This is a genomic window from Meiothermus granaticius NBRC 107808 (genome assembly GCF_003574355.1).
Lineage (GTDB): Bacteria > Deinococcota > Deinococci > Deinococcales > Thermaceae > Meiothermus > Meiothermus granaticius.
This window is the reverse complement of the sequence record NZ_QWLB01000004.1, coordinates 54,750-108,669: the sequence shown is the minus strand read 5'-3', so window position 1 is coordinate 108,669 and position 53,920 is coordinate 54,750. Positions and strand designations below refer to the sequence as shown.

Below are 53,920 nucleotides of genomic sequence, written 5' to 3'. Positions count from 1 at the left end.
TTCTCCAGGTCGCTGCGTATGGACGCAAGGGCCTGCTCGAGCGCAGCGGGTTGGGGGTCATACAGCCTTACCCGATGTCCGGCCTGGGCCGCAACCTGCGCGATCCCTCGGCCCATGGTTCCTGCTCCCAGTACGGCGATGCGTTCGTTCAAAGACCCTCCGCACAACTAACAAACGTTTGGTTTGTGTAGGCAGATTACCGATCCAATCCAGTTTTCGTCAATAGACCCTGGGGTGGAGCACTTTTCTTCGGAAGGCTTAGATCACGTGCTGGGGCAGCCCTCTCAGCTCGGACTCGGCCTGCCCTTCCCAGCCGCCGCCGAAGGCCTCGAGCCGGCTGGCTTCTTCGAACCAGCTTCGGGGGGTTTTGGCGCCCCACAGGGTTTGGCGGCGCGGGTCGTTGAGGTGCCAACGGATCGGCTCGAAGTCGGGGTCTACGGTGAGGTAATCGGAGGTGTAGAGCTCGATGCGGTGGCCGTCGGGGTCGCGCAGATAGACGAAGAAGGCGTTGGATACCCCGTGCCGGCCGGGGCCCCGTTCGATCTTTTCGGACTCCAGGGCTCCAGCCAGGATGTCACAAGCCCGGAGGATGCTGGTGGCGTCTGGCATCCAGTAAGCGAAGTGGTGCAGCCGTGGCCCTGTGCCGTTGGTTAGGGCCAGGTCGTGTACCCCTCCGCGGCGCTGGACCCAGGCCGCCCAGATCCGTCCCTCGTCGTCTTCGGTGAACTCAGAGAGGCGAAAGGCCAGGCGGTCCATGTACCAGCGCATGGCGGCTTCTACCTGCGGGCTCATCACGTTGATGTGGTCAATCCGCTGGAGCCCCGGCCCTTTGTGGAGATGATACTGCTGCAGAAGCCAGGGATATTTCTGGCTCTCGGCATAGAAGGCCACCGGAACCCCAAAGGGGTCTTGTAGGCGCAGGAGCCGGGGCCGGTCTTGCTCGCTTTCCCAGCGGTAGGGCAGGCCTTCGGCCTCCGCCAAGGCCACCAGGGCCTCGAGGTCGGCCTCCCCCCCAACCCGGTAAGCCAGATGCTTGATGCCCGCCTCCGGGGCCAGCTCCAGCTTGAGGGTCCACTCGCGGTCTTCTACCCCGCGCAGATAGAGGGCCCGGGATTCCTCATGCAGGGGGTTGAGCCCCAACCGCTCCACGTAGAACTGCCGCGAGCGCTCGAGGTCGGTCACGTAAAAGATGCCGTGTCCAATGCGGATGATGTTCGGGGTCGCCATCGGGATGTTCCTCACTCTATGCTGCGGTATCCACGGTTCCAGTAGCCCAGCGGCTTCCCCGACGGGCCCAGCCGGATGGCCTCGACCCTACCCACCGCGATGCGGTGATCCCCCCCCGGATAGAGCTGCCACCTCGAGCAAAACAGGGTGGCCAGCGAGCCTTCGATGGAAAGGTCGGGCCGCAAGGGGTTTAGATCTGGCACCGGTTTCCCGGCGAAGTGGGCTGCGACCAAATCCTGCCCTTCCGCCAGGATGTTCACCGTGAAGCGGGGGGAGTGCTCGAGCAGGCGCAGGAGATGGGCGTTTTCATCCACGCAGACCAGAACCAGAGGGGGGTTCAGGCTCACACTGGCGAAGCTGCTGGCGGTCATGCCCCGGCATTCTCCGTCCCACTCCGCGGCCACCACCGTGACCCCGCTGGCCCACCGGGCCAGGGCGGCTTTGAACGATTCCACCAGGGCGGACTGGGTGGTTTCCATAAGATCGGCCATCTGCGCTAGTCTCCCGCTACCGCTTCGACTTTGGGCTGCTCCTTCCAGCCCAGGAATTCTCGGATGCGGGCCTTGTAGGGTTCCTTGTCGTAAGCGGCGAAGAGGGTCTGGTACATCCGCACCGGGTCGCCGAAGAAGAAGCGCTCATAGAGTTCCTGCCGAGCCCCGAACCCGGAAAGGGTCATGTCCCAGGCCAGCCGGAAGAGCTGGACCCGCTCCCGCGCGGGCAGGGTGGCCGATTGGAGGTATTTCTCCAGGTAGGGCCCCATCGGGGAGTCAAAATCGGCCTCGGAGGGCAGGGTGATCAGCCCGGAGGCGCTCACCTGCTGCACGATCTCGTGGATGCGCGGGTAGAGCCGGGGGAAGAGGTTGCGGGCCCCGTCAATGGCCGCGCGGTTCGGGCAAAGCAAGCCATAGCGGTTGGGCTTGGCCTCCAGCTCAGCCCGAGCCCAGAAGCCCCGCATGGCCTCGAGGTAGACGATCACCTCGGCGATTTTCTCCTGAACATGTGGGAAGGCATCGGCCCCGATGGCCTCCCCGATCAGGCTGATCAGCCCCAAGAAGGCCTCGGTTTTGGCGGTTTTCAGCACCACCACCTGATGGGCCATGTGCATCAGGGCTCCGGTCTCGGCGTAGGCGTTGTTGCAGCGGGCCAGGTCGCCCAGCACGAAGACCCGTTCCCAGGGTACGAACACGTCGTCGAAGACGGTCAGGCAGTCCATCTCCTCCAGGCGGCTCGAGAGTGGGTAGTCATACGCGGACCCCTCCGCCGAGAGCCCCTCTCGGCAGATGAAGTGGAGCCCTGGGGTGTTGGTGGGGATGGCGAAGGCTACTGCATACTTGTCAGCCCCCGGCCCCTCCTTGAGCAAGGTGCTGGGGAAGACCAACAGTTCATCGGCGGTGGGCAGGGTGGAGAGCATTCGTGCGCCCCGCACCACGATCCCGCCCTCGAGCTGCTTCACCACCCCCACCGGAATATAGGGGTCGGGCTGCTCAGCGGTGCTCTTCGCCCGGTTGACCTGGGGGTTGGTAAGGCAGTGGGTGGTAGCTAGGTCGTTTTCCCGCACGTACTGCACGTAGCGGCGTACGTTGTCTGCGAACTCCCCGAAGAACTCCGCGCTGGCCTCATAGGCCATCAACACCGCGTTGAGGTAGTCGGGGCTGCGCCCCATCATGCCCAGATTGGCGTCGGCCCATACCTTATAGGCGGCACTGCGCCGGGCCAGATCAGCGGGGGTCTTGGCGGGGAGTAGGCTCATCGGGTAGCGCCTTCCGCCCTCCTCATAGGTCAGCCGATCGCGGTAACGCTCATCGTGCTGCATCTCGTACATCTGGGCCAGGGTGTGGGTGATGCCCCGGAAGACCGGGTGGGTGGTGGGGTCTGTGACCCGCTCGCCTTTGTACCAGAGGTTGGGGGGGTTGGCCTTCAGGGCCTCGAGGTACTGCTTACCGGTGCGTGCCATGTTGCCTCCTATTTCCCAAACTTCGGAATGGGGTGCTCGGTCAGGGGTAGGGCGATGTTCTTGAGCTCGGTGTAGAACTCGAGGCTGTACTCCCCTCCCTCCCGGTGGGTCCCCGAGAACTTCATCCCCCCAAAAGGGGTGGGCAGGTGCCGGACATTGTGCGAGTTGATCCAGGTCATGCCCGCCTCCAGATGCAGGGCCAGGCGGTGGGCCCGGGTCACGTCCTTAGTCCAGACGTAGGCGGCCAGCCCGTACTTCACGTCGTTGGCTTTTTGCAGGGCATCGGCTTCGTCCTTGAAGGGGATGACGGTCAGGATGGGGCCAAAAATCTCCTCCTGGGCAATGCGGTGGTGGTTCTCGGCCACGAAGAGCCCAGGCCGCACGTAGTTGCCTTCGGTGCCGACTTGCTCACCGCCGAAGATGTGCTGTGACTCCTGCTTGCCGATCTGCACGTAGCCCAGCACGCGCTGTAGGTGCTCGGGGTGAATCAGGGGCCCCACCTCGGTGTCGGGCTCGAGGGGGTGGCCCACCTTGACCTTGGCCGCCCGGGCCGCCACACGGCTCACGAACTCGTCCAGGATCTCCTGTTGCACCAGGGCGCGAGAGTTGGCGGTGCAGCGCTCGCCGTTGAAGCTGTAGATCTGGAACACGGTGGCATCCACGGCCCGGTCCAGGTCTGCGTCGGCGAAGAGGATCGCCGGGGACTTACCGCCGAGCTCGAGGGAAAGCCGCTTGAGAGACTCAGCCGAGTTTTGGGTGATGATTGTGCCGGTGGTGGTCTCGCCGGTGAAGCTGATCAGCGGCACCTGGGGATGGCGCACCAGGGCGTCCCCGGCTTCTTCGCCAAAGCCCTGCACCACATTGAACACCCCAGGGGGCAGATCGGCTTCCTGGATGATCTCGGCCAGCTTCCAGGCGGTGAGCGGGGACCACTCGGCTGGCTTCAGGATCACCGTATTGCCAAAGGCCAAGGCAGGGGCGATGCGCCAGGTCGAGAGCATCAGTGGGGCATTCCACGGGGTAATGATTCCGCAGACCCCCACCGGCACCCGCACCGTGTAGTTGAGCCATTCCCCGTCCACCGGGTAACTGCGACCGTCCATGGCCCGCTCGGCCCAATCGGCGTAGAAGCTGAAATTCTCCGCAGCCCTGGCTACCTGGGCCCGCACGATGCGCAGGACCTGCCCGGCGTCCAGGCACTCGATCACCGCCAGCTCATCGGCATGCTTTTCCAGTCCCTCCGCAATCTTGAGCAGGTACCGCTTGCGGGCCTTGGCCGAGAGCCGCCACCGGCTGAAGGCGTCCTGGGCCGCCTGGGCCGCCTTGTTCACGTCCTCGGTATGGCCCCGGTAGGCCTGGGCCAACTTCCGGTTGGTGGAGGGGTCCAGGCTTTCGAAGGTCTCGCCCCGCACCCCGGCCACAAACTCCCCACCGATGAAATGGGGTACCGGGCTCGAGGCCACCCGTTGCCGTACCTGAGCGATGAACTCTGGGCGGATGCTGCGGGCTGTTTGGCTGACATTCATGGGATTCCCCCCTCGGTCGGGAGGGCCTGGGGGTAGAACCACTCGATCCTCCCATCCTCGCACCAGGCCAGCCCAACCTTTCCCCCCTCACCCCAGAGGATGGCGTGCTGCTCGAAGCGGCGGCCTAGCTCGAGGGCGGGCTCGAGCCCGACCCCAAACAGGATGAACCCCTCCTCAAACCAGCTTCCGTCGGGGGAGGCCCCGCTGCCCGGAGCAGACTCGAGGCCCAGCCTCTGAATCTCCCGCTCCAGCTCCCGGTGGCGCTTTTGGTTTTCCTCCCCTGAAAGCGGTTGGCTGCGGGGGTTATAAGCGGTGACGAAGGCAAACCTCCGTCCCGCAAAGGGCTGTGTCCCGGTGGGGGTTTCGCTCAGGCTGAAGGCCATGTCTCCTCCCCTATAGACCGCATTTTTGTAGACCTCGGCAAAGGGCTGGGTGCTCATAGGACCAGATTCCGGTCGCCTTCCTGGCCGATGACCGGCTCGGCGTCTGCGCTCTCCCACTCGATGGGGTTCTCCAGCGCTCCCAGGCCTTCGATCTCCATGCGCATGGTGTCACCGGGGTGTACCTGGGAGATGCCCTTGGGGGTGCCGGTGAGGATGACATCCCCGGCCTCCAGGGTCATGAACCGGCTGATGAACTCGAGAACCTCAGGGATGGAGAAGATCATGCCCTGGGTGCTGGCCTCCTGGCGCAGCTCCCCATTCACGTAGGCCCGCATCTTAAGGTCGTGGGGGTCGGCCACTTCATCGGCGGAAACGTAGTAGGGCCCCAGCGGCCCGAAGGTATCCCAGCCTTTGCCCCGGAGGGGGGGGCGGAAGGTGTTGGAGACGTAGTCGCGCACCACCAGGTCGTTGGCGATGGTATAGCCCCCCACATATCCCAGGGCATCTTTGGCTTTCACCCGCCGCAGGTTGCGCCCGATGATGACGGCCAGCTCGCACTCGAAGTGCATGAACCGGGCTCCACGGGGGTAGATCACCGTGCCGCGGTGCGGCAAGAGGGAGGTGTTGGGTTTCCAGAAAAGGGCTGGCTCGCTGGGCCGCTTGAGCCCGAACTCGTCGGCGTGCTCGGCGAAGTTGAGGGCCAAGGCGAGCACTTTGCCGGGCTGGACCGGCAGCAGCCAGGTGACCTGGTCGGGGGGATGGGCTTCACCGGCGGGGTCTATCAACCAAGGGCCCTCGAGCCGCCCCTCGAGAGTCCTTCCTTTGGAGATAAAACGCGCGCGCTTCATGCCGCCTCTGGAAGTTCACACATACTGTTTGCCGGTAGGGTCGGGCAGGGTTTCACGGCCCTGGCGCCCCTCGATCAGCCCATAGGACTCGGCCATCTTGCGCAGCCGGGCCTCCACCTCCGGGGTGCTGGGGCCTAAGGGCTCGCGCCACTCCTTCTCGCACAGGCCCATCCAGGCCAGTACCGTCTTGAGCGGGATGGGGTTGGTGTCCCAGAAGACCGCACTGTTGGCCTCGAGCCCGTAGTAGTGCAGCTCAAGGGCCTCCCGGTGCCGCCCCTCCAGGAGGAGCTGGCACATCTGGGCGGTCTCCTTGGGCAGCCAGTTGGCGGTCGCGGCGATGGTGCCCACCGCACCCACGCACATCATGGGGAAGGTTAGGGCCTCGAGACCACAGAAAACCTGGAAATCCCGCCCCACCTGGCGCAGCAGCTCTGAGACGTACTCCACGTCCTTGGAGGAATGCTTGAGCCCCACGATGTTCTTGAAGGCCCGGCGCAGTCGAACCACCGTCTCGACCTGAATCTCCACCCCGGTTCGCCCCGGGATGTTGTAGAGCACGATGGGGAACTCCGGCACCGCCGCGGCAACGGCTCCGAAGAAGCGGTAGAGGCCCTCCTGGTTGGGCTTGAGGTAATAGGGGGTGATCACCAAAGCCCCTTGGGCCCCCACCTGCTGAGCGAAGCGGGTGATCTCCAGGGTCTCGTCCAGCCGCAGGGTGCCGGTTCCGGCCAAGAGGGGGACCCGGCCCCGGATCAAGCGCACGGCCCGTTCGATCAGGTATTTGCGCTCTTCGACCGAAAGCGTGCCGGGCTCACCGGTGGTGCCCCCCACGCTCAGAGCATGGGAACCGGCCTCGAGCTGCCGCTCAATCAGCTTCTCCAGCGCGGCTTCGTCAATCTGCCCGTTCTTAAAAGGGGTGATCAGCGGTACGACGCTACCCTTGAACTCGGTCATGGAGACTCCTTTAAGCCAAGGGTACCGGTTGAGTCAGGGAGGGGCTAGTGGGTATTTTTACAAATAAAGAGCAAAAATTGTATTCTCTAACAATCATGGCCGAGCTGGGCCCTAAAGGATCGGGGGAGGCCCCCGAAATCCCCTCGAGGATCTTGGAGTGGCTGGACTCCAACCCCGCGGATCCCCGGGGCTTGATGGAAGCCCTTCATGAGCTGACCGGTCTTCCGGTGGTGCTGGTGGCCCCGTGGGGTGAGGTGTTGGCTTGGGCGGGAAGGGTTCCCGCGCGGCATCCAACCCAGGCCGGTTGGGGTGGGGGCTACTGGGCCCAGGAGGTCGGGGAGGGGCGGTTCATCGCCTATGGTGAAGCGCCAGCCTTGCAGCGGGCCTTGCCCTGGTTGGAGCTGGCCGCCCGGCTGCTGCGCTTGCGCGCGCGGGAGCGGGCCCTCGAGCGGGCCCAGGAGGAGAATCTGGGGGCGGCTTTTCTCGATGAACTCCTGCTGGGGGAGGCCGATCTGGACCGGGGCTTTGCCTTTGGCTTCGAGCGGGGGTTCTCCCTGCGGCTCGCTCTGATCGAGGCCCCGGCCCCGCCCGGTCGCCACCGACTGGCCGAGGCCCGGCGACGGGAAATTCTGCAGGGGCTCAAAACCTCGGTGGGGGCCTATCTCGAGCGCCTGGGAACCCCCCATTTGCTTTCCGGTCGGGGGACTCGAGCGGTGGTGCTGTGGCAGAGCCATGATCCAGCCAAGGAGGCCCAGAGCCTGCTCTGGGCTGCGCCGCAGGGGGTACGGGTGGGCCTCTCGGCGGCTCATCCCAGCCTCGAGGCGGTGGGAACGGCTTACCGGGAGGCCCTGATCGCGCTTAAGGCGGCCCGGCCCGGCGAGGTCATGGGCTTTGAGCAGCTTGACCCGGTGGCCTGGGTGCTCCTGCAGCAATCGCCAGAAGATCTGCGGGCCCTGGTGGAGCGCTTTTTACCCCTTCCTGCACGGGCCCTCCGGACCCTCGAGGTCTATTTAGAGCATGGGGGGGAGCCCAATCCGACCGCCCAGGCCCTGCACATTCACCCCAACACCCTGCGCTACCGCCTAAGCGCGATCGAGAAGACCCTGGGGGCCTCCCTCCGAAGCCCGGAGACCTTGGCCCGGGTGTATCTGGCCCTGCGGGCCCGTGGGCTGCTCGAGGAGCGCTAGCCAGAGCCCGTCAGGTCCACCAGAGCTTTGAACTCCTCCTTGAGCATCCCGTAGAGGTATAGGTCCTGCTTTTCCCCCCGGTACGTTTCATGCTGCCGGAGCACCCCTTCTCGCAGGAAACCCAGGCGTTCCAGCAGCCGAATGGGGCGGGTGTTGGAGGCGTGTACCTCGGCGGTGATGCGCTCGAGGCCCTGCTCCTCGAAGCCGTAGCGCAGCATCTGGCGCCCGGCGGTGAAGCCATACCCCCGGCCCCAATACCCCCGGTCACCGATGGCGATGGCAAAGGAAGCCCGGGCCTCAAGGGGGTTGATCTCACCCAGGTCGGTATAGCCGATCAGCTGCCCGTGGGTCTCGATGCCCAGGCGCACGAGGTTGACCGGCGGGTTGTTGATCATCCGCAAAAAGATCTCCTCCCAGCGCTCGGGAGGCTGGTGCAGAGGCCAGCCGCTGGCCAGGCAAAACTCCTCATCTTGAGTCCAGGCCATGATCGTGGAAATATCGGCCAGGACCAGCGGGCGTAGGATCAGATCGGGCACCCTCTTAGGCTACAAGTTCGGGGCGGTTTTGACGACCTGAGCTCGAGGGGCTACCCTTGGAATGTTGTGCTAGATACGGACCGCAAAGCCCTAAGCCCTGTGGCGAAGCCCGAGGTTTTGCTGCGCCTGAGCCATGGGGAAAAAGCCTTTGGGGAGCGGGTGTTGTTTCGGGATGCGCGGTTTTGGCTGGCCCCGCGGGAGCGAGTGGTGTTGCTGGGGCCCAATGGAGCCGGTAAGAGCACCCTGTTTCAAGCCCTGGCGGGGCAGTTGGTGCTCGACGGGGGGCGGCTCGAGCGTCCCCGGGGTACCCGGGTGGTGTATCTTCCCCAGGATTACCGGCCCGAGGGCACCACAGTGTATGCCGCCGCGTATTCCAGCACCCCTTTGTATCGGGCTGAGCAGGAGTTGAAAGCGGCCTCGCCCGAACACTCCGCGGAAGCCTGGGATCGGGTGCGCGAGCTTTCGTTCTGGCGGGGCCGGGTGGCTAAGGTCCTGGCCGAGTTCGGTCTGGATGGGCTTTGGCAGAGCCCGGTGGAACGGCTCTCGGGTGGAGAGGGGATGCGCCTGGCCCTGGCCACGGCCTTTTTGTCCGATGCGGACGTGCTGCTGCTGGATGAGCCCACCACCCATCTTGACCTTCGGATGCGGTTGCGGCTGGAGGAACGCTTGCTCTCGTATCGCGGTGCGGTAGCCTTGATCTCCCATGACCGCGCGCTGGTGAGTCGGGTGGCCACCACGGTCTACCACCTCGAAGCCGGCTTGCTGCTGCGGGTGGCCGGCCCGTATGCGACCTATCTGGCCGAGCGCGAGCGGATTCGGCGCACGGTGGAGCGGGCCCGCAAAGAGGCCGAGAAGGAGCGCGAACGCCTGATGGCCTCGGCGGAAGCCCTGCGCTCCGCGGCTCCCGGCAGCCCCAAGAAGTCTCGCCAGCGCCAAGGGCTGCTGCAGCGGGCGGAGCGCGTCGAAGCCCCCAACCCCCTTCCCCCTGAACGTCGCTGGAGCCTCGAGATCGCTGCTGAGGGCACCCCGAAGCTAGTGCTGGAGGCGAAGGGCTTGAAAAAGTCCTATCCAAGCACGGGTGCAGCCGAGCAGGGCAGAGGAGACGCGGTCTTGCGCAGGGTTATCCGTGAGGCCACCCTTCGCATCTTCCGGGGGGACCGCATCGCCCTGATCGGGGCCAACGGCGCCGGGAAGACCACCTTGCTGCGGCTGCTGCTCTCGCGCGAGCTCCCAGACGCGGGCGAGCGCAGCCTGGGGTTGGGGGTCAGTGTGGCCTACCTGGATCAGCTCTATCACGGCCTCGAGCCCGACCTACCCTTGTTTGAACAGTTCTCCAAGCGCTTTGGAGAGGCTCGGGCCGCGGCCCTGCTGGGCCGGATGGGGTTTCGTCCCCCACACTGGAACGATCCGCCGCGCCGCTTCTCCGGGGGGGAGCGGGCCCGGGCCGGTTTGGCCCTACTGGGGGCGCTGCGGGCGGGCCTGCTGGTGATGGACGAGCCCACCAACCATCTCGAGCTCGAGCTGCTGGAAGCCCTCGAGCGGGCCCTTACGGACTATCCCGGTACCCTGCTCTTTGTCTCTCACGACCGGACCTTGATCCAGCGGGTGGCCACCCGCTTTTGGGGGCTTGAAGGGGGCCTCCTTCTGGAGTATCCAACCTACGCTGAGGCCGAGGCGGCCCTGCTGGGTAAAACGGCGGTGCGGCTCAACCCCTACGGTGAGCTGCCGGTGGAGGCCGCAGCGCCTGCAGAAAAGCCTGACCTCGAGGAGGAGCGGCTGGCCCTCTGGGAGCAGCTCGAGGGGCTCGAGCTCACCGAGCGCGGTCGGGCCCGGCTGCGGGCCGACCTGCTGGCCCTGGAGGAAGCCCTCTACCGCGATTACGCCGAGAGGTTTTACCTTCCCCTGGCCTATCGCCACCGGATCCGACAGGAAGGTTTGGAAGTTTTTGCCGACTGCGAGCTCTCGCACTGGCGCTTTTGGAGCGCGGCAGGGGAGCTGCTGGGCGAGCTCAGGGGGGGAATCCTGCACCTGGAAGGTCAGGCCGAGCCGCGCATGGTGCGGGCGGTGCTGCGCCTCGCGTTTGAACTCGAGGGGGCGCAGGTGGTGCGCTATGGCCAGAGGGCTTTTGGCCGCAAGGCCTACCTGCGGCACCTGGAGCCGGCCCCAGCCCCGAACCCCAAGCCCCGCAGGCGCCGGCGGCCTAAGCGCCCATAGCTTCCCGCACCTGCCGCTTGATCCGGCCCAGCACCGCCTGCAGCCCGCGCAGCCGCAAGGGGGTGACCACCTCCTCCAGCCGGGCCAGGGTGTAAAAGTCCTCTGGCACCTTGAGCACGGTCTCTGGCGACTCGCCCTCCAATCCCTCGGAGAGCATTCCAGCAAAAGCCCGTACGGTAGGGGCTTCCTTGGGAGCGTCGAAGTAGAGATGGGTCTGCCCCCCCTCGAGCTCGACATGCACCCAAAAGGGGGTGGTGCACTCGTGAACCTGCTCGAGTTGGCCCTTCATCCCTTCCGGTAGCGGGGGCATCTTCTTGGCAAACTCCAAGAGCATCTCGGTCTTGAGAACCTTGGGGGCGCTGCCCAGCATTTTCACCACGTTTTGCAGCTTAGGGGGGAGTAAGGCCAGGTGCTCTTCTGCGGTCATGGGAGGATTCTATCGCTTGGGCCGGGGCCAATGGGTGTCAGCCCGCACCTTGGCCCTGGATTTCCACGTGGCTGCCCTTCCCAGCGATGAGTTCGGCGGACTCGAGCGCGGCTCGGGGAAAACCCTGTTGGGGAGAGGCGCGCAACGACAGCACTTTCATGGCTTGAACATTCGGCCTCCTAAAAGGCAGGGGCGTATCGTGATACGCCCCTACTGGTGAAATTCTGGCTATCAATCCAAGAAATCGCGCAGCTTGCGGGTGCGGCTCTCGTGATACTTAAGCTTGCGCAGGGCCTTGTTCTCGATCTGGCGGATGCGCTCGCGGGTCACCCCGAAGTAGGCGCCCACTTCTTCTAAGGTGTGCTCGCGCCCATCAATCAGGCCCTTGCGCAGCTTCAAGACCATGGCCTCGCGCTCGGAGAGCTTGCCGAGGGCTTTTTCCAGCTCCTCTGAGAGCATGCTCTGGGCGGCGGAGTCCACCGGCGAGGCCATGTGCTCGTCGGGGATGAAGTCGCCGTAGAAGCTGTCCTTCTCGTCGCCGATGGGGGTTTCCAGGCTTACGGGTTCCTGGGCGATCTTAAAGGTCTCCTCGACCTTCTTGGCATCCCAGCCCGGCCCCATGGCCTCGGCCACTTCCTCGTAGGCCGGTTCGCGGCCCAGCTCCTGCTGCATCTGGCGGGCGGTGCGGGTCAGCTTGTTGATGGTCTCGACCATGTGCACCGGGATCCGGATGGTGCGGGCCTGGTCGGCGATGGCCCGGTTGATGGCCTGGCGGATCCACCAGGTGGCATAGGTGGAGAACTTGAAGCGGCGCTTGAACTCGAACTTCTCCACCGCCCGGATGAGGCCTTGGTTGCCCTCTTGAATCAGATCAAGAAAGCTGAGGCCGCGCCCGGTGTACTTTTTAGCGATGCTTACCACCAACCGCAGGTTGGCCTCGATCAGGTGCTGACGGCTAATCTCGCCGTCACGGGCAATGTGCAGGTGCCGCTTGATCTCGCGCGGCAGGGCCCGCAACCGGGCGTCTACCGCCTGGATGGTCTCGGGATCCAAGCGCAGCTCGGTGCCGGGAATGCTGCTGATGCGGGCGCTGCCTTGCACCTGGCTGCGCAGCACGTGCCGGATCAGCTCCGCATCCAAGCCGGTTTCCTGAGCCAAGACCTGCGCGGAGGCTACACCGTCTTCAACGCGCCGGGCCAGGTCGATTTCCTCCTCGAGGGTCAGCAGGGGTACCTGCCCGATCTCGTGGAGGTACTGGCGCACCGGGTCGCTGGTGGAAACCCGAGGCAGCGGGAGGTCATCCTCGATCTCCTCCTCGGCCTCCTCGGGGGGGAGATCCCCAGGCAGAAGGTCAATATCGGCCTCGAGGAGGTCCGGATCCTCGAGGTCGCCTTCGGCGGGCTCCTCCTCCTCGGTGGGTAAGGAGCTGGAGATTGCGGCCTTAGCCACCCTGGGCAGGGGGGGTTCAAGCTCGTCTAGGCTGGGGGCTTCCACCTCTTCCTCGAGCTCTTCTGGAGTGGCCGGGGCCTCTAACTCCTCATCCAAGGCCAGATCTTCATCCTCGAGCTCATCGTCTTTGGGAGGCAGCACCGCCTTGCCTTTGGGGGCGGGTTTTTTGGCTTCGGCCTTGAGCGTAGCCTTGGCTGAGCCTCGAGGCGGGCTCTGGGGGGAAAGGGGCTGTTCAGGCTGGGGTTTTGGGCGGGATTTGGGCTGGGGTTTGCTCTTGGTCATGGATTGGGCTGGGCTGGCCGGGGCTTCAGGGGCTGGACGGCTTGCTTTAGCCGGGGTTTTGCTCGAGGCTTTTGCCGAGGGGCGGGCAGGAGCGTCACTGTTGGGAGCGGTTTTCCCACCGGATTTGGCGGCGGGCTTTAAGGGCTTGGTGGGTGCGGCTTTCTTGGTTTGTTTTGTGGCAGGTTGGCTCGAGGGCAGGGCGGCAGCTTTGGGGGCTGGGCTGGGGTGTTTGGTCTTGGGGCTTGCCGATGGGGTCGGCTTGGTTCGCTGAGTGGAAGACGGGGCTTTCTTCAAGCTAATTCACCTCCAACGCGGTTGCTCTTGGATACCTCTGTCAGTAGGCCAGAAGGACCTTATACTTCCCCTCAGCGAGGGTCCTGACATGGGCGAAGCCTTCGGCAAGCAGGGGTTCGTAGGGTAGGAATCGGTTGGCCACAAGATAAAACCTCCCGCCCCTTTCCAGGCGGGCTTGAGCAGCCTCTAAAAATGCGCGTGCGGTTTCTAGCACGACGAGGCCCCCCACATGAAAGGGGGGATTGGCTAACAGTATAGCGAACTTCTGCCCTTCCGGCAAGGCTTCGTCCACATCGGAGTGATAGACACTGGCTGCCAGCGCATTGGCCTGCAAGCTCGCCTCGGCGCTCAGGACGCTGGCCCAGTCGTCTTCCACCAGGGTGACCGCCCGGGCTCGGTCTATCAGCGGCAGGCTCAGGGCGCCGTAGCCTCCGCCTAGGTCGAGCACGCTGTCGAGTTCAGGGGGCAGGTGCTCTAAGAGCATCTGGCTACCTGGGTCTAGATGCCCCGCCGAGAACACCCCTGGCAGGTGGCGAAAAGCAAAGCGCTTCCCATACACCTCGGCTTCAAACCCCTCCCATACCCTTCCCAGGGGTGGAGTGGGGCGCTCCTTCTCGAGCACCGCTACCCGTACCGCTCCCCTGCGCTCGAGCAGGACGCCATACCCCAGGAGCTCCTGGGCCCATTTGAAGTATCGTTCGAAACCCCGGTCCTTGCTGCCAGAAATCCACAGCCTCCCGCCCGGCCGCAGGGCTCGAGCGGCCCCCAGTAGGGAGAGCTCGACATAGCGGGTGCCCCGATTGGCCGGCAGCACCAGGCCCACGGTATCGCTGGAGTCTGGCGGAGCCTCCCAGGGCAGGCCGCGCAGGATGCGCACCTTTGTTCCCAAACCCTGTTCCAGGCAGCGCAAGGCCGCCCTCGAGGGTTCAATGGCCGTGGTGGATAGGCCCGAGGCCTGGAGGGCCTGGCTGATCACCCCGATTCCAGGGTTGAGATCGAGGGCCGCTTCCCCGTGGGGCTCGAGCCGCTGGGCCAGCAGCTCGTACTGAGGGTCGCCATACCCCCGCGCCCCGGCTTTGAGGTACAGCTCCCCTCCCGGCACAGGGATTGGATGGAGGCGATGGTAAGCGGCTAAGGTCACCGAATCCATAGCCTACAGGCCTTTCGCTGGGGTGTAAGTGGGAGGGTGCCCATTCCAGGCTACAGGTACAGGCCTTCTACCCCGGTTTGCTCTCGGCGCAGGGCCTGTTGTCCCAGCCGTGCCAGCGCACGTCCTGAGGGGGGTTCATCCAGGCTGAGGCGGCCTAGGGGCCTCCATTCTGCCAGCCGAATCCGCTGCGGCGCTCGCAGTTCCTGGGCGGAGGATCCCGTAACCCGGTAGTGGGCGGCGTAGCCGAGCCCATTGCGGGCGGTATGGGCCACGCTCACCTCCCCCTGGTAGCGCAGGGCGACCCCGGCCAGGGTATCCACCCCCACCACCGGGATTTCCAGCCCGCGCCCCAACCCCAGTCCGGCGGCAATCCCCACCCGCAACCCGGTATACGAACCCGGACCGCGCCCCAGGGCGATGCCCTCCAGGTGATGCTTGCTGACTTGGTGACGGGCCAGGAAATCCTCGAGCTCGGCCCACAACGCCTCGGCATGGCGACGCCCCAGGTGCACAGCCCGCTCGGCGTGGGGCAGCCCCAACACCAGGTAAGGGGTTGCGGTATCCAAAGCCAAAACCAGCACCCAACCATAGTACGGCTTGGGGGAGGTTAATGCAGGCGCACCCTGAATTCCTTCGGGAGGACAGGGTACACTCTTGCCTATGCGATTGGCACTGGTAGGGGTCGGGAAGATGGGCAGGAGCATCCTCGAGGGCATCCTTCGGGTGGGGGTTTTGGCCAAGGAGGAGATTGGGGTCTATGATACCCCCCCGCGCACTGCTGAAATCGCCCAGGAGTATGGGGTCATTGCGTTGCGCCTGGAGGATCTGCGTCAGGCCGAGCGGGTTTTGATTGGGGTGCAGCCCAAGGACATCGCCGCGCTGGCCCCGCAAATCACCCACCCCAACACCGGATACCTCTCGATCATGGCTGGAATTTCCACCGCGGTGCTCAGCCGCGGCCTAGGAACGCGCCGGGTGGTGCGGGCCATGCCCAACTTGGCGGCCACCATCGGCAAGAGTTCCACCGCGCTGACCGGCCCCCGTGAAGCCGAAGAGGCCGGGGACCTCGAGTTTGCTCGGGCCCTCTTCGCCACGGTGGGGGATGTCTATGACCTGCCGGAGCGATTGTTCGATGCCTTTACCGGGATGTCGGCCTCGGCCCCGGCCTATATCGCAGTGGTGGCGGAGGCGCTGGCGGATGGCGGGGTTAAGCAGGGTATTCCTCGAGCCCAGGCCCTACGGCTGGCTGCAGATGTGCTCATCGCCACCGGTGAGCTGCTGCGCAAGAAGCACCCTGGGGTGCTCAAGGATGAGGTCTCCAGCCCTGGCGGGACCACCATTTACGGTCTGGCGGCCCTCGAGGCCCGGGGCCTGCGGGCGGCACTGGTGGAGGCGGTCGAGGCCGCTACGCTGCGGGGGCACCAGCTGGGCGAGGAATAGGGCCAGATGAACCGGCTGAGAAGAGGGGCTCGAGTACAGTTGAAGCCATGAAGCGTGCCTTGGCCCTTTTGCTAGGACTGGCGTTGGGAGTTGCTGCCCCTCCGGCTTACTATCCCAACGGCATTGGCTATGCTTGGCTGTATTCCTCTGGCGAGGAGCAGGTTTTTTCCCGACAACAAGAGGGGTTTTTGGTGCTCGAGCACCGCTATCCCAAGCGCCCGGTGGTGGCCGATCTCCTGCGCTATACCCCTGACCAGGGGGTGTACCTCGAGGGGCTCATCATCGGGAAAACCGTTCAGCGCTATACCCCGGCCCTGCAACTCTATCCAGCCCCGCCCCTCACCGTGGGGACTCGCTGGGGGGGGAAGAGTATGCTGGGAGGGCAGACGGTGGCCCTTTTGGGCGAGGTCAGCCGGATCGAGGGGGTGAACGTTCCGGCAGGGCGATTCAACGCCTATGTGCTGCGGACCTCCACCGTGACCGGGGATGGAGGCAGTGTGGTGGTGGAGATCTACTACGTCCCTGGGGTGGGGATTGTACGTTATGCCACCCCGGATGGGGGTACCATCGACTTGGTCAAAGTGACGGTGCCCAAGTAAGCGGTACACTCTCCCTATGGAACTCCAGACCGTCCGGGTTGAGAAACCGGATCACCTCAACGTCATCCTGGGTCAGGCCCATTTCATCAAAGCCGTAGAGGATCTCCACGAAGCCCTGGTAACCGCGGTCCCTGGAATCCAGTTCGGGCTGGCCTTCTGTGAGGCCTCGGGGAAGCGCTTGATCCGCCGCAGCGGTACCGCTCCTGAGCTGGTGGAGCTGGCGGTGAAGAACGCGGAGGCCATCGGGGCCGGGCATAGCTTCATTGTGATGTTGGGAGAAGGGTTTTTCCCCATCAATGTGCTACATGCGGTGAAGGCTTGCCCGGAGGTGGTGCGCATTTTTGCCGCCACCGCCAATCCGCTCAGCGTGATTGTGGCGGAGCAAGAGGATCAGCGCGGCATCCTGGGGGTATTGGACGGGCACAAACCGCTGGGGGTTGAGACCGAGGAAGAGGTGACCTGGCGCAAGGAGCTGTTGCGCCGATTCGGGTACAAGCTGGGCTAGCGGAAAAATCCCTGGGCCTCGAGCCACGCATGGGCCGCCACGGTTGCGGGCTTGTAGGTGCGGTGGGCCTCGGGCAGGGTTTGTAGGGCGTGGCGCAGCGCGGCCCGGCGCTCCGGGGTGTGGGCTACCCGTTCCACCGGCACCACATAGACCCGGATCAAAAACCAGCTCCGCTCGAGCTCCGGTAGGGGCAGGGTCACCTGGCGCTCAGTGCGGAAGTAGACCTGCGGGCCGCTCAGCCGGGTAGGCCGATGGGGATGGGCCGAGAGGGCCGGGTCAAAGGTCAGGCCCCAGACATAGCGCACGAAGGGGCCCTTCTGGCTCATGGCCCGGGCGACATTGTGCTGGGCGGCCTGGAGCCGTTCGCTGTGCGGCACCGGGGTGTGGATCTCGGCGAAGCTACGCCCGATTTTATCAAGCGGGTTCCAGTGGCTGGGGAAACAGACCCAGAGGGCCTCGAGCTGGGTCCCGTGCATCAGTACCAGATCCTCCTGAACCCGCAGGGCGGCGGCTTTGCCGAACTCGAGCAGGGCGGAGGTGGGGGGGATCGACCCGGCGTCCTCCCCTGGGGCCTGCGGAAGCTGCGACCACAGCCCCTCCAGCGCGGCCGAGACCTTAGAGGGCTGATGGGCAGGGGAGAGCAGGGCGCTCGAGGGCTCGGAGCCGAAGGCCTCGAGCTTGGCGGCACGGTAGCGCGGATACTCACAGTCCAGAAGAAACGGCGGCCCCTCGAGCCGCACCAGATCAGGCCGTACCCGGTGGTCAGAGGAAACCGGGAACGGCACTTGAGGTTTAGGTAACATCTTCTGCTGAATTGTAACCGGTATGATACCGCCTATGGTACACCCTGGAGACCCCGCCCCGAGCTTTAGCCTGCCCGATCAGAACGGAAAAATTCACCACTTGAGCGACTACAAGGGAAAATGGGTAGTGCTCTACTTTTACCCCAAGGACGACACCCCTGGCTGCACCAAAGAGGCGTGTAGCTTCCGCGATGAGCGGGGCCGCCTGGAGGAGATGGGGGCCGTCGTGCTGGGGGTGAGCGCGGATGATGTGGAAAGCCACGGCAAGTTTCACGGGAAGTATGGCCTTAATTTCCCTCTGCTGGCCGATCCTACCGCCCAGACCATCCAGCGCTACGGCGCTTGGGGCAAGAAGAATACCTTTGGCCGGGAGTACGAGGGGGTTCTGCGGCAGACCTTCCTAATTGACCCTCAGGGTCGGGTGGCCAAAGTCTGGGAAAAGGTCAGCCCTGAGGGGCATGCCCTGGAGGTGGCCGAGGCTTTGGGGGGACTGCAGCGGGCCTAGGGGCCTTCTTCTGAGGTTGCCTCCGCGCTATGGAAAACCTCGAGACGTATAAGCAGCAGGCTGCCCTGGCCGCGGTGCAACACATTGAATCGGGGATGGTGGTGGGGTTGGGTACGGGCTCCACCGCGAAGTATGCGGTGCTCGAGGTAGGCCGCAAACTGCGTGAAGGAGAGCTGCGGGACATCCGGGCGGTTCCCACCTCCGAGGCGACGGCTAGGCTGGCCGCCGCGCAGGGGATTCCCCTGATGGAGCTCGATCCTTCCGGGGTGGATCTGGCCATAGACGGGGCCGACGAGATTGACCCCCGCCTTAACCTCATCAAGGGGTTGGGTGGGGCCCTGCTGCGGGAGAAGATCGTGGAGCAGACCGCCCGGCTTTTTGTGGTGGTCGCCGACCACACCAAACGGGTGGAGCGGCTGGGGCGGGGGGTTCTGCCCCTGGAAATCGTGCCCTTTGGGTACCGGGTAACGCTGAAGCGGCTCGAGGCCTTTGGGGAGCCGCAGCTTTGGATGAGCCAGGGGGTTCCCTTTGTCACCGATGGGGGGAATTTCGCGGTCAAGCTGCGGGTGTCCCCCATCCAAGAACCTGCCCAGCTCCACGCCCAGCTTAAGGGCCTGGTGGGGGTGGTGGAGACCGGCTTATTTCCTGGAATGGCCCGGAGGGCTTATGTGGCCAGCGAGGCCGGGGTAGAGCGTATGGACTCGAGTTTATAAGGTTTTCACGAAGGCAGATATCGTGAAAAATAGTATAAACTTCCTCGGCTTGCCAAAGCCCAGCCGGGCCCATTAGGATAGGGTTTATGGCTAGGGTAGAACCGCGAATGAAGAGGAGGTCCCGGCGGTAGGGCTCGGTTGGCCTATCGGCGGGGTGCGGGTGCATCCCGTTTTTTGTTGAAAGTTGGAGAGGCATACTGTGAGCAAGATCTTTTACGAAACCGCCGCGATTGATTACGCCAACGCGGCCCCCCATATCGGCCACGTTTACGAGAAAATCATCGCCGATTTCCTGGCCCGTTTTCACCGTCTGGACGGGTATGACACCAACTTTGTGACCGGTACCGATGAGCACGGCGAGAAGATTGCTCGAGCGGCCAAAAATGCCGGGCAGGAACCACAGAAATTTGTGGATTACGTCTCGGAGGAGCTGTTCCAGCCCATCTACCGGCGGCTCGAGATCAGCTACGATGACTACATCCGCACCACCTCCCCTCGCCACCGCAAGTACGTGCAGGAGGTCCTCAAGAAAGTATACGACGCTGGGGATATCTACTACGCCGAATACGAGGGGCTGTACTCGGTAGGTTCGGAGCGGTTCGTCACCGAAAAAGAGCTGGTAGGGGGGGTGCTGCCTGGGGATTCCGAACCCCCGATTTTGCGCAAGGAGGCCAACTACTTCTTCCGCATGGAGAAGTACCGGCCCTGGCTGGTGGAGTACCTCAAGGAGCACCCGGAGCTAATTCAGCCGGTGGCCTACCGCAATGAGGTGCTCGAGATGCTCAAAGAGCCCATTGGAGACCTCAGCATCTCGAGGCCCAAAGACCGAGTGCCCTGGGGAATTCCCATCCCCTGGGATGATCAGCACGTGACCTACGTGTGGTTCGATGCGCTCCTGGCCTACGCCTCTTCGCTGGCCAGCCGGGGGATTTTCGAGAAGTATTGGCCCCACGCCTGGCACGTAATCGGCAAGGACATCCTGAAACCCCACGCGGTGTTCTGGCCCACCATGCTGAAATCCGCCGGGCTGCCCCTTTACAAGCGGCTGGTGGTTCATGGGCATATCCTGGCCATGGATGGGCGCAAGATGGGGAAGAGCCTGGGCAATGCGATTGACCCGGTGGTCCTCCTGGACAAGTTCGGGGTGGATGCGGTGCATTACGCCTTGCTGCGCGATACCTCGTTGGGCTCCGATAGCCCTTTTGGCGAGGAGATTGTGGTCCAGCGCTTAAACGCCGATCTGGCCAATGACCTGGGCAATCTGCTCTCGAGGGTGCGCACCATGCTGCTCAAGTACTGCGGTGGGGTGTTGCCCGCGCCCTCCCCAGCTGACTCCGAAATCGCCCGCCATGGGGTGGCCTTGGCCGGGAAAGTTCGGGTTTACGTGGATGAGCTGAAGCTGCACCTGGCCCTGGAGGAGGCGCTGCAGTACGTACGCAGCCTGAACAAGTTTGTCAACGACGCCAAGCCTTGGGAGCTGGCCCGGGATCCGGCCCGCCTGAAGGAGTTGGAAGATGTCCTCTACACCGTGGTAGAGGGCCTGCGGATTGCCAGTGTGGCCCTCGAGGCGGCCCTGCCCACCAAAGCCAAGGAGCTCCGCGCAGCCCTGGGCCTGGGGGGGTTCACCCTGGCGCAGACCGAGACCTGGGGCCTGTCCCCCCAGGGCACCCGAATTCCCCAGGAGGCCCCCATTCTGTTCCCCAAGCTCGAGGCCAAACCCGCCCCAACCCCCGAGGCGGAGGCGCTCGAGCCCCAAGCCCCCAACGGTCTCATCACCCTAGAGGACTTCGCCAAGGTCGAGCTGCGGGTGGCTGAGGTGGTGAAATGCGAAAAGCACCCCAAGGCCGACAAGCTGCTGGTGCTCACGCTGAACGTGGGCGACCATACCCGGCAGGTGGTTTCGGGAATCGCACAGTGGTATGCCCCTCAGAGCTTGGTGGGCCGCAAGCTGGTGCTGGTGGCCAACCTCAAACCCGCGGTACTGCGCGGCATCGAGAGCCAGGGCATGATCCTGGCCGGAGAGGATGCGGCGGGAAACGTGGTGGTGGTAAGCCCAGAGAAGGATCTGCCCCCTGGGGCCAAGGTGCGATAACGCCCTACTGGGCTGACTCGAGGTCCGGGCGCAGCCGTACCGCTTCCCGCAGGTAGACGTGCTTGACCTGCGCTTGGGGCAGGTCGGTGTTCCACAGCATCATGACCCGGATCACCTTGGGCAAGGCCCCCGGAACCGGAATTTCACGCGAGTTGATTAGGGGAACCTTCCCCATCCCAAGCTGCCGGGCAGCCTCGGCGGGAAAGCAGGCCGAGAGGTCATCGGTCAGGGTAAAGATCATCGCCCCGATCTCATCGAAGCTGCCGATGTGATTGAGCTCGAGCATCTTTTGTAGCAGCTCGCGCGTGGCGCTTAGAATGGCTTCTCGGCTGTCTTCCTCAACGGTGATGGCTCCACGAACTCCACGTGTCATTGCCAGCGATTCTACCGTATGGCCCCGGCTGTCTTGAACCCTTCGGCCCCACCTGTTACACTAACCAGGTTGTCCGCTGCCTGAGCGGATGGGCCAAGAAAGGCTGCACGGCCAAATCCGTGCCGAGGAGACGCGATGAAAGAGAAGATTCACCCCAAACTGGTTCCCTGCAAGATTGTTTGCAACGGGCAGGTGGTGATGGAAACCTACAGCACCCGCCCAGAGATCCACGTCGAGGTTTGGAGCGGTAACCACCCCTTCTGGACCGGCCAACAGCGCTTCCTCGATACCGAGGGCCGGGTGGAGAAGTTCCAGAAAAAGTTTGGCGACAGCTACAAGCGCAGCAAAAAATAAGGCTGGATTTCACCGAAGCAGGCCGGTAGGCCTGCTTTTGGTTGGGCCTCCTCTCATTTGGCCCTGAGTGCAGCAAGAATTAGCTGGGCGTACTGCCTCGAGAGCCCTTCCAGGCTGAGCCGGCCACCCGGGCGATACCATTGGTAGGTCCAGTTGAGGGCCGAGAGCACGAAGAGGGTGGCAGTGTGCACGTCCTCTACCTCGAGCTCCCCCCGCCGCACCCCCTCCCCAATGACCTCGAGCCAATAGGCCTGGTAGCGGTCGCGCAGGGCCTTGACCTTGGCCTGGAGGGCCGGGCTCAGAAACTTCCACTCGTGGAAAAAGACCGTAGCACTCCCCAGCTCCTCGGCGATGACCTCGAGGTGGCCCTCCACCAGCCGCTCGAGGCGTTCGCGGATGGTCAGGGTAGGGGGGACGGCCTCGGCCATAGCGATGAACCGGGCTGCGGCGCGGTTCACAAGCTCGAACAACAGCTCCTCTTTGGAGTCTATATGGGCGTAGAGGCTTCCACCCTGCAGATTTACCGCTCGAGCCAGGTCGCGCATAGAGGTGGCGTGGAACCCATGCTGGCTAAAGAGCTGTCCGGCTGCGTCGAGGATTTCGTCTCGGCGCTCTGAGGAAGGGGCGGGGTGGGGTTCTTCCGAACGTTTGTTAGGCACCTTGGCTGCGAGTATAGAGGTCGGCTCGGTGGGGCGTCAACGCGGGGAAATCTTGACGCCCTACCGGCTCGCGCCTACAATAGCGGGTGCTGTACCGGTGTTGTGGAGTGTGGTGAGTGTAGCTCAGCCGGTTAGAGCACTGGTCTGTGGAACCAGGGGTCGTGGGTTCAAGTCCCATCACTCACCCCAAAAAGCCTGGTCGAGATACCAGGCTTTCTTCTTGCAGCGGCTTTGAATCTCGTGTACACTCGCTTTTGCCTTCACCTGTGGCGGTGCGCGCGGATGGTGAAATTGGTAGACACGCGAGACTTAGGATCTCGTGCCGCAAGGTGTGGGGGTTCAAGTCCCCCTCCGCGCACCAGGACCCAAAAGCCCTAGCTCGCTAGGGCTTTTGGTTTAGGATGGGGCCGTACTCAAAACGCATCCAGGGTTGTACACTGTTTGCTTGGTGACGCGCACCCGCGCTGTCTGGACTCGAGGTGTACTGTGGCAGAGATTTTAGAACGCGAAGGCTACCGCGTAAAAGTAAGGGTCGAGGTTCCGGCCTCGGAAGTGGAGAAGACCTACCAGCACGTGCTTTCTGACTATGCCTCACAGGTCAAAGTGGCAGGCTTTCGCCCCGGCAAGGTCCCGGCTAAGGTGATCGAGGCCAAGATTGGCCGTGAAGCCCTCTTGGAGGATGTGAAGGAGCACCTGCGCGACCAGAGCTTTCCTGAGGCGGCCAAGGAGCTCAAGCTGCTCCCGGTGGCGGCGCGGGTGGTGGAGCAAAACCTCACCTTTGGTCAGCCCTTCACCTACACCGTGGAGGTGGAGAATTATCCCGAGGCCAAGCTGCCCGACTGGGAGGGCTTCACCCTCGAGGGGGAGACCCCTGAGGTCACCGACGAGATATTCCATCAGGCCATGGAGGATCTGCGTACCCGCTATGGCGAGATGGTCCCGGTCGAGCGCGAGATCGGCGAGAAGGATCAGGTTTTCATCGAAACCGATGATGGTGGGCGCTTCCCGGTCAACATGGAAAAGGCCCAGCCCCATGTGCGCGAAGCCTTGCTGGGCAAGAAGGCTGGGGAAGAGACCTTGGTCCCAGTCAAAGACGGCGATACGGTCGTTCGGGAGATCCCTACCAAGGTTTTGGAGGTAAAAAGCCTGCAGCTTCCCGAGCTTGACGATGAGTTTGCCAAGACCGTAGGCGAGGACAACCTGGCTGCCCTGCACACCAAAGTGCGTGAAAGCCTACAGGCGCAGTTTGCCCAGCAGGCCCGCAACGCCAAGGCCAACCAGCTGTTGGACAAGATTGCTGAGGGCCTCGAGGTTGAGATCCCCCCTGCCTTGCAGGCCAGCGAGGAGCGCAGCCTTTTGGAGAGTTTGGCGGAAGACCTCAAGGAGCAAAAGGTAGACTTCAACACCTACATCGCCGACCTGGAAAAGCAGGGCAAGCTCGAGGAGTTCAAGCAAAACCTCAGCCAGAGCGCCACCAAACGTATCCGTCGCTCGCTGGCGATGGAGGGGCTGGCCGAGCAACTGGGCACCCAGCTCAGCGAAGAGGAGTGGAATGCCTACCTGGGGGAGCTGGCCCGGCAGTACCGCACCACCCCGGCCCGCCTACAAAACGAGCTGGAGAAGGGCACCCTCGAGCGCCTACGCCTGCAGCAACTCTATGATAAGGCCTTGCTGCAGGCCCTCGAGAAGGTTGAAGCCAGGGCGGGTTAGCTCGAGCCCCGTTTCACCCACCCGGGGCTGGGCTGCGGTGTATGTGCCCTGATTCCCCCTCAGCTCTTTCCTGAGGCCTAGAATGGAGCCGATATGGTAGTCCCCTACGTCATCGAACAGACCGCTCGTGGAGAACGTGTCTACGACATTTACTCCCGCCTCCTCAAGGACCGCATCATCTTTCTGGGCACCCCTATAGACTCGAGCGTGGCCAATACCGTGGTGGCCCAGCTGTTGTTCCTTGACGCACAGAACTCCAATCAGGACATCCGTTTGTACATTAACTGCCCTGGGGGGGAGGTCAACTCTGGCCTGGCCATCTACGACACCATGCAGTTTGTGAAGGCCCCAGTCTCGACCATCTGTGTGGGGCTGGCGGCCAGCTTCGGGGCCATCCTGCTGGCAGCTGGGGCTCCGGGGAAGCGCTATGCCCTGCCCAACGCCAAGGTCATGATTCACCAGCCCTGGGTACAGGGCGGGATGGGGGGGCAGATCTCCGACCTGCTGATCCGGGTTGAGGATCTGGCCAAGGATAAGCGGCGCATCAATGAGATCCTGGCCAAGCACACCGGGCAGTTGGTGGAGAAGGTGGAAAAGGACACCGACCGCGATTACTTCATGAGCGCTGAGCAGGCCAAGGAATACGGCCTGATTGACCAGGTGGTCTCGCGTGAGGCGTAACAAGCCCACCTGTAGCTTTTGTGGCCGCAAACACCCGGAGGTGGCCCACCTGATCGAGTCTCCTCTGGGGGAAGTGTTTATCTGCAATGAGTGCATCACGCGGGCCCGCGAGCTGCTCGAGAACGAGTCTAAGGCCGCTTTTGCTGGGCCGAGCCACCTGCCCAAGCCCACCGAGATCAAGGCCTTCCTCGATCAGTACGTGATTGGGCAGGAAACCCCCAAGAAGACCCTCTCGGTAGCGGTGTACAACCACTACAAGCGACTCCTGCACCCTGAGGCCGAGGTGCAGAAGTCCAACGTGCTGCTGATTGGCCCGACCGGTACCGGCAAGACCCTTCTGGCGGAGTCCCTGGCCCGCATGCTGGATGTGCCCTTCGCCATCGCCGACGCCACCACCCTCACCGAGGCCGGATATGTGGGCGAGGATGTGGAGAATGTGTTGTTGCGCCTGCTGCAAGCTGCCGAGTTTGATGTGCAGGCCGCGGAAAAGGGCATCATCTACATTGATGAGATCGACAAGATCGCCCGGAAATCGGAGAACCCCAGCCTGACCCGGGATGTCTCGGGTGAGGGGGTACAGCAGGCCCTGCTCAAGATCGTCGAGGGCACGGTCGCCAATGTGCCCCCCCAGGGGGGGCGCAAGCATCCCCACCAGGAGTTTATCAGCATCAACACCAAGAACATCCTGTTCATTCTGGGCGGGGCCTTTGACGGCCTCGAGCGCATCGTGCTGAGCCGGGTAGACCAAAACCCCATCGGATTTGCCCGGCCCAAGCGCAGCGAGGAGAAGCCCGAGGTGATCCCGGAGGATTTGGTGCGCTATGGCCTGATCCCCGAGTTTGTGGGCCGCCTGCCGGTGGTGGTGAGCCTCGAGGCCTTGGACGAGGAAGCCCTGGTGCGCATCCTCACCGAGCCCAAGGGGGCGCTGGTGCGGCAGTATCAGGAGCTCCTGCGCATGGAGGGGATTGAGCTGCGCTTCACCCCGGGGGTGCTGCGGGAGATCGCCCGTCGGGCCCTGAAGCGCGCCACCGGGGCACGTGGCCTGCGGGCGGTGATTGAGAAGGCCATGATGGATCTGATGTTCGAGCTGCCGGGCTCTGGGGTACACGACCTGACCTTCGACCTGCCGCATCTGGACAAGCCGCTCAAAGCCCTCGAGGAAGCCCGGTTGCGCCAAGCCTCCTGAACCTCGAGCCCCCCAGCCCGAGCCATGACCAAGCGCCGTTACGAGGTCCTGCTCCCCATTCGCCATAACGATGGGCGCTCGATTTTGGTGCAGGACACCCAAACCCTACAGCAAACCTTGCGGGATGTCATCGAGCGGTTTGGGGCCATGTCCTATAGCCCCAACTCCATCCTCGGGGTGTGGCGGAGCGAGGACGGCAGGCCCTACGACGACGATCTATTCCTCCTCACCGTGGATGTGGAGGATACCCCGGAGAACCGGGAGTTTTTCCGGCGGTTCAAAGGGGTCTTGCGGGAGCGCTTTCAGCAGCGGGAGATCTATATGGTGACCTACCTGCTCGAGGTGATCTAGGGCTCCCACTGGGGTTAGTCGCTCCCCTGGAGGCCTGCGATCAGCTTGTCGAGATCTGTTGGGGTGGTGTAGTGAGCCAGTGAGACCCGCACCGCTCCGTCGGGCCACAGCCCCAGAGCCTGCATGGGCAGGGTGGCGTAGTAGTCCCCAGCCGCCACCCCCACCCCTACCTGGGCCAGACGCTGGGCCACGCTGAGGGGGGCTTGGTCTTGGAGGTTGAGGCAAAACGTGCCCACCCGCCCCTCGGCTCCTGGCATCCCATAGAGCTTCAGGCCGGGAATGCGCTGCAGGCGCTCTAGGGTTTCCTCCACCAAGGGCCGCTCGATGGCCTCGATGCGCCGATAGGCGCGCAGTAGCCCCTCACGCCCTGACAAACCGTCCCCAAGGGCGCTGCGCAGGTACTCGAGGGTCCCCAGCCACCCGGCCAGGCCCTCGTGGTTGTTGGTTCCGGGCTCGAACTTGAGCAGGCTATCCTCTGGAATAAACCACAGCTTATCGGTGGGAAGGCGTGGGATCAGCTCCTCGCGCACGTAGAGAAAGGCCATATGCGGCCCAAAGACCTTGTAGGCCGAGAAAAAAGCCAGGTCCACGCCGGTTTGTCGCACATCCGGGAGGTGGTGGGGGCTGTAGTGCACCATATCGGTGATGGCCCAGGCCCCTACCGAGTGGGCAATCTCGGCGGCGGCGGCCACATCCGGGGTGGTGCCGAGGGAGTTGGCCGCGCTGGTGATGGCCACCAGCTTGGTTTTGGGGCTTACCAGGGCCCTGAGGTCGGCGGGCTCGAGCCGCCCCCCCTCGTCCCAGCGGGCTTTCCAGAGCTTTACCGTCACTCCGGCCGCCTCGAGGTTTCGCCAAGGGCTGGCGTTGGCTTCGTGCTCGAGCTCGGAGATCACCACCTCATCCCCTGGCCCCCACAACCGGGCCAGGGCCCGCGAGAGCTGGAAGGTCAGGGCGGTGGCGCTTGGGCCGATGGCCACCTCGGAGGGCTTGCAGTTCAAGAACTCCGCGGTCTGCTTGCGGGCTTGTTCCTTGACCTGGGTGGCGGCTTGGGAACCCGGATAGGGCATCCCCACGTTGCAGCTTGCGCTGGAGAGGAAGCTCGAGATGGCCTGGATACACTCCTTGGGAACCTGTGCGCCCGCAGCGTTGTCGAGAAAGCTAAAGCCGGAGGCGAGGGCAGGGAAGTGCGATTGGATAGACATGCCTGATTCTACCCAAACCTTCGGGGGCTGGCTCAGATGCGCTTAAACGCGAGCGTGGCGTTCATCCCGCCGAAAGCAAAAGAGTTGGAGAGCACGTACTGCACCGGCTGCTCCCTGGGGGTGTTGGGGACGTAGTCGAGGTCGAGCTCAGGGTCGGGGTCGGTGAGGTTGATGGTCGGGGGCAGGATCCCTGAGACCAAGGCCTGCACGCTGGCGATGGCTTCGATGGCCCCGGCGGCTCCCAACAGGTGCCCGATCATGCTCTTGGTGGAGGAAACCGCCAGCTTGTAGGCGTGCGGCCCAAAGACTTTTTTGATGGCCAGGGTCTCGGCTCGGTCGCCTACTGGGGTGGAGGTTCCGTGGGCGTTGACGTATCCCACCTGCTCAGGGTTGATCTTGGCATCCTGCATGGCCCGCTGCATGGACAAGGCGGCTCCGGTGCCCTCGGGGTGGGGGTCGGTGATGTGATAGGCATCGGCGCTGCGCCCAAAGCCGACCAGCTCCGCGTAGATCTTGGCGCCTCGAGCCTTGGCGTGTTCGTAGTCTTCGAGCACCACGATGGCCGCCCCCTCCGATAGCACGAAGCCATCGCGGCTGGCGCTGAAGGGACGGCTGGCTTGGGTGGGCGCATCGTTTCGCGTGGAAAGGGCCCGCATCACATCGAACCCGCCCATGGCCATGGCGGTGACTACGGCCTCACTGCCCCCGGTCACCATGACCTCAGCCTCGCCGAGCTGGATGACCCGAAAGGCATTCCCAATGGCGTCAGCGCCGGTGGTGCAGGCCGTGACCGAGGTAGAGGAAGGACCCATAAACCCGTAGCGCATGGCCAGCTGGCCGGAGGCCATATTGGCGATGATCATCGGGATGAAGAAGGGCGAAAGCCGCTCGGGCCCGCGCTCAATGAAAACCCTGGACTGGGTTTCCCAGGTTTCCATGCCGCCGATCCCGCTGCCGACCAGGGTGCCGATCCGGGTGAGGTCTTCCCGCTCGAGCTCGAGCCCGGAGTCTTTCAGGGCCAGCTCGGATGCGATGAGCGCCAACTGGACGAAGCGGTCCAGGCGGCGCATCTCCTTCTTGTCGAGGTATTCCTCAGGGGCGATCTGGACCTCCCCGGCGATCTGACAGCGCAGGGGAGAGGGGTCGAAACGGGTAATTCGGCCAATGCCGGAGCGGCCCTCGAGCTGAGCTTGGTGGAAGGCCTCAGCTCCAACCGCGTTAGGGGCAACCGGGCCCAGCCCGGTGATAACGACACGACGCATAGGAAAGATTATAGCCGAAGGTGAAACCCCGCAAGCTGGAGGGCGAAACAAAAAAGCCGAAGGCTTGGGCCCTCGGCTTTTGGCCTGGAGCGCTCAGCTCTTCTTGCTCTCGATGAAGCTGATGGCGTCCTGGACGGTTCGAATCTTTTCGGCTTCCTCGTCCGAGATTTCCAGCCCGAACTTGTCCTCGAGCCCCATGATCAGCTCTACGGTGTCCAGGGAGTCGGCCCCCAGGTCTTCGATAAAGCGGGCCTCGGGCACCACCTTGTCCCCATCCACGCCCAGCTTGTCCACGATTACTTCCTTTACGTCATCTAGAATCGCCATACGTCCTCCATTTGGACTGCGGTGGAGTCCCCTCGGTTGTGTCTCGAGGCCCCCCACAAGGGGTCATAAGTCTCCGATGGGGGATTCTACCACAGGGGCCAGGGATGAGGCGCGGGCCAACCCCCTAACCCACGCCTCAGTGGGGGGTCAGGCCGCCGTCTACGCACAGGGTTTGGCCGTTGATGTAAGCGGCGCCCTCGGAGGCCAGAAAGGCCACCGCTTGGGCCACCTCTTCAGGTTTTCCGAAGCGCCCGGTCGGAATCTGCTTGAGATACTCAGCCTGAACCGCCTCCGGCAGCTTGGAGGTCATGTCCGACTCGATGAATCCCGGCGCCACTGCGTTCACGGTGATGCCCCGGGTGGCGTATTCCTTGGCCACCGACCTGGTGAAGCCGATCAGGGCGGCTTTGGCGGCCACATAGTTGGCCTGACCCGGATTGCCCAGAAGGCCCACCACACTGGTGATGTTGATAATGCGTCCCCAGCGGGCCTTCATCATCAGCTTGACCGCCTCGCGGGTAGTGTGAAAGACCCCGGTCAGGTTCGTCTGGATCACCGTATCCCAGTCCTCGTCCTTCATGCGGATCAGCAGGGTGTCGCGGGTGATCCCGGCGTTGTTGACCAACACCTCGAGCCCCCCCAGCGCGGCCCCTGCCTCGACCACCAGCCGTGCGGCTTCGGTGGGCTTGGAGACATCCGCTCCGAGCAGGACCACCTCGGCCGCCCCAAGGGCGCGGGCTTCTTCGGCCACGGCCTCGGCAGCTGAACGGTTGCTGCCGTAGTGAACCACCACCGCGTTTCCCTGGCGGGCCAGCTCGAGCACGATGGCTCGGCCGATGCCGCGCGATGAACCGGTAACCAGCGCTTTTCGCATAGATATCCCCCTGAATGCTGCAATGGCTTTAGCTCTGGACCGACCGCAGGCTCTCGGCGACCTCCTGAGGATTGGTCAGGCTCCGGGCCTCCACCCCCTCCAGGGTCCGCCCCACCAGCCCGGTGAGCACCTTGCCGGAGCCGAACTCGAGAAACCGCATCACACCTTGGGCCTTCAGGTGCTGCAAGGTCTCTACCCAGCGCACCGGTCGGGTGATCTGCTCGAGCAGCAGCGCGCGGATAACCTCTGGGCGCTGCTCGGGTTGGGCCAGCACGTTGGAATACACCGGAAACCGCGGGGCCGAGAACCGAACCTCAGCCAGATCATGGGCCAGCCGTACTTCAGCGGGCTTCATCAAGGAGGAGTGAAAGGGGGCTGAGACCTGGAGCGGCACCACCCGGGCCCGATGCGCCTTGAGCTGCTCGCTGGCCCTGGCCACCCCCTCTGCGGTACCGGAAATCACGGTCTGCTCGGGGGAGTTGAGGTTGGCGATCTCCACCCCTTCAATTCCGGCAATTACCTCCTGTAGGGTCTGGGCCGGGATTTTGAGCACTGCCGCCATGGCTCCCGCACCCACCGGAACTGCTTCCTGCATGTACTCTCCGCGTTTGCGCACCAGCCGCAGGGCCTCCTCGAGCCCCAGGGTTCCTGCGGCCACGTGGGCCGTCCACTCCCCCAGAGAATGTCCCGCTGCAAAGCGGGGTTCAGCCCCACCGGCTTCCAGATAAGCCCGAAAGGCCGCATACCCCACGGCCAGTAGGGCCGGTTGTTGGTTGGCGGTCAGCCTGAGCGCATCTTCGGGACCTTCCCACATCAGGGCTTGGAGCCCCGGTAAGGCCTGCTCGGCCCGATCTAAAACCTCCCGGGCCGCGGGCGAAGCCACGTAGAGGGCCTGGCCCATGCCGATTTCCTGCGAGCCCTGTCCGGGAAAAAGCGCAGCGATCATGCCCGGTCTCCTTGCTCGAGCAGGTTTGGGGCGGTGGGAGGGTTCCACCAGGTCAGCACACTGGCCGCCCAGGTCAGCCCGGCCCCGAAGGTCACCAGAAGGATGTGGTCACCGTCTTGGATCTGCCCGGCATCCACGGCCTCTTGCAGGGCGATGGGGATGCTGGCGGTGGAGGTGTTGCCGTAGCGGTCTACATTGACCCAGACCCGCTCAGGGGGCAGCTCGAGCCGTTCCCGGGCGGCCTCGATGATCCGGGCGTTAGCCTGGTGGGGCACGAAGAACTTGATGTCTTCATTGCGCAGACCGGCCTTCTCGATGGCCTCGAGGCTGGCGGTATTCATCACCCGCACCGCAAATTTGAAGACCTCACGCCCGTTCATATACACCGATTTCGGCATCGGGCTGCCGTCAGGAAACTGGGGATTGACACAGCCCATGGCCAGCTCCTTGGCCCCGCTCCCATCCGAACCCAGCACAAAGGACCTAAACCCATACCCCTCGGGCACCGGCCCGATCACCGCTGCCCCGGCCCCATCGCCAAAGAGCACCGCGGTGCTGCGGTCGTTCCAGTCCATGATCTTGGTCAGGGCCTCGGCCCCGATGGCCAGCACCTTTCGGGCCAGGCCTGCGCTGACGCTGGCGTGGGCTTGAGCGATGGCATACCCCCAGCCCGGACAGCCCGCCAGCAGGTCAAAGGCGCCGGCTTTAAGGTTGAAGCGCTGTTGCACCAGGCAAGCGGTGGCGGGGAACAGGGCATCGGGGGTGTTGGTGGCTACGATCACCAGGTCCACGCCCTCTAAAGCCTGCTCCCCGTGCCGGTGAATCAGATTCTCCACCGCCTTGAAGGCCATGCTCGAGGTGTACTCGTCTGGGGCCGAGACCCGCCGCTCCTTGATCCCTGTGCGGCTGGAGATCCACTCATCGGAGGTCTCGAGGAAGCTCTCGAACTCCCCGTTTTTCATCACCCGCTGGGGCGCATAGGTGCCCAGGGCCAGGATGCCGGTGTTCATCGGGCCTCCCAAGGACCCCGGCTCGAGCGGTTGAGACTGCAACGGAGGGTGTGCGCGTGTATGGCCATAACCCTAAAAGTATACCGGGCTGGCCTTTGGGAGCCAGCCCGGCGATGACCCTTCTCCGGGCCTAGGCTTCGATTTCTAGGATTTGCTTGCCCCCGTAGTAGCCGCAAGAGGGGCAGACCGTGTGGGGCGGGATTTGCGCGCCGCAGTTGGCACACTTGATCAGGGTGGGGGCGGTGAGGGTGCTGACCGCAGCCCGGCGGATATCGCGCCGTGACTTGGAGACTTTTTTCTTGGGTACAGGGTGCTTGGCCATTGTTAGAATCCTCGCTTTAACTCCGAAGAATCCCCTGGGGGATTTCGGCAAACCGCCCTCTAATCTACACGCTGCCAAGGTAAAGGTCAACTCAATTTGGAATACCAGGAGTCTTTCCGCCGCATGACCGAGGCTGCCCACGCGCTGGAGCAGGTCACGTCCGGCGACCCAAATCATGTCCAATGTAGGGTATCCCTATCCCTACCCTGGTGTGGCACTTCATCACGGACCAGGGTCATCATCACGGGGTCGAGGTGAACGGGAAGGGGGTCATGTTCTGAGGGGACTCGACGACGGATCGGTTGTGCGAAATCGAGTCCCCCGAGGAGTGAGCCTGCCCCGCCTGCTGGGTGAGGTTGTTGGAGCGTTCATCATAAAGATCGCATCATTGAAGTTAGGTGCACTGATTGAGCTAATTCCTGGTGTGTTTTGAGGCTCGATGAGCATCCAGAATTGCGATGTATGGCTCACTGGATGAACAGTAGCCTGTACGAGATTCTTTTTTAGCAGGCCATTAACTATGGGCTAAAATAACTGTGTGCCTACGGTCTTGCGGCATGGTCCCTACAGATTTTTCTTCTATGCCAACGAGAATGACGAGCCTGCTCATATCCATGTTCAGCGAGACCATGCTTTGGCGAAGTTTTGGCTTAAACCTGTGGCCTATGCCAGCAGCAGCGGCTTCTCAGCGCAGGAGCTCTCAAAGCTGCTCGAGCTTGTGGAGGAAAACAGGGTAACGTTTGAGGAGGCGTGGGATGAGTTTTTTGACCGCTAAACCGATTCTTGCCAGCGCTGTCGAGTGTACCGACGATGAGCTTATCGTCACGCTTTCTGATGGTCGTCGCTTGGCTGTACCTATTGTTTGGTTCCCTCGCTTGGCAAAGGCCAGTCCGCAGGAGCGCGCCGAGTATGAGTTGCTCGGCCAGGGAGAAGGTATTCACTGGCCCAAGATTGATGAAGACATCTCCGTCGTGGGTCTTCTCGAGGGTAGGCCATCGGTCGAGTTTCAGCGCCGCTCGTAGAGCGCTCCTCCCTCAAAAAGACCTTGTCCTGGACACCATAGTGCCCGCCTGGATGGACGGCAGGGTCTGTGAAGTGCGCTATTTGTTTCGCAGGAAATCCCCCACCAGCCCCAGCACCAGGGGCTCCTTTTCCCGGTGGGGTACGTGGCCGCACTCATGCAGCACTTCCAGGCGGGCGGGGCCCTGCACCCCCTGTACGATGCGCTCTGGGAAGGCCACCGAGCCATACTTGTCGCGGTCGCCGTGCAGGGCCAGCACGGGGCAGTGAACCGCCTGCAAACAGGGGTCTAGCGTCCAGCCCCGAAACGCGGGCGAGAGCCAAACGCCTGTCCAGGCTTCCAGCACCCAGCGGGCTTTTTCGCCGTGCCAGCGGGTGAGGCGGGCGAACTGGGCGGGGTTCTGGAAGCCCTGCTGGGCGGCCCGGATGCCCTCGAGGGTGCGCTCTTCCACAAAGGCCTGGGCCGACTCGGTAATCACAGCGCGGCAGCGACCGGGCTGATGGGCGGCGATGCACAGGGCCATGGCGCCCCCTACGCTGTGCCCAAAGAGGATGTACGGGTCTAGCTCGAGCCTCGCGGCGATGGCGGGGAAGTAGGTCTGGGCCTCCTCGAGGATAAAGTCCAGCGAAGGCGGTTCGGTTCGGGGCGAGGACCGTCCAAAACCCAGGCGGTCATAGGCCCACACCGTGCGTCCGGTGGCCTGGGTCAGGGCCGCCGGAAACCCGCGCCAGAGCTCCACCGACCCCAGGGAGTCGTGCAGCAGCACCAGGGGGGCCTTTTGGGGCTGGCCCGTAGCCCACTGCCGCACAAAGACCAGGCCGCCTGGAACCTCTACAAAAGTATCTCGAACCTGTACTGTGCTCACGGCCAAAGTGAGTGTACCAGAGGAACCAGGGCCCTCAGCCGGTAGGAAAAACCGGTCTGCCGCCCACATAGACCGCGTGAATTGGGGTATGGCCCCAATGGTATAGCGGCATGAGGGCATGGGGGGAGTCCACCACCACAAAGTCGGCCCGGGCTCCGGGCTCAATCTTCCCCAAATCGGCCCGCCCCAGGGCCAGGGCTGCGTTTTCGGTATGGGCCAGCAAGGCTTCCTCGAGGGAAAGCCGCCCGAGGGACGCGGTCAGTTGCATGCCCAGCCAGGGGCTATACAGCGGACTGCTGCCGGGGTTGTGGTCGGTGGCAATGGCCACCCTCACGCCCGCATCCCACATGGCCCGGGCATTGGGGAAGGGCTTGCGCAGGATGACCGCCGCGCCGGGGAGTACCGTGCCCACCGTGCCGCTTTGGGCCAGGGCTTCCCAGTCGGCGGGGGTGGTTTGCTCGAGGTGATCCGCCGAGAGTGCGCCCAGCGCCGCCGCCAGCCGGGTGGCTCCGGTGTGGGCGATCTGTTCGGCGTGGAGTTTGATCCGAAGGTTATGCGAAAGGGCCGCCTCCAGGATTCGCCGGGTTTCGTCCAGGGTGAATGCGCCCTCATCGCAGAACACGTCCACCGCCTCGGCCAGCCCGGTTTTGGCTACTTCGGGGATGAGTTCCTGACAAAACATCTCCACGTACTTTTCCCGCTCCCAGCCTTTGGGGATCACGTGTGCCAGGAGCGTGGCGAACACATGCTGCGGTAGGTGTTCCTCGAGCCGCCGGATGACCCGCAGCATCTTGAGTTCGGCCTCGGGAAGGAGGCCGTAGCCACTCTTGATTTCTATGGCGGTTACCCCTTGGGTCAGGAAGATTTGGGCTCGAGCTTGCGCCCACTCGTACAATTCATCTTCCGAAGCGGCATCGGTGGCCCGCACCGTTGAATAAATCCCGCCCCCCGCAGCCAGAATGGCCTCGTAGCTTTCGCCCCTGGCGCGTTGCAGGTACTCGCCCAGCCGGTCACCGCCATAAACCAGATGCGTGTGGGCGTCCACCAGGCCTGGCAGCACCCCATGCCCGCCCAAGTCGGTGCGGGGCCAGAGGTGATAGGCCTCCGGCAGTTCGGCCTCGGCCCCCACCCAGACAAAACGCCCATCCTGGACGGCGAAAGCAGCACGCTCGAGCCTATTCTGGGGCGTGTACAGCTCAGATATCCCGACAAAGACTTGATTCATAGTGCCCTTAGTTCCCTCTCCCCTTGTGGGAGAGGGTTGGGGTGAGGGGTCGAGTTCGCGGAACTCGTAAACGTGCACGAGGCCATGTCAATGGCATTCACCTTCGGCTCACCTCTGCTAGGGGGGAGGGACTATTGCTCCTTCTCCCAGCCTGCGAGGTCTAAGCCTCGATTTTTTGCCACTTCCTTCGCTTCTTCGTAGCCCGCATGGGCGTGGCGCATCACCCCAGTACCGGGGTCGTTGGTCAGGACGCGCTCGAGCCGGTACGCGGCCTCCTCGCTACCGTCGGCTACCGTGACCTGCCCGGCGTGCAGGCTGTAGCCCATGCCCACCCCACCACCGTGGTGGAAGCTGACCCAGGCCGCCCCCGAGACCGCGTTCAGGGCAAAGTTCAGGATGGGCCAGTCGGCCACCGCGTCGGAGGTGTCCTTCATGGCCTCGGTCTCACGGTAAGGGGAGGCCACCGAGCCTGCGTCGAGGTGGTCGCGGCCAATCACGATGGGGGCCTCGAGTTCGCCCTTCCGTACCATCTCGTTGAACAGCAGACCGGCCTGGTCGCGCTCCCGGTAGCCCAGCCAGCAGATGCGGGCGGGCAGGCCCTGGAACTTGAACTTCCTAACGCCCTCCCTCAGCCAGCGGTGCAGACCCTCATCGTCAGGGAAGAGCTTCATCATGGCTTGGTCGGTTTTGTAAATGTCCTCAGGCTTGCCCGAGAGCGCCACCCAGCGAAAAGGCCCCCGCCCCTCGCAAAACTGGTCGCGGATGAAGGCCGGCACAAAGCCGGGGTAGCTGAAGGCTTCCGCGAAGCCCCCCAGTTTGGCAAAAGCCCGCAGGTTGTTGCCGTAGTCGAAGGCCACCGCGCCCTTATTCTGCATCTCCACAATGGCCCGGCAGTGGGTGGCCATGTCGTGCAGGACCCGTTCCTTGTAGCCCTGGGGGTCTCGCTGGCGCAGGAGGGCCGGGTCTTCGTCGGCTTTCAGGATGGGGATGTAGCCGTACAGGGGGTCGTGGGCGCTGGTCTGGTCGGTCACCAGCTCCGGCGTGAAGCCCCGGCGTACCATCTCCGGCAGCACCTCCGCCGTATTGCCCAGGAGGCCAATGGAGAGGGCCTGACCTTTGCGCCTGGCTTCCTCGGCCAGCCGGAGGGCTTCGTCCAGGGAGTCGGCCCGCAGGTCCAGGTAGCGGGTCTCCAGGCGGCGCCCGATGCGCTCCGGGTCAATCTCCACGCAGAGGGCCACCCCGCCGTTCAGCGTGACCGCCAGGGGCTGGGCCCCGCCCATGCCCCCCAGCCCGCCCGTGACCGTGAGGGTGCCCTTTAGTGAGCCGCCAAAGTGCTTGCGGGCGGCGGCGGCAAAGGTTTCGTAGGTGCCCTGCAAGATGCCCTGGGTGCCGATATAGATCCAGCTTCCGGCGGTCATCTGACCGTACATCATCAGGCCCAGCCGGTCGAGCCGGTCAAACTCCTCCCAGGTAGCCCACTGGGGCACCAGGTTGGAGTTGGCAATAATCACGCGGGGAGCTAGAGGTTGGGTTTTGAACACGCCCACCGCTCGCCCGGACTGTACCAGGAGGGTCTCGTCGTTCTCGAGCCGCTCGAGCACCGCCAGAATGCGCTGCAGGTCCTGGGGGCTGCGGGCCGCTTTGCCGCGCCCGCCGTACACCACCAGTTCGTCGGGTTTCTCGGCCACTTCGGGGTCGAGGTTGTTGAGGAGCATCCGCTTGGCGGCTTCCTGAATCCAGCCTTTGGCGGTACGGGGGCCTAGGGGGGCTTTGTAGGTCATGGTCGTTCTCCTTGGGGTATGAAGGTGTCCTCGAGGTAGTAGCGGTCGGCCCGCATCAGGTACTCCACCCAGGTGATGGGGGTTTCAAAGGTGTAGGTGAGGCGCTCGAGGCGCAGCGCCGGGGCATTGGGGAGTTGCTCCAGCAGGGTAGCCAGGGGGTCGGGCAGGGCCACCGCCTCCAGTCGCTGCCAGACCCTGGTGAGGGGCAGGCCCAGGGTGTGAACCAGTAGGTCATGGATGGATTCACGGGTCAGGTCGTGCCGTAGCAGATCCTGGCAGTGCGCCGGGTGCAGGTAGCGCACCTCGCGCTGCACCGGCTCGTCGTCCAGGAAGCGCAGCCGCTCTACATACAGGGCCTCGGGCACCCCCAGCTTCTGGCCTACCTCCGGCGGGGTGGGGCGCAGTTCGGCGGCTAGCACCTGGGTTCTAGGGGTAGCCCCCTGGGCGCGGGCGAACTCGTAGAAGGGGCGCACCCGCAGAAAGCCCTGGCTGAAGCGCCGCTCGGTGGGAAAGCTCCCCTTGCCCTGCCGCCTCGAGAGGTAGCCCTCCTGCTGCAGCTCCTGTAAGGCCCTGCGGGCGGTCATGCGGCTCACCCCGAAGCGCCGGGCCAGGCTGTTTTCCGAAAGGGGAAACCCGGGGGTGGCCTTGCCCAGCTCCTGCAAGACGGCTTCCTTGACGCGCAGGTATTTCACGGTTTATCCTCTAGCTTGTATATACAACCTAAGCCGGGCTTAGGTCAAGTGAAGGGCTGCTAGGCCCCCGGCGAACGCCGGTACTCAAGTGAAGGGCCATCGGCCCCCGGCGATGCCGGTACTCAAGTGAGGCACACATGCTGGAACTCGATCGGGAACTGACTCTGGCGGATTTTGGCCGGGTGGTGCGGGCGCAGGCGCCGGTGAGCCTGAGCCAGGCCGCCAGGGTGCGCCTGGCACGCTGCCGGGCCTTTGTGGAGGAGCTGGTGGGCCAGGAGGCCCCGGTCTACGGCCTCAACACCGGCTTTGGCAAGCTGGCCTCGGTGCGGATTGCCCCCCAGGACTTGCAGCTATTGCAGCGCAACCTGCTGCTCTCGCACGCCATTGGGGTGGGGGAGCCGTTCCCCGCCGAAGTGGTGCGGGGCATGCTGCTGTTGCGGGCCCAGAGCCTGGCCCTGGGCTACTCCGGGGTGCGGGTGGAGGTGGTGGAGCGGCTTTTGTGGTTTTTGAACCAGGACATCCTCCCGCTGGTGCCCTCGCAGGGTTCGGTGGGGGCCTCGGGCGACCTGGCCCCCCTGGCCCATATGTGCCTGCCGCTGATTGGCGAGGGCGAGGTGCTGCACCAGGGCCGGGTGCAGCCTATGGGCGAGGTGCTGCGGGCCTATGGGGTGGAGGCCCTCGTGCTCCAGGCCAAAGAGGGCCTGGCCCTGATCAACGGCACCCAGGCCATGACCGCCCTGCTGGCCCTCTTGCTCCTGGACGCCGAGGTACTGCTCAAAACCGCCGATATCGCCGTGGCCATGAGCGTGGAGGCCCTCAAGGGGAGCCACCGCCCCTTCGACGAGGCCGTGGCCCGGCTGCGCCCCCACCCCGGCATGGCCGCCACCAGCGCCAACGTCCGCAAGCTATTGCAGGATTCCGAAATCATGCGCTCACACGTAGACTGCGACAAGATTCAGGACGCCTATAGCCTGCGGGCCGCCCCCCAGGTACACGGGGCCAGCCGCGACGCCCTTGCACACGTGCTCGAGGTGGTACGGCGGGAGATGCAGAGCGTGACCGACAATCCCCTGGTGCTGCCCGACGAAGGGCGCACCCTCTCGGCGGGCAACTTCCACGGCCAGCCCCTGGCCCTGGCCGCCGACTACGCCGGTATCGCCCTGGCCGAGCTGGCCAACATCGCCGAGCGCCGCATCGAACAGATGCTCAACCCCGCCCTCTCGGGCCTACCGGCTTTTCTGGCCGAGGGTAGCGGCCTGAACTCCGGGCTGATGATCAGCCAGTACACCGCCGCCGCCCTGGTGAGCGAGAACAAGGTGCTGGCACACCCGGCCTCGGTGGACTCCATCCCCACCAGCGCCAACCAGGAAGACCATGTTTCCATGGGCACCATCGGGGCTCGCAAGGCCCGCAGCATTTTCGAGAACACCCTCTGGGTGCTGGCCATCGAGCTGGCCTCGGCGGCCCAGGCCCTCGATTTCCACGCCCCCTTGCGCCCCGGCCGGGGCGTGGAGGCGGTCTGGCGGCGCATCCGCCGGGAGATTCCCCACCTGGACCGCGACCGCTACCTGAAGCCCGAGCTGTTGCGCCTGTGCGAGCTGATTCGCACCGGGGAACTGGTCAGGGTAGCCGAGCAAGCGGTGGGTACCCTGGAATAGAGCTATCCCTTAAACTTTAGAGGTTGTGACCGCGACAGCAACGCCCAAAACCGGCTTTTACCGAGAGCACCTTAAGAGCCCCCGGGCCGTGCTGGCCCCCATGGCGGGCTACACCGATGCCCCCTTTCGCAGGCTGGCGCTGGAGCACGGGGCGGCCTGGACGGTGAGCGAGATGGTGCTGGCCCGGGGCTTGCTGGCCGGGGAGCGCAAATCCACCGAGCTGGGCGCACCGTATCCAGGGGAGCCCAACCTGGTGGTGCAGCTCTTTGGCGACGACCCCGAGGTGCTGTGCGAGGCTGCCGCCAAAGCCGAGGCGCTTTTTTCGCCGGTGGCGATAGACCTGAACATGGGCTGCCCGGCGCCCAAGCTGGCCGGGCGGGGTGGGGCCTGTTTGCTCCTGACCCCCGAGCGGGCCTATGCCCTGGTGCGGGCCATGCGGCAGGGGACGAGCCTCGAGGTCAGCGCCAAGATTCGCCTGGGCTGGGATCAGGACCAAAGCCTGGAGATTGCCCTGGGCCTGGAAGCCGCCGGGGTGGCCCTCCTCACCGTGCATGGCCGCACCAGCCGCCAACGCTACGAGGGCCAGGCCAACTGGGAGGCCATCGGCCGGGTGGCGGAGGCCGTGCGGGTGCCGGTGCTGGGCTCGGGCGACGTGACCACCCCTGAGCAGTTCCACTCGCGCCTCCAGACCGGGGTGGCCGGGGTGATGATTGGCCGGGGAGCGGTGGGCAACCCCTGGATTTTTCGCCAAATTGCCTCCGGGGCGCCGGCCCCGTCCCTCCCGGAACGCATACAGACCGCGCTGCGCCACGCCGAGCTAAATGTGCAGTGGTACGGCGAGTTTCATGGCCTCCGCCAGCTTCGCAAGGTGCTCTACCGGTACTTCCCGGCCAACCCGGAGCTGCACCCCGGGCTCAAGCAGATCCATACGAGGGCAGAGCTAGAAAACCTCCTGCGCTCTGCGGCTCACGGACGAATAGAAGAGTAGGGGCAGGCCTAATGGCCCTGTCGGCGCTTGCTGCGGACGAGCTGAACAAACTTCCACAGCCGCGGGGCCCGATTCCAGCGTTTGCGATCCAGAGCCACCCGCAACAGCCATTCAATCTTGAGTTTTTGCGCGATGGGATGGACCCGCTTGACCTCGCCGGACAGCACGTCCAACATTCCCCCCACCCCGATAGCGACCTTGGCCCCCAGCGCGGCTTTGTTCCGATGGATAAAGGTGTCCTGGCGTTCCCCCATCCCCACCAGGAGCAGGTCGGGCTGGGCCTGACGAACCCCCGCAACCACGGCGGCCTCGTCTTGAAAATACCCATCGTGAACCCCGACCACCTGGATTCCGTACTTGTGCCGGGAGCGTTCGGCAGCCTTTTCGGCGATCCCCGGCCTGGCCCCCAGGAAGTAAACCCGCAGCTTGGAACCGAAGTGCTGGAACAGGGCAGGGACCAGATCGGCCCCAGCCACCCGTTCGGGCACGGTATAGGGGGTGAGCTGGGAAACCGCCCAGAGGATGCCCACCCCGTCTGCAACCACCAGCTCTGCTTCACGGATGGCCCTGGGTAAGTCGGGGTGATCTTGACACCGGATGATGGCCTCAGGGTTGAGGGTGACCACCTGATGGGTGCCCGGTTGATTCATCATCAGGGCGATGCGCTCGAGGCTTTCCTCCAGCGTGACCAAGTCCAAGGGCAGTCCTAACAGTTCAATTCGCCGCCCATCCTCCACCCGGGTCTTCAACGCTTCCACCATGCTTTCCTCGCTGCCTTAACTTACCCCACATTCAACCCAAATGGAAACCCGATCCAAATTGGGGAACATCTTACCGATTTTGCCCCCAAAAATTTAGGGCATTGGCTCCCCCAGGAGGGGGCTTCAGCTCACCATGCGCGGGGCCTTTAGCCGCGCAGCAAGAGAACGGGGCCCTCGCCCAAAGGGGGGAGATCCTCGAGGCTCTCGAGCCCGAAGAGCTCAAGAAAGCGCTGAGAGGTTCCGTACAGGCGAGGCCGCCCAATCGCGTCTTTTTCCCCTACCACCTGCACAATTCCCCGCTCCAGGAGCCCGTCCAGCACCCCTTCCACGCTCTTGCCTCGCAGGGCCTCGAGCTCAGCCCGGGTTAGGGGTTGCTGGTAGGCCAGCAGGGCCAACACCTCCAGCGCTGCCTTGGAGAGCCGGGGGGGCTGGGGGCGCAGAACCCCCCCTACCGCCTCTAGATGCTGGGGATGCACCACCAACCGCCACCCTCCGGCAACCCGCTCGAGCTGCACCCCCAAGCTCCCGTCGGCCAGATCGCTCTCCAGCGCGACGATGGCCCGCATCAAGGGCTCCGGTTCCCCCAGGGGGCGCAGCTCACCTAAGCCCAGGGGTTTTCCCGCTGCAAACAAGACGGCCAGAAGTTGTGCTTTGAGCCCAGCGATGTCCATGTTTAGGAATGGGGCGGGCAAATAACCCAGCCGCCGCCATTCGCTGGCTATACTATTGCCAGTATGGCCACCTTTCAATACAAGGCGCGGGACAAGCAGGGCCGCCTGATCACCGCCGTGGCAGAAGCCGACGACGTGCGCAGTTTAGCCCGTAACCTGCGGGAAAAAGGCCTGTTTGTCGCAGAGATCAAGGAGCCTGGGCGGGGATTGCAGGCCGATATCAAAATCCCTGGCCTCGACCCGCAGCCCAACTTGAAAGACCTGGCGGTGTTTAGCCGCCAGCTTGCTACGATGCTCAACGCCGGGTTACCGATTGTTCAGGCACTGGCCATTCTGGAGCGCCAAACCGAGAAGAAGAAGTTTCGGGAGATCATTAAAGACGTGCGCACCGAGGTAGAGGGTGGGGCCTCTTTTAGTGAGGCCCTGAGCAAGCACAAGCTGTTTAACCGTCTATACATCAACCTGGTCAAGGCCGGGGAAACCTCGGGTACCCTCGATGCTATCTTGGACCGGCTGGCCAACTTTTTGGAGAAAGACCTCGAGCTGAGGGGTAAGATTCGCTCCGCCCTGACCTATCCCGCCATTGTGTTTGTGTTCGCGGTACTGGTCACCTACTTTTTGCTGACCACCATCGTTCCCCAGTTTGCTGGAATTCTCACCAGCCTGGGCTCTGAGTTGCCGTTGCTTACCCGATTCCTGATCTCGGTCTCGGACTTCCTGCGCCACGGAACCCTGGTCATTGTGCTCATAGTGGTCGCTGCATACTTTGGCTACCGGGCCTATTACCGTACCGAGCGGGGCAAGCGGGTGATTGATGCCTTCAAACTGCGGATGCCGGTGTTCGGCAACTTGGTTAAGAAGAGTTCGCTGGCCCGCTTCTCCCGCACTTTTGGCCTGTTGATCACCAGCGGGGTCAATATCGTCGAGTCCCTCGATATCACCAAGGGGACCGCGGGCAACTCCATCGTGGAAGACATTCTTGACCAGACCAAGGTGGCCATTCAGTCCGGCGAGCCGGTTAATACCACGCTGCAGGCCTATCCCCAGATCTTTCCTCCCATGGTGGGGTCTATGATCGCCATCGGTGAGGAGACTGGGGCCTTAGACACCATGCTGCAAAAAATCGCAGATTTTTATGAGCGCGAGGTGGACGAGGCGGTCTCGAGCCTGACCGCGGCCATTGAGCCCTTGATGATCATCTTCCTGGGGCTTGTGGTGGGCTTGATTGTGGCAGGGATGTTCCTCCCGCTGTTCAAGATCATCGGGACGCTCTCCCAGCAGTGACGACAGTCCACCGGCCTAGCTAGGGTGGTGTCGGGCAGGTTCAGGGGTTTGCTCCACGAGGACCTGCCCGAGGTTCTCTGGCCCCAGGGCCTGAGGAGCCCGGACCTTCCACCCCTATATCAAAAATTTACAAAGCCTTAGCCCTGCCTCAATTCAAAAGGGCCTAGGCTTCTCTTGGTTAGAAAGGAGTTGAGTCCTATGACCAAGAAAATCATGCTAGGTGTTTTGCTCATCGGTGCGCTGGCCCTTGGTTTGGCCCAGCCGAGGTTTGGATCCCCGAGCCCGATTACCCCCACCCTGACCCTGAGCGACCAGGCCAAAGAGGCGCTGCTGGAAGCCCTGACCGGGCCGGTAGGGGAGTACGCGGCCTATGCCACCTACGACGCGGTGATTCAGAAGTATGGGGCCCTCGAGCCCTACGTGAGCATCCGCGCCTCCGAGGCCCAACACATCCAGGCCTTGCAGCGGCAACTGGAAAAATACGGCGTAGCCTATCCCACTTCCAACCCCTACCTGGGCAAGATCACCCTTCCGGCTAACCTGGTGACCGTTGCCGAGCAGGAAGTCCAGACCGAAGTGGACAATGCCGCCATGTACGACAAGCTGCTGGCGGCGGTGCAGAACTACCCCGATCTGACCCGGGTGTTCGAGAATCTCAAGCGGGCCTCGCTGGTGGCGCACCTCAACTTCTTCAAGGCCGCGGCCCAACAGGGTGGAAGCCTGACCCCGGCCCAGATGCAAGAGGCCCAACTCCAGGTCGAAACCCAGATGAGGGCCCAGATGAACGGGCGTGGGCTGGGTGCGCCCAACCTCCAGAACGCGCCTGTGCAAGGTCAGATGGCCCAAGGGCAGATGGGTGGGATGGGCCCTGGTTGCATGGGCGGTAATCCGGTGGGTGGCTGGCAGAGGGGCCCCAACTGGCGCTAGGTTGATGTCCCTCCCGAGCGGAGGCCCCCCTGAGGGGGCTTCTGCTCTTTGAAGAGGGCCTTACCATGAGGGGGACTATGGCTGGAGAACGGGTGCTGATAGTGGAGGATGAGGCCCGCATCGCTGATGTCCTCGAGCGGTATCTGCGGGCCGAAGGTTTTCGCACCGAGCGGGCTGCGGACGGTAAACGCGCCCTCGAGTTCTGGCGGGCGGTCCAGCCCGACCTGATCCTGATGGACCTCATGATTCCCGAGCTCGACGGCCTGGAGGTAACCAAGCGCATCCGCCGCGAGTCGGAAGTGCCCATCCTGATGGTTACCGCCAGGGCCGAGGACGTGGATCGGCTCCTGGGCCTGGAACTTGGCGCCGACGACTATATCGTCAAGCCCTTCAACCCCCGGGAGGTGGTGGCGCGGGTCAAGGCGGTGCTGCGCCGCAGCAAGGGCCAGGTCAGGACCCCCCAGCACTACCAGGTGGGGGGGTTAGAGATTGACCTCGAGGCTTTCCAGGCCCGCTGCCGGGGAGAACCTCTGAGCCTTACCCCCACGCAACTGCGCCTGCTGGCTGCTCTGGCCGCACACCCCGGCAAGGCCTTTACCCGTAACGAGATCATGGACGCACTGGGCGACTCCGGAGTCGATGAACGCACCATCAATGTTCACATCAAGAACCTGCGGGAACGTCTGGGCGCCTGCGGAGAGCAGCTCGAGACCGTGCGCGGGGTGGGCTATCGCTTGAGTGGAATGGGCTCCAACGCTGACTAGGGGGAGATTGCGATGAAGCTGGTGGTTCGGCTGGCCCTGGCCTTTGCCCTGGTGGCTGTTTTTGCTGCGGGACTTACCGGTTGGCTGGGCTACCAGGAGGCCCGAGACCACTTTCAAAACTTCGTGGCCGGCAACGAGGCCGCCCGTAGCGGGGAAACACTATCAGGGGGGACGCCGGGCCGTGGGCGGCAGATCCTGCTGGCGCAGTTGCAGGCTTCGAGCTGGCGTTCCAGCCTGCTGGCCCTGGGGGTGGCCCTGGGCGTGGGAACCTACCTGGCCTTTCGTCTGGTGCAGCCGGTGCAGGCCCTGACCCAGGCCACCCGCCGCTTTGGGCGGGGAGAACATGCTGTGCGGGTAAGGGTGCAGGGTAGGGACGAGCTGGCCGAGCTGGGCCGGGCATTCAACGATGTGGCCGCCGAGCTGGCAGCCAAGGAGGAGCGCGAGCGGCAGATGATTGCCGATATCGCCCACGAGCTACGCACCCCCCTGACCATCCTGAAGGGCGACCTCGAGTCCATGTCCGACGGCTTGCTGGAGGCTTCTTCCGAGAATCTGCGCCGCCTGGTAGGCGAGGTGGACCTGCTGACCCGGCTGGTGCAGGACCTGCGCACCCTTTCGCTCTCTGACACCGGCCAGCTGGTGTTACGGCCCCGGTTGATTGCGTTGGACGGCCTGGTTGAAGATGCACTGGCCAGCGTTCAACCCCGGGCCGAGGCGGCGGGGGTTGAACTGGAAGCCACCCTCCGGCCCCTCTCCACCCACGCCGACCCCGAGCGGCTAAAGCAGGTGCTCCTCAACCTGCTGGAAAATGCCCTGCGCCACACCCCAAAGGGGGGACGGATTATCGTAAAACTGGATTCTGAAGGAGAAAACGCACGGCTCGAGGTTTGCGACACCGGGCCGGGCATTGCGCCAGAGCACCTGCCCCATCTGTTTGAGCGCTTCTATCGGGCAGAGCCCTCGAGGGCCCGCGAGAGCGGCGGCACCGGCCTCGGACTGGCAATCGTCAAGGCCCTGGTAGAAGCCCACGGAGGTCGCGTGGACGCAGATAATCGCCCGGAGGGCGGGGCTCGTTTCTGGATTTGCTTGCCCCTGAAGGGCCAGGCTTGAAGGCCCCCTTCAGACGGGCGATTTGCGCCGAATGACCCGGGCCGGGGCCCCGACCGCGGTGCTATCGGGGGGAATGTTCTCCAGAACCACGCTGTTGGCCCCTATCCGGGCCCCGTCCCCAATGGTGATGGGCCCGAGAATCTTGGCCCCGGTGCCAATCAGCACGTTGTTTCCAACCGTGGGATGGCGTTTGCCTCGGCCAAAGCCGGTGCCTCCTAGGGCCACCCCATGAAAGATCAGCACATCATTGCCCACCTCAGCGGTCTCACCGATCACCACCCCCATGCCGTGATCAATGACCACCCGCCGCCCGATCGTGGCCCCAGGGTGAATTTCCACCCCGGTGAACATGCGCGTCCAGTGAGCGATCACTCGAGCCAACAAGCGGAACCCGGCCTTCCATAGCCGGTGCTCGAGCCGGTGCATCCACAGGGCGTGGAGGCCGGGGCTGGTGAGCACGACCTCGAGGGCGCTGTGGGCTGCGGGGTCTTTGTCCAGCACAGCTTGGATGTCTTCGCGCATGAGTTCAAGAAAGTTCATAGTGGGATCTAGGCCGAAGCCCGACCCCTGTAGTATCCGGCCCCTGGGCGGGGGGCAATGGTGAGCTTGCTTTGGATTACCGCCGGGGCTTTGCGACTTAGGACATGCTCCTTCGGGCGGGCTGGGTTACACTCATAACCATGGCTGTTTTAGAAAAAGATGCCCGCATCGGTAATTATCGTGTGATTCGCACTGCGCCCCTGCCGCACCTTAACGGCACCTATCACGAACTTCTGCACGAGCCCACCGGGGCCCGGCATATTCACATCGCTTGCCCGGACGACAACAACGCCTTCGCGGTGGCTTTTCCCACCGTGCCCGAGGATTCCACCGGAATCGCCCATATCCTCGAGCATGTGGTCTTGGCCGGTTCCGAGCGCTACCCGGTGCGTGATCCCTTCTTTGCTATGGGCCCGCGCTCGCTCTCGACCTTCATGAATGCCATGACCTGGCCGGATCGCACGGTGTACCCCTTTGCCACCCGCAACCCCAAAGACTACCACAACCTGCTCGAGGTCTACCTCGATGCCTGCTTCTTCCCGACCATCTCCTATGACAGCTTCCGCCAGGAGGGGTGGCGTTACCAGTTTGCCGAGCTGGACAACCCGGCCTCACCGCTGGGGTATGAAGGGGTGGTTTTCAACGAGATGAAGGGCAGCATGTCCTCTCCGGCCAGCGTAATGTACCGTGAGATCGGGCAGGCTATCTTTCCCAACCTGACCTATGCCCATAACTCTGGCGGGGATCCCCGCTACATCCCCGATCTGTCCTGGGAGGCGCTCAAAGCCTTTCACGCTCGGCATTATCACCCCTCCAACGCCTATTTCTACACTTATGGCAACCTGCCTCTGGAGGGGACTTTAGAGACCATCGAGCAGCAGGTGCTCAGGCGCTTTTCAAAGATTGATCCCCAGACCGCCATCCCCGATCAGCCCCGCTTTAACCGCCCGGTCCGACGGGAGGCTACCTACCCGATTGCTCCCGGCGAGCCCCTGGCCAAGAAGGCCCAGGTTTGGGTGGGATGGAAGACGGCGTTTGTGGGGAACGAGGTCGAGATTCTGGGGTTGAGCGTGCTGGAAAGGGTTTTGCTGGCCAACGCAGCCTCCCCTTTGCGCAAGGCCCTGATCGAGAGCAAGCTGGGCGAGGCCCTGGCCGACGGCACCGGTCTGGAGGCCGATTTCCGTGAGGCCGTCTTTGGGGCGGGGCTCAAGGGCATAGACCCCGAGGACGCCCCGGCAGTAGAGGAAATCATCCTGAACACTCTGCGGGAGCAGGCCGAGCAGGGGCTGGACCGGGCTATGGTAGATGCGGCCATTCACCGCATGGAGCTCGAGTCGCGCGAGGTTTCCAACGCCGGGATGCCCTATGCCCTCAAGGTGTTCTTCCAGTTGGCGATGCCCTACCTCAACGGGGGGGACCCCTATCTGGCCTTACAGTTTGATGCGGCCCTGGAGGGCCTTGAGGCCGAGCGAGCCAAGGGGCCTTTCCTGGAGGGGCTGATTCGCCAGTACCTCCTGGATAATCCCCACCGGGCCACCATCCTTCTCAAGCCCGATCCCCAGATGACCGAGCGACTCGAGGCCGAGGAGCGGAGCCGCTTGGAGGCCATTAGGGCAGCCCTGTCCGATGCACAGGTGCAGGAGATCATCCATGAAGCCCAGGCCCTCAAAGCCCGACAGGAGGCCCCTGAAGACCTCTCGGTGCTGCCCACCCTGGAGATCTCCGATATCCCCATGACCCTCGAGGACGTGCCCCACCGCGTTCGGGAATCGGCTGGGAACACCCTGGGGTTGTTTCCCCAACCCACCAATGGGATCAGCTACCTCGACCTGCAGTTCGAGGTCGCTGGGTTGCCGGATGACCTCAAGGATTTGCTGCCGCTGTTTGCCTTTGTGGTCCCTCGGATGGGGGCAGGGAAGAGCAGCTATCTGGAGATGGCCGAGCGCATCGAGGCCCATACCGGCGGGATCGGGGCGGCGGTGGGGCTGCGTACCTTGCCAGGGGATGCGGAAGCCTTCAACCAGAAGTTTACCCTCTCGGGAAAGGCCCTGTATCGCAACCACGGGGAGTTCTTGGCAATTCTGCGTGACCTTCTCACCGACTTGAAATGGGAACCCTCCCACCTCAAGAACCTGCTGGGGCAGCTCAAGGCGGGGTTTGAGGCCCGGGTGGTGCAGGCGGGACACCTCTTTGCCTGGTATCTGGCCGAGGCCCAGTTCGGGGGCAAATTCAGCCTGCAGGCCCGATGGGAAGGTTTGGAGCAACTGGCTACCCTAAAGCGGCTGGCCGGGCTCGATGAGGCGGGGCTAGGGGCGCTGGTGGATGACCTCGAGCGCATCCGGCAGTACCTGTTCCGCAGGGCGAAGGTCAACGTCTGTGTGACCAGCGAGGAGAAGGAGCTGGGCGGGCTGGAGGCCAGGGTGCAGGAGCTGCTCGCGGCGCTGCCTGAGCGCTCTTTGCTCGAGGAGAAGACCATTCTGCCCTCGGCCCAGCTACGCCCCCAGGCCCGCACCACCGCGGTTCCGGTGGCCTACAACGCCAAGGTTTGGCGCACCGTACCCTACGACCACCCGGATGCCCCAGCCCTGATGGTGCTGGCGCAGCTCCTGCGCACCGAGTACTTGCACAAGGAGGTTCGCGAGAAAGGCGGAGCCTATGGCGGTTTTGCCGTGACCCGGCCCGAGAGCGGGACCTTCGCCCTGCTCTCCTATCGGGATCCCCATGTGGTGCGCACGTTTCAGGTCTACGGCGGGATCTTCGAGTTCTTGGGGCGGGACCTCGAGGCCGAAAAACTCAAAGAGGCCATCCTGGGGGCTGCAGGAGACGTGGATCCCCTGCTCTCCCCAGATAATAAGGGTCGGGTACGGTTTTTCAGTGATCTGGCAGGGTATACCCTGGACAAGAAAATGCGCTTCAAGCAGCGGATGCTCGAGGTGCACTTCAGCGATTTGCGCCGGGTAGCCGAGACCTATCTGCAAGGGGAAGCTGCTTTGGCAGTGGTGACCGGGGAGGAAAAAATCAGGGAGGCCAATGCCGAGATGGGTGGGGTGTTCCAGGTGGCCGGGATATAAGGCCGGATGCGGGGCGCCTTAGGGCAGACTCCTTCGATACGTCAGGGCCTCAGCCAGATGGGCTTCCTGGATGTACTCCGCCCCCGCTAGGTCGGCGATGGTACGCGCCACCCGCAGGATGCGGTCATAGCTTCTTGCGGTGAGGGCCAGGCGCTGGGTGGCGGCTTGCAGCAGGGCCTCGGAAGAGGGAGAAAGCACCGTGTGTCGCCGCAAATCGCGGCCAAAGAGTTCGCTGTTCAGCTTGCCCTGGCGGGACTGCATCCGCTCCCGCGCCGTCAGCACCCGTTCCCGCACCATTGCCGTAGATTCACCCTCAGGAACACGGGCCAGTTCCTCCGGGGTAAGCCGGGGCACCTCCACCACCAGGTCGAAGCGATCCAGCAACGGGCCGCTGATTCGGTTCACATAGCGCAGACGCTGGCCGGGGGTGCAGGTGCAGGGTACTTGAGAATCATTCCAAAATCCACAGAGACAGGGGTTCATAGCAGCCACCAGGAGAAATCTGGCTGGATAGGTAAAGCTGGCCCGGGCCCTCGAGATGGTGACCACGCCATCTTCCAGGGGTTGGCGCAGCACTTCCAGGGCGTCGCGGGAAAACTCGGGGAACTCGTCCAGGAACAAGACCCCCCGGTGGGCCAGGGAGATCTCGCCGGGCTTGGGGATGGTACCGCCGCCAATCAACCCGGCATCCGAGACGGTGTGGTGGGGGCTGCGAAAGGGGGCGGTTTTGAGGAGGCCCTTCATGAGCCGCCCGGCGGCGGAGTGGATGCGGGTGACCTCGAGCGCCTCCTCCGGGGCCAGCAGTGGCAGCAGACCCGGCAGACGCTTGGCCAGCATGGTCTTGCCCGAGCCGGGGCTGCCGCTCATCAGCAGGTGGTGCCCTCCGGCAGCAGCGATCTCCAGGGCCCGCTTGGCCTTGGCCTGGCCCTTGACGTCGAGCAGATCGAGGGAGGCATCCAGGCTTTGCACAACCTGGCCCGCACGGGCGGCGGGCAGTTCTTCGGCCCCCAGCAAAAACTGCACCAGCTGCGCCAGATGCGCCGCCCCAAACACCTGCACCCCTTCAATCAGGGCGGCCTCTTCGGCAGAAGCCTGGGGCATCAGGAGCTTGTAGCCCTCTAGAAGGGCCCCCAGGGCCAGGTTAACCGCCCCCGGAACCGGGCGTAGTTCCGCGTCCAGGCCCAGCTCGCCCGCCGCCGCAAAGCCTTTCAGGGCTTCGGGGGGAAGGGTTCCCTGGGCGCAGAGCAGCCCCAGGGCAATGGGCAGGTCATAATGGGTGCCTTCCTTGCGCAGTTCTGCCGGGGCCAGGTTGATCACCACCCGCCCCTGGGGATAGGGAAAGCCAGCGTTCTTGAGGGCGGCTCGCACGCGCTCGCGCGACTCCTCCACGGCCTTGTCGGGCAAGCCTACCACGGCGTAGAAGGGCATCCCTTGCGAAACGTCCACCTCGACCGTGATGGGCTGGGCCTCGAGGCCAAACAGGCTGTAGGTTCGTACCTGGGCCAGCATATCCGCTTTAGCTTAGCGGTTGAGGCTCGCTCGAGCGGGTCAGTTGCCCGTGGGGTCAAGTGCCGCTTTTCTTCCGGTTTCCGGTATGCTCGAGGACATAGGAGCAGCTATGACCGCTTCCGCGACCCTTGCCGAGCTATTGGCTGATCTGGCCCGGATTCTTCCCAAAGAACGCTTCTTGACCGAGGCCGCTCAGCTTGCCCCCTATGAGTCTGACGCGCTGACCGCGTTCCGGGCTCGGCCCTGCGCGGTGGTTTTGCCGCAAACCAGCGAAGAAGTGGTCGAAATCGTGCGGACTTGTGCTCGCCATAAAGTTCCCTTCACGGCTCGAGGTTCCGGCACCAGCCTTTCAGGCGGCTCGCTGCCGGTTGAGGGTGGGGTGGTGATTGGGCTGAACCGCCTGAATCGGCTGCTGCGGCTTGACCCCAACGAGCGGATCGCGGTGGTGCAACCTGGGCACATCAACCTGCGGGTCTCGGATGCGGCGGCCCCTTACGGTCTGTACTACGCCCCCGACCCCTCCTCGCAGCCGGTCTCGACCATTGGGGGCAACCTGGCGTTTAACTCTGGTGGGGCCCACTGCCTTAAGTACGGCATGACCTCCAACCACGTGCTGGGAGCCAAGGTGGTGCTGCCCACCGGGGAGGTGGTGGAGCTGGGTGGGGAGAGCCTGGAGGGGCTCGGCCCGGACTGGTTGGGGCTGTTTGTGGGCTCAGAGGGGCTGATGGGGATTGCCCTCGAGGTCACCCTGCGCCTGCTGCCCAAGCCGGAGAAATACCACACCCTTCTGGCCGCCTATGATGCCCTGGAGAAGGCAGGGGATGCGGTCGCGGCGGTGGTGGCCAGCGGGCTGCTTCCAGGGGCGATGGAGATCATGGATAACCTGGCGATTGAGGCCGCCGAGGCCGCAGTTCACGCGGGGTACCCCACCGCCGCCCGGGCCCTGTTGATCGTGGAGCTCGAGGGCGAGGCCCCACAGGTAGAAGCCGAGGCCGAGCAGTTGTCCAGGGTGATCGAGCGCTCCGGTCCCTACGAAGTCCGGGTGGCCCGGGACGCTGAAGAGCGAATGAAGATCTGGAAGGGGCGCAAGGCGGCGTTTTCGGCGGTGGGGCGGCTCAGCCCGGATTACATCGTGCAGGACGGAGTGGTGCCGCGCTCAAAGCTGGGGCGGGCCCTGGCGGAGATCGAGCGGCTCTCCCAGGAACACGGCCTACGGGTGGCCAATGTGTTTCACGCCGGGGACGGGAACCTGCACCCCCTGATCCTGTACGACGGAAAGGTGCCGGGGGAGCTCGAGCGCGGCGAGAGGTTGGCGGGGGAAATTCTGCGGATGTGTGTGCGGCTAGGGGGGACCATCACCGGGGAGCACGGGGTGGGGATGGAGAAAAAAGAATATATGCCCGAGATGTTTGCTGAAGCCGATCTGGAGGCCATGCGCCGCATCCGCCGGGCGGTGGACCCGCTCGAGCTGTCCAACCGTGGGAAGATGTTCCCAGGCGGGGAGGCCCCGGCAGTAACCGCGCACGGCGCGCATCCTTTGGAGCAAGCCGGGGTAATCTCGCGGGAATGAGCCCACCCGTGGAGCCGGTATGACCCTTCGACCAACCACTGTACAGGAACTGCAGGAAGCCATCCCCACCCAGGAGCGGTGGCTTCCCCGAGGGGGGGGCAGTAAACCCGCACTCTCCACCCCGAGAGCCGGCCAGGCCGTGCTGGACATGACCGGCCTGAGGGGGGTCCTCGAGTACGACCCCGGTGAGTTTGTGCTGGTCGCCCAAGCCGGAACCCCCCTCATCGAGGTGGAGGGCCTGCTGGCCCAGCACGGGCAGTATCTGCCCTTTGACCCGCCCTTCGTGGAGGCCGGGGCCACCCTAGGCGGGACTGTGGCTGCGGGGCTTTCTGGGCCGCTGCGGCAGCGCTATGGGGGGGTGCGCGATTTCATCCTTGGGGTCAAGTTTGTGGACGGGGAGGGCAACCTGATCAAGGGTGGGGGGAAGGTGGTGAAAAATGCTGCGGGCTTCGATCTGCCCAAGCTGATGGTGGGCAGCCTGGGGCGGTTGGGGGTTCTGACCGAGGTGGCCTTCAAGGTTTTTCCCTTTCCCAAGGCCACCGTAACCCTACGGGTGAGCCTGGGAAGCCTCGAGGAGGCCATTCAGACCCTCTACGCGCTGGCCTGCTCCCCCTTCGAGTTCTATACCCTCGACCTCGAGCCCAGCCCGGCCCGGCTGATCCTGCGGGTAGGGGGGTTGGGCCAGGCCTTACCTCTGCGAATCGAGCGGATCTTGGGGTTTTTGGGGACCTCCCGAGCGGTCGAGCGGCTCGAGGGGGAGCCGGAGCGCCAGTACTGGCGCGAGATCGGGCAGCTTCAGTGGGGGGCGGGGCATCTGGTGAAAGTGCCCATCACCGCCAAGCAAATTTCCGCGTTGGAGGCCCGGCTTCCAATGGGGGAGCGGCGCTACCTAAGCGCAGGGAATTTACTCTACCTCCGCTGGCCTGGGGAAATCGCGCAACTGGATCAGCTCCTCCGGTCGCAAGGGCTTTCGGGCTTGGTGCTCGGGGGAGGGGAGGCGGCTCACCTCGAGTCCCCTCGGATCGGGGTAGACTGCTCCCAAGCCTTCGGCCACCGGGTGACCCAAGCCCTCGATCCCCTAAGCCGCTTTGCCCCCTAACCCCTATGCAGCACAAAATCCCCGTTCAAGAACTCGGCC

The 53,920-nt window shown here is 64.0% G+C and carries 58 protein-coding genes and 2 tRNA genes (2 of these 60 only partly in view); 28 read left to right on the top strand and 32 right to left on the bottom strand.

All coding sequences use genetic code 11. The features are described from left to right. The 8 genes from Mgrana_RS02510 to hpaI form a co-directional block, all read right to left on the bottom strand. Positions 1-152: part of a 3-hydroxyacyl-CoA dehydrogenase family protein coding region (locus tag Mgrana_RS02510; protein ID WP_170146376.1), annotated on the bottom strand (this coding region is incomplete at its 3' end). Its footprint begins 711 nt before the window's first position; the window shows 152 of its 863 annotated nt. A 106-nt stretch (positions 153-258) separates the two neighbouring features. Further along, positions 259-1,227 (bottom strand): 3,4-dihydroxyphenylacetate 2,3-dioxygenase, encoded by a 969-nt coding sequence (gene hpaD, locus Mgrana_RS02505; protein WP_119356024.1) that lies wholly within the window; start codon positions 1,225-1,227, stop codon positions 259-261. Positions 1,228-1,238: 11 nt separating this feature from the next. Then, positions 1,239-1,718 carry a 4-hydroxyphenylacetate 3-monooxygenase reductase subunit gene (hpaC, locus tag Mgrana_RS02500; protein WP_371862069.1) on the bottom strand — a complete coding sequence of 160 codons (480 nt, stop codon included), beginning with the start codon at positions 1,716-1,718 and terminating at the stop codon, positions 1,239-1,241. A gap of 5 nt (positions 1,719-1,723) precedes the next feature. Continuing rightward, positions 1,724-3,181 (bottom strand): 4-hydroxyphenylacetate 3-monooxygenase, oxygenase component, encoded by a 1,458-nt coding sequence (gene hpaB, locus Mgrana_RS02495; protein WP_119356023.1) that lies wholly within the window; start codon positions 3,179-3,181, stop codon positions 1,724-1,726. A gap of 8 nt (positions 3,182-3,189) precedes the next feature. Further along, a complete protein-coding gene (gene hpaE, locus Mgrana_RS02490) occupies positions 3,190-4,707 on the bottom strand; it encodes a 5-carboxymethyl-2-hydroxymuconate semialdehyde dehydrogenase (RefSeq protein WP_119356022.1) in 1,518 nt (505 codons plus the stop codon). Further along, the gene (locus Mgrana_RS02485) at positions 4,704-5,147 is read right to left on the bottom strand and encodes a DUF3293 domain-containing protein (RefSeq protein ID WP_119356021.1); all 444 of its coding nucleotides are present in this window, start codon (positions 5,145-5,147) and stop codon (positions 4,704-4,706) included. The genes hpaE and Mgrana_RS02485 overlap by 4 nt, the downstream gene beginning before the upstream one ends. Beyond that, entirely contained in the window at positions 5,144-5,938 is a 795-nt protein-coding gene (locus tag Mgrana_RS02480) for a fumarylacetoacetate hydrolase family protein (RefSeq protein ID WP_119356020.1), read from the bottom strand. Before Mgrana_RS02480 ends, Mgrana_RS02485 begins: the two co-directional genes overlap by 4 nt. Before the next feature lie 15 nt (positions 5,939-5,953). Then, positions 5,954-6,892 carry a 2,4-dihydroxyhept-2-ene-1,7-dioic acid aldolase gene (gene hpaI / locus Mgrana_RS02475; RefSeq protein WP_119356019.1) on the bottom strand — a complete coding sequence of 313 codons (939 nt, stop codon included), beginning with the start codon at positions 6,890-6,892 and terminating at the stop codon, positions 5,954-5,956. A gap of 95 nt (positions 6,893-6,987) precedes the next feature. Here hpaI and Mgrana_RS02470 point away from each other — a divergent pair, with 95 nt between their 5' ends. Further along, entirely contained in the window at positions 6,988-8,079 is a 1,092-nt protein-coding gene (locus Mgrana_RS02470) for a PucR family transcriptional regulator (RefSeq protein ID WP_119356018.1), read from the top strand. Here the strand turns inward: Mgrana_RS02470 and Mgrana_RS02465 are convergent. Further along, positions 8,076-8,615: a GNAT family N-acetyltransferase gene (locus Mgrana_RS02465; protein ID WP_240631216.1), complete on the bottom strand. Its 540-nt coding sequence runs from the start codon at positions 8,613-8,615 to the stop codon at positions 8,076-8,078. The genes Mgrana_RS02470 and Mgrana_RS02465 overlap by 4 nt on opposite strands. A gap of 66 nt (positions 8,616-8,681) precedes the next feature. On the opposite strand from Mgrana_RS02465, the gene Mgrana_RS02460 reads away from it, so the two are divergent. Continuing rightward, positions 8,682-10,829 (top strand): ABC-F family ATP-binding cassette domain-containing protein, encoded by a 2,148-nt coding sequence (locus Mgrana_RS02460; protein ID WP_240631215.1) that lies wholly within the window; start codon positions 8,682-8,684, stop codon positions 10,827-10,829. On the opposite strand, the gene Mgrana_RS02455 is transcribed toward Mgrana_RS02460, so the two are convergent. From Mgrana_RS02455 to rpoD, 3 genes are all read right to left on the bottom strand, one after another. Next, the gene (locus tag Mgrana_RS02455) at positions 10,816-11,256 is read right to left on the bottom strand and encodes a SufE family protein (RefSeq protein ID WP_119356017.1); all 441 of its coding nucleotides are present in this window, start codon (positions 11,254-11,256) and stop codon (positions 10,816-10,818) included. The two genes, Mgrana_RS02460 and Mgrana_RS02455, sit on opposite strands and share 14 nt — an antisense overlap. 37 nt (positions 11,257-11,293) lie before the next feature. Continuing rightward, positions 11,294-11,416 (bottom strand): hypothetical protein, encoded by a 123-nt coding sequence (locus Mgrana_RS17205; RefSeq protein WP_276309137.1) that lies wholly within the window; start codon positions 11,414-11,416, stop codon positions 11,294-11,296. A gap of 71 nt (positions 11,417-11,487) precedes the next feature. Then, positions 11,488-12,987, bottom strand: coding sequence for an RNA polymerase sigma factor RpoD (gene rpoD, locus Mgrana_RS02450; protein WP_240631214.1), 1,500 nt, complete (start codon positions 12,985-12,987; stop codon positions 11,488-11,490). Here rpoD and Mgrana_RS02445 point away from each other — a divergent pair. Continuing rightward, a complete protein-coding gene (locus Mgrana_RS02445; RefSeq protein WP_119356016.1) occupies positions 12,986-13,258 on the top strand; it encodes a hypothetical protein in 273 nt (90 codons plus the stop codon). The genes rpoD and Mgrana_RS02445 overlap by 2 nt on opposite strands. A 63-nt stretch (positions 13,259-13,321) precedes the next feature. Here Mgrana_RS02445 and Mgrana_RS02440 read toward each other — a convergent pair whose 3' ends face one another. Beyond that, positions 13,322-14,431 (bottom strand): methyltransferase, encoded by a 1,110-nt coding sequence (locus Mgrana_RS02440; RefSeq protein ID WP_186813109.1) that lies wholly within the window; start codon positions 14,429-14,431, stop codon positions 13,322-13,324. A gap of 50 nt (positions 14,432-14,481) precedes the next feature. After that, positions 14,482-15,012, bottom strand: coding sequence for a tRNA (adenosine(37)-N6)-threonylcarbamoyltransferase complex dimerization subunit type 1 TsaB (gene tsaB, locus Mgrana_RS02435; protein ID WP_186813108.1), 531 nt, complete (start codon positions 15,010-15,012; stop codon positions 14,482-14,484). A 79-nt stretch (positions 15,013-15,091) separates the two neighbouring features. Between tsaB and proC the strand changes: the two genes are divergently transcribed. Genes proC through Mgrana_RS02420 form a run of 3 tightly spaced genes read left to right on the top strand, consistent with a single transcriptional unit; the run spans position 15,092 to position 16,975 of the window. Continuing rightward, positions 15,092-15,871 carry a pyrroline-5-carboxylate reductase gene (gene proC, locus Mgrana_RS02430; RefSeq protein WP_119356014.1) on the top strand — a complete coding sequence of 260 codons (780 nt, stop codon included), beginning with the start codon at positions 15,092-15,094 and terminating at the stop codon, positions 15,869-15,871. Between the two features lie 47 nt (positions 15,872-15,918). After that, complete coding sequence (locus Mgrana_RS02425) at positions 15,919-16,470, top strand: hypothetical protein (protein ID WP_119356013.1); 552 nt, start codon at positions 15,919-15,921, stop codon at positions 16,468-16,470. A 16-nt stretch (positions 16,471-16,486) separates the two neighbouring features. Beyond that, positions 16,487-16,975 carry an adenosine diphosphatase gene (locus Mgrana_RS02420; RefSeq protein ID WP_119356012.1) on the top strand — a complete coding sequence of 163 codons (489 nt, stop codon included), beginning with the start codon at positions 16,487-16,489 and terminating at the stop codon, positions 16,973-16,975. On the opposite strand, the gene Mgrana_RS02415 is transcribed toward Mgrana_RS02420, so the two are convergent. Then, positions 16,972-17,778 carry a heme-dependent oxidative N-demethylase subunit alpha family protein gene (locus tag Mgrana_RS02415; RefSeq protein ID WP_119356011.1) on the bottom strand — a complete coding sequence of 269 codons (807 nt, stop codon included), beginning with the start codon at positions 17,776-17,778 and terminating at the stop codon, positions 16,972-16,974. The two genes, Mgrana_RS02420 and Mgrana_RS02415, sit on opposite strands and share 4 nt — an antisense overlap. A 34-nt stretch (positions 17,779-17,812) precedes the next feature. Here Mgrana_RS02415 and bcp point away from each other — a divergent pair, with 34 nt between their 5' ends. From bcp to metG, 3 genes are all read left to right on the top strand, one after another. Continuing rightward, positions 17,813-18,283, top strand: coding sequence for a thioredoxin-dependent thiol peroxidase (bcp, locus tag Mgrana_RS02410; protein ID WP_119356033.1), 471 nt, complete (start codon positions 17,813-17,815; stop codon positions 18,281-18,283). Positions 18,284-18,312: 29 nt separating this feature from the next. Then, the gene (rpiA, locus tag Mgrana_RS02405; protein ID WP_119356010.1) at positions 18,313-18,996 is read left to right on the top strand and encodes a ribose-5-phosphate isomerase RpiA; all 684 of its coding nucleotides are present in this window, start codon (positions 18,313-18,315) and stop codon (positions 18,994-18,996) included. A gap of 199 nt (positions 18,997-19,195) precedes the next feature. Further along, complete coding sequence (gene metG, locus Mgrana_RS02400; protein ID WP_119356009.1) at positions 19,196-21,088, top strand: methionine--tRNA ligase; 1,893 nt, start codon at positions 19,196-19,198, stop codon at positions 21,086-21,088. A gap of 4 nt (positions 21,089-21,092) precedes the next feature. Here the strand turns inward: metG and aroH are convergent, their stop codons facing one another. After that, positions 21,093-21,461: a chorismate mutase gene (gene aroH, locus Mgrana_RS02395; RefSeq protein ID WP_119356008.1), complete on the bottom strand. Its 369-nt coding sequence runs from the start codon at positions 21,459-21,461 to the stop codon at positions 21,093-21,095. A gap of 135 nt (positions 21,462-21,596) precedes the next feature. Here aroH and rpmE point away from each other — a divergent pair, with 135 nt between their 5' ends. Next, complete coding sequence (gene rpmE / locus Mgrana_RS02390; RefSeq protein ID WP_119356007.1) at positions 21,597-21,815, top strand: 50S ribosomal protein L31; 219 nt, start codon at positions 21,597-21,599, stop codon at positions 21,813-21,815. Positions 21,816-21,868: 53 nt separating this feature from the next. Here the strand turns inward: rpmE and Mgrana_RS02385 are convergent, their stop codons facing one another. Beyond that, positions 21,869-22,474 carry a TetR/AcrR family transcriptional regulator gene (locus Mgrana_RS02385; RefSeq protein ID WP_119356006.1) on the bottom strand — a complete coding sequence of 202 codons (606 nt, stop codon included), beginning with the start codon at positions 22,472-22,474 and terminating at the stop codon, positions 21,869-21,871. 112 nt (positions 22,475-22,586) lie between these two features. Between Mgrana_RS02385 and Mgrana_RS02380 the strand changes: the two genes are divergently transcribed. From Mgrana_RS02380 to Mgrana_RS02355, 6 genes are all read left to right on the top strand, one after another. After that, positions 22,587-22,663, top strand: a tRNA-His gene (locus Mgrana_RS02380). An 87-nt stretch (positions 22,664-22,750) separates the two neighbouring features. Beyond that, positions 22,751-22,835 (top strand) — tRNA-Leu (locus tag Mgrana_RS02375). Positions 22,836-22,960: 125 nt separating this feature from the next. After that, positions 22,961-24,184, top strand: coding sequence for a trigger factor (gene tig / locus Mgrana_RS02370; protein WP_119356005.1), 1,224 nt, complete (start codon positions 22,961-22,963; stop codon positions 24,182-24,184). Between the two features lie 93 nt (positions 24,185-24,277). Further along, positions 24,278-24,865, top strand: a complete 588-nt coding sequence (locus tag Mgrana_RS02365) for an ATP-dependent Clp protease proteolytic subunit (protein WP_119356004.1) — start codon at positions 24,278-24,280, stop codon at positions 24,863-24,865. Beyond that, complete coding sequence (gene clpX, locus Mgrana_RS02360; RefSeq protein WP_119356003.1) at positions 24,855-26,051, top strand: ATP-dependent Clp protease ATP-binding subunit ClpX; 1,197 nt, start codon at positions 24,855-24,857, stop codon at positions 26,049-26,051. Before Mgrana_RS02365 ends, clpX begins: the two co-directional genes overlap by 11 nt. 24 nt (positions 26,052-26,075) lie before the next feature. Then, a complete protein-coding gene (locus Mgrana_RS02355) occupies positions 26,076-26,402 on the top strand; it encodes a hypothetical protein (RefSeq protein ID WP_119356002.1) in 327 nt (108 codons plus the stop codon). A gap of 14 nt (positions 26,403-26,416) precedes the next feature. Here the strand turns inward: Mgrana_RS02355 and Mgrana_RS02350 are convergent, their stop codons facing one another. From Mgrana_RS02350 to rpmF, 7 genes are all read right to left on the bottom strand, one after another. Beyond that, positions 26,417-27,604: a cysteine desulfurase-like protein gene (locus Mgrana_RS02350; RefSeq protein ID WP_119356001.1), complete on the bottom strand. Its 1,188-nt coding sequence runs from the start codon at positions 27,602-27,604 to the stop codon at positions 26,417-26,419. 32 nt (positions 27,605-27,636) lie between these two features. After that, a complete protein-coding gene (gene fabF / locus Mgrana_RS02345) occupies positions 27,637-28,866 on the bottom strand; it encodes a beta-ketoacyl-ACP synthase II (protein WP_119356000.1) in 1,230 nt (409 codons plus the stop codon). Between the two features lie 93 nt (positions 28,867-28,959). Beyond that, on the bottom strand, positions 28,960-29,193 hold the full coding sequence (gene acpP / locus Mgrana_RS02340; protein ID WP_119355999.1) for an acyl carrier protein: 234 nt from the start codon (positions 29,191-29,193) through the stop codon (positions 28,960-28,962). Positions 29,194-29,329: 136 nt separating this feature from the next. Then, complete coding sequence (fabG, locus tag Mgrana_RS02335; RefSeq protein WP_119355998.1) at positions 29,330-30,067, bottom strand: 3-oxoacyl-[acyl-carrier-protein] reductase; 738 nt, start codon at positions 30,065-30,067, stop codon at positions 29,330-29,332. A 28-nt stretch (positions 30,068-30,095) separates the two neighbouring features. Further along, positions 30,096-31,013 carry an ACP S-malonyltransferase gene (gene fabD, locus Mgrana_RS02330; RefSeq protein ID WP_119355997.1) on the bottom strand — a complete coding sequence of 306 codons (918 nt, stop codon included), beginning with the start codon at positions 31,011-31,013 and terminating at the stop codon, positions 30,096-30,098. Continuing rightward, the gene (locus Mgrana_RS02325) at positions 31,010-32,023 is read right to left on the bottom strand and encodes a beta-ketoacyl-ACP synthase III (protein WP_119355996.1); all 1,014 of its coding nucleotides are present in this window, start codon (positions 32,021-32,023) and stop codon (positions 31,010-31,012) included. The genes fabD and Mgrana_RS02325 overlap by 4 nt, the downstream gene beginning before the upstream one ends. A 130-nt stretch (positions 32,024-32,153) precedes the next feature. Further along, positions 32,154-32,345 (bottom strand): 50S ribosomal protein L32, encoded by a 192-nt coding sequence (gene rpmF, locus Mgrana_RS02320; protein ID WP_119356032.1) that lies wholly within the window; start codon positions 32,343-32,345, stop codon positions 32,154-32,156. Positions 32,346-32,883: 538 nt separating this feature from the next. On the opposite strand from rpmF, the gene Mgrana_RS02315 reads away from it, so the two are divergent. Both Mgrana_RS02315 and Mgrana_RS02310 read left to right on the top strand, forming a co-directional pair. Beyond that, positions 32,884-33,120, top strand: coding sequence for a DUF4160 domain-containing protein (locus tag Mgrana_RS02315; RefSeq protein ID WP_119355995.1), 237 nt, complete (start codon positions 32,884-32,886; stop codon positions 33,118-33,120). Continuing rightward, positions 33,101-33,367: a DUF2442 domain-containing protein gene (locus Mgrana_RS02310; RefSeq protein ID WP_119355994.1), complete on the top strand. Its 267-nt coding sequence runs from the start codon at positions 33,101-33,103 to the stop codon at positions 33,365-33,367. Before Mgrana_RS02315 ends, Mgrana_RS02310 begins: the two co-directional genes overlap by 20 nt. A 78-nt stretch (positions 33,368-33,445) precedes the next feature. On the opposite strand, the gene Mgrana_RS02305 is transcribed toward Mgrana_RS02310, so the two are convergent. From Mgrana_RS02305 to Mgrana_RS02290, 4 genes are all read right to left on the bottom strand, one after another. Next, positions 33,446-34,231 carry an alpha/beta fold hydrolase gene (locus tag Mgrana_RS02305; protein ID WP_240631213.1) on the bottom strand — a complete coding sequence of 262 codons (786 nt, stop codon included), beginning with the start codon at positions 34,229-34,231 and terminating at the stop codon, positions 33,446-33,448. A 34-nt stretch (positions 34,232-34,265) separates the two neighbouring features. Beyond that, entirely contained in the window at positions 34,266-35,456 is a 1,191-nt protein-coding gene (gene hutI, locus Mgrana_RS02300) for an imidazolonepropionase (RefSeq protein ID WP_119355992.1), read from the bottom strand. 131 nt (positions 35,457-35,587) lie between these two features. Continuing rightward, the gene (gene hutU / locus Mgrana_RS02295) at positions 35,588-37,237 is read right to left on the bottom strand and encodes a urocanate hydratase (RefSeq protein WP_119355991.1); all 1,650 of its coding nucleotides are present in this window, start codon (positions 37,235-37,237) and stop codon (positions 35,588-35,590) included. Beyond that, positions 37,234-37,929, bottom strand: coding sequence for a GntR family transcriptional regulator (locus Mgrana_RS02290; protein WP_119355990.1), 696 nt, complete (start codon positions 37,927-37,929; stop codon positions 37,234-37,236). The genes hutU and Mgrana_RS02290 overlap by 4 nt, the downstream gene beginning before the upstream one ends. A gap of 137 nt (positions 37,930-38,066) precedes the next feature. Here Mgrana_RS02290 and hutH point away from each other — a divergent pair, with 137 nt between their 5' ends. After that, positions 38,067-39,587 (top strand): histidine ammonia-lyase, encoded by a 1,521-nt coding sequence (gene hutH, locus Mgrana_RS02285; RefSeq protein WP_119355989.1) that lies wholly within the window; start codon positions 38,067-38,069, stop codon positions 39,585-39,587. A gap of 25 nt (positions 39,588-39,612) precedes the next feature. After that, positions 39,613-40,575 (top strand): tRNA dihydrouridine synthase, encoded by a 963-nt coding sequence (locus Mgrana_RS02280; protein WP_240631212.1) that lies wholly within the window; start codon positions 39,613-39,615, stop codon positions 40,573-40,575. 8 nt (positions 40,576-40,583) lie between these two features. Here the strand turns inward: Mgrana_RS02280 and Mgrana_RS02275 are convergent, their stop codons facing one another. Next, complete coding sequence (locus Mgrana_RS02275) at positions 40,584-41,336, bottom strand: WecB/TagA/CpsF family glycosyltransferase (protein ID WP_119355988.1); 753 nt, start codon at positions 41,334-41,336, stop codon at positions 40,584-40,586. Between the two features lie 146 nt (positions 41,337-41,482). Then, the gene (scpB, locus tag Mgrana_RS02270) at positions 41,483-42,007 is read right to left on the bottom strand and encodes an SMC-Scp complex subunit ScpB (protein WP_119355987.1); all 525 of its coding nucleotides are present in this window, start codon (positions 42,005-42,007) and stop codon (positions 41,483-41,485) included. Between the two features lie 63 nt (positions 42,008-42,070). On the opposite strand from scpB, the gene pilC reads away from it, so the two are divergent. From pilC to Mgrana_RS02250, 4 genes are all read left to right on the top strand, one after another. Beyond that, entirely contained in the window at positions 42,071-43,291 is a 1,221-nt protein-coding gene (gene pilC, locus Mgrana_RS02265; protein ID WP_119355986.1) for a type IV pilus assembly protein PilC, read from the top strand. Positions 43,292-43,489: 198 nt separating this feature from the next. After that, positions 43,490-44,218: a ferritin-like domain-containing protein gene (locus Mgrana_RS02260; protein WP_119355985.1), complete on the top strand. Its 729-nt coding sequence runs from the start codon at positions 43,490-43,492 to the stop codon at positions 44,216-44,218. Between the two features lie 77 nt (positions 44,219-44,295). Continuing rightward, positions 44,296-44,982, top strand: coding sequence for a response regulator transcription factor (locus Mgrana_RS02255; protein WP_119355984.1), 687 nt, complete (start codon positions 44,296-44,298; stop codon positions 44,980-44,982). A gap of 12 nt (positions 44,983-44,994) precedes the next feature. Continuing rightward, positions 44,995-46,092, top strand: a complete 1,098-nt coding sequence (locus tag Mgrana_RS02250; RefSeq protein WP_119355983.1) for a sensor histidine kinase — start codon at positions 44,995-44,997, stop codon at positions 46,090-46,092. Between the two features lie 9 nt (positions 46,093-46,101). On the opposite strand, the gene cysE is transcribed toward Mgrana_RS02250, so the two are convergent. Next, positions 46,102-46,632 carry a serine O-acetyltransferase gene (gene cysE / locus Mgrana_RS02245; protein ID WP_119355982.1) on the bottom strand — a complete coding sequence of 177 codons (531 nt, stop codon included), beginning with the start codon at positions 46,630-46,632 and terminating at the stop codon, positions 46,102-46,104. 140 nt (positions 46,633-46,772) lie between these two features. Between cysE and Mgrana_RS02240 the strand changes: the two genes are divergently transcribed. Then, entirely contained in the window at positions 46,773-49,703 is a 2,931-nt protein-coding gene (locus tag Mgrana_RS02240) for an insulinase family protein (protein WP_170146375.1), read from the top strand. 18 nt (positions 49,704-49,721) lie between these two features. Here Mgrana_RS02240 and Mgrana_RS02235 read toward each other — a convergent pair whose 3' ends face one another. Continuing rightward, positions 49,722-51,212, bottom strand: coding sequence for a YifB family Mg chelatase-like AAA ATPase (locus tag Mgrana_RS02235; RefSeq protein WP_119355980.1), 1,491 nt, complete (start codon positions 51,210-51,212; stop codon positions 49,722-49,724). A gap of 109 nt (positions 51,213-51,321) precedes the next feature. Between Mgrana_RS02235 and Mgrana_RS02230 the strand changes: the two genes are divergently transcribed. The 3 genes in view from Mgrana_RS02230 to glcF are tightly spaced (at most 19 nt apart) and all read left to right on the top strand, a layout consistent with a single transcriptional unit that may run on beyond the window. After that, complete coding sequence (locus tag Mgrana_RS02230; RefSeq protein ID WP_119355979.1) at positions 51,322-52,782, top strand: FAD-linked oxidase C-terminal domain-containing protein; 1,461 nt, start codon at positions 51,322-51,324, stop codon at positions 52,780-52,782. Between the two features lie 19 nt (positions 52,783-52,801). Then, on the top strand, positions 52,802-53,881 hold the full coding sequence (locus Mgrana_RS02225; RefSeq protein ID WP_119355978.1) for an FAD-binding protein: 1,080 nt from the start codon (positions 52,802-52,804) through the stop codon (positions 53,879-53,881). Between the two features lie 5 nt (positions 53,882-53,886). After that, positions 53,887-53,920: the start of a glycolate oxidase subunit GlcF gene (gene glcF / locus Mgrana_RS02220; protein WP_119355977.1), read on the top strand. Its footprint extends 1,223 nt past the window's final position; only the first 34 of its 1,257 coding nucleotides appear in the window; it begins with the start codon at positions 53,887-53,889; its stop codon lies off the right edge, out of view.

Excerpts from the sequence above, each read along its gene's own strand:
- acpP (WP_119355999.1), bottom strand. The coding sequence starts at position 29,193 with ATGGCGATTCTAGATGACGTAAAGGAAGTAATCGTGGACAAGCTGGGC.
- Mgrana_RS02445 (WP_119356016.1), top strand. The coding sequence starts at position 12,986 with ATGGATTGGGCTGGGCTGGCCGGGGCTTCAGGGGCTGGACGGCTTGCT.
- Mgrana_RS02225 (WP_119355978.1), top strand. The coding sequence starts at position 52,802 with ATGACCCTTCGACCAACCACTGTACAGGAACTGCAGGAAGCCATCCCC.
- Mgrana_RS02420 (WP_119356012.1), top strand. The coding sequence starts at position 16,487 with ATGGAACTCCAGACCGTCCGGGTTGAGAAACCGGATCACCTCAACGTC.
- Mgrana_RS02310 (WP_119355994.1), top strand. The coding sequence starts at position 33,101 with ATGAGTTTTTTGACCGCTAAACCGATTCTTGCCAGCGCTGTCGAGTGT.
- rpmE (WP_119356007.1), top strand. The coding sequence starts at position 21,597 with ATGAAAGAGAAGATTCACCCCAAACTGGTTCCCTGCAAGATTGTTTGC.
- Mgrana_RS02325 (WP_119355996.1), bottom strand. The coding sequence starts at position 32,023 with ATGAACACCGGCATCCTGGCCCTGGGCACCTATGCGCCCCAGCGGGTG.
- Mgrana_RS02240 (WP_170146375.1), top strand. The coding sequence starts at position 46,773 with ATGGCTGTTTTAGAAAAAGATGCCCGCATCGGTAATTATCGTGTGATT.
- hpaI (WP_119356019.1), bottom strand. The coding sequence starts at position 6,892 with ATGACCGAGTTCAAGGGTAGCGTCGTACCGCTGATCACCCCTTTTAAG.
- Mgrana_RS02440 (WP_186813109.1), bottom strand. The coding sequence starts at position 14,431 with ATGGATTCGGTGACCTTAGCCGCTTACCATCGCCTCCATCCAATCCCT.
- hpaB (WP_119356023.1), bottom strand. The coding sequence starts at position 3,181 with ATGGCACGCACCGGTAAGCAGTACCTCGAGGCCCTGAAGGCCAACCCC.
- Mgrana_RS02250 (WP_119355983.1), top strand. The coding sequence starts at position 44,995 with ATGAAGCTGGTGGTTCGGCTGGCCCTGGCCTTTGCCCTGGTGGCTGTT.
- Mgrana_RS02350 (WP_119356001.1), bottom strand. The coding sequence starts at position 27,604 with ATGTCTATCCAATCGCACTTCCCTGCCCTCGCCTCCGGCTTTAGCTTT.
- hutU (WP_119355991.1), bottom strand. The coding sequence starts at position 37,237 with ATGACCTACAAAGCCCCCCTAGGCCCCCGTACCGCCAAAGGCTGGATT.
- Mgrana_RS02365 (WP_119356004.1), top strand. The coding sequence starts at position 24,278 with ATGGTAGTCCCCTACGTCATCGAACAGACCGCTCGTGGAGAACGTGTC.
- Mgrana_RS02260 (WP_119355985.1), top strand. The coding sequence starts at position 43,490 with ATGACCAAGAAAATCATGCTAGGTGTTTTGCTCATCGGTGCGCTGGCC.
- Mgrana_RS02425 (WP_119356013.1), top strand. The coding sequence starts at position 15,919 with ATGAAGCGTGCCTTGGCCCTTTTGCTAGGACTGGCGTTGGGAGTTGCT.
- aroH (WP_119356008.1), bottom strand. The coding sequence starts at position 21,461 with ATGACACGTGGAGTTCGTGGAGCCATCACCGTTGAGGAAGACAGCCGA.
- hpaE (WP_119356022.1), bottom strand. The coding sequence starts at position 4,707 with ATGAATGTCAGCCAAACAGCCCGCAGCATCCGCCCAGAGTTCATCGCT.
- Mgrana_RS02480 (WP_119356020.1), bottom strand. The coding sequence starts at position 5,938 with ATGAAGCGCGCGCGTTTTATCTCCAAAGGAAGGACTCTCGAGGGGCGG.
- Mgrana_RS02255 (WP_119355984.1), top strand. The coding sequence starts at position 44,296 with ATGGCTGGAGAACGGGTGCTGATAGTGGAGGATGAGGCCCGCATCGCT.
- hpaD (WP_119356024.1), bottom strand. The coding sequence starts at position 1,227 with ATGGCGACCCCGAACATCATCCGCATTGGACACGGCATCTTTTACGTG.
- Mgrana_RS02485 (WP_119356021.1), bottom strand. The coding sequence starts at position 5,147 with ATGAGCACCCAGCCCTTTGCCGAGGTCTACAAAAATGCGGTCTATAGG.
- rpmF (WP_119356032.1), bottom strand. The coding sequence starts at position 32,345 with ATGGCCAAGCACCCTGTACCCAAGAAAAAAGTCTCCAAGTCACGGCGC.
- pilC (WP_119355986.1), top strand. The coding sequence starts at position 42,071 with ATGGCCACCTTTCAATACAAGGCGCGGGACAAGCAGGGCCGCCTGATC.
- bcp (WP_119356033.1), top strand. The coding sequence starts at position 17,813 with ATGGTACACCCTGGAGACCCCGCCCCGAGCTTTAGCCTGCCCGATCAG.
- proC (WP_119356014.1), top strand. The coding sequence starts at position 15,092 with ATGCGATTGGCACTGGTAGGGGTCGGGAAGATGGGCAGGAGCATCCTC.
- cysE (WP_119355982.1), bottom strand. The coding sequence starts at position 46,632 with ATGAACTTTCTTGAACTCATGCGCGAAGACATCCAAGCTGTGCTGGAC.
- Mgrana_RS02470 (WP_119356018.1), top strand. The coding sequence starts at position 6,988 with ATGGCCGAGCTGGGCCCTAAAGGATCGGGGGAGGCCCCCGAAATCCCC.
- hutH (WP_119355989.1), top strand. The coding sequence starts at position 38,067 with ATGCTGGAACTCGATCGGGAACTGACTCTGGCGGATTTTGGCCGGGTG.
- Mgrana_RS02275 (WP_119355988.1), bottom strand. The coding sequence starts at position 41,336 with ATGGTGGAAGCGTTGAAGACCCGGGTGGAGGATGGGCGGCGAATTGAA.
- Mgrana_RS02230 (WP_119355979.1), top strand. The coding sequence starts at position 51,322 with ATGACCGCTTCCGCGACCCTTGCCGAGCTATTGGCTGATCTGGCCCGG.
- hutI (WP_119355992.1), bottom strand. The coding sequence starts at position 35,456 with ATGAATCAAGTCTTTGTCGGGATATCTGAGCTGTACACGCCCCAGAAT.
- rpiA (WP_119356010.1), top strand. The coding sequence starts at position 18,313 with ATGGAAAACCTCGAGACGTATAAGCAGCAGGCTGCCCTGGCCGCGGTG.
- scpB (WP_119355987.1), bottom strand. The coding sequence starts at position 42,007 with ATGGACATCGCTGGGCTCAAAGCACAACTTCTGGCCGTCTTGTTTGCA.
- hpaC (WP_371862069.1), bottom strand. The coding sequence starts at position 1,718 with ATGGCCGATCTTATGGAAACCACCCAGTCCGCCCTGGTGGAATCGTTC.
- Mgrana_RS02355 (WP_119356002.1), top strand. The coding sequence starts at position 26,076 with ATGACCAAGCGCCGTTACGAGGTCCTGCTCCCCATTCGCCATAACGAT.
- Mgrana_RS02455 (WP_119356017.1), bottom strand. The coding sequence starts at position 11,256 with ATGACCGCAGAAGAGCACCTGGCCTTACTCCCCCCTAAGCTGCAAAAC.
- Mgrana_RS02415 (WP_119356011.1), bottom strand. The coding sequence starts at position 17,778 with ATGTTACCTAAACCTCAAGTGCCGTTCCCGGTTTCCTCTGACCACCGG.
- Mgrana_RS17205 (WP_276309137.1), bottom strand. The coding sequence starts at position 11,416 with ATGAAAGTGCTGTCGTTGCGCGCCTCTCCCCAACAGGGTTTTCCCCGA.
- fabG (WP_119355998.1), bottom strand. The coding sequence starts at position 30,067 with ATGCGAAAAGCGCTGGTTACCGGTTCATCGCGCGGCATCGGCCGAGCC.
- fabF (WP_119356000.1), bottom strand. The coding sequence starts at position 28,866 with ATGCGTCGTGTCGTTATCACCGGGCTGGGCCCGGTTGCCCCTAACGCG.
- fabD (WP_119355997.1), bottom strand. The coding sequence starts at position 31,013 with ATGATCGCTGCGCTTTTTCCCGGACAGGGCTCGCAGGAAATCGGCATG.
- Mgrana_RS02235 (WP_119355980.1), bottom strand. The coding sequence starts at position 51,212 with ATGCTGGCCCAGGTACGAACCTACAGCCTGTTTGGCCTCGAGGCCCAG.
- rpoD (WP_240631214.1), bottom strand. The coding sequence starts at position 12,987 with ATGACCAAGAGCAAACCCCAGCCCAAATCCCGCCCAAAACCCCAGCCT.